51 protein-coding genes and 1 riboswitch are annotated in these 57,263 nt (G+C 62.2%); of the genes, 21 read left to right on the top strand and 30 right to left on the bottom strand.

What is annotated here, in order from left to right:
• Both A3AY_RS0114585 and A3AY_RS0114590 read left to right on the top strand, forming a co-directional pair.
• Positions 1 to 1,087, top strand: a 1,087-nt coding sequence (locus tag A3AY_RS0114585; protein ID WP_018326392.1) for an aminomethyl transferase family protein, incomplete at its 5' end; no start/stop codon positions are given.
• 246 nt (positions 1,088 to 1,333) lie between these two features.
• Entirely contained in the window at positions 1,334 to 2,566 is a 1,233-nt protein-coding gene (locus A3AY_RS0114590) for an aromatic ring-hydroxylating oxygenase subunit alpha (protein WP_018326393.1), read from the top strand.
• A 9-nt stretch (positions 2,567 to 2,575) separates the two neighbouring features.
• Here the strand turns inward: A3AY_RS0114590 and A3AY_RS0114595 are convergent, their stop codons facing one another.
• Complete coding sequence (locus tag A3AY_RS0114595; RefSeq protein ID WP_018326394.1) at positions 2,576 to 3,100, bottom strand: hypothetical protein; 525 nt, start codon at positions 3,098 to 3,100, stop codon at positions 2,576 to 2,578.
• A gap of 159 nt (positions 3,101 to 3,259) precedes the next feature.
• On the opposite strand from A3AY_RS0114595, the gene A3AY_RS0114600 reads away from it, so the two are divergent.
• Positions 3,260 to 3,760, top strand: coding sequence for a YciE/YciF ferroxidase family protein (locus tag A3AY_RS0114600; RefSeq protein ID WP_018326395.1), 501 nt, complete (start codon positions 3,260 to 3,262; stop codon positions 3,758 to 3,760).
• A 44-nt stretch (positions 3,761 to 3,804) separates the two neighbouring features.
• On the opposite strand, the gene A3AY_RS0114605 is transcribed toward A3AY_RS0114600, so the two are convergent.
• From A3AY_RS0114605 to A3AY_RS37885, 11 genes are all read right to left on the bottom strand, one after another.
• Entirely contained in the window at positions 3,805 to 4,905 is a 1,101-nt protein-coding gene (locus A3AY_RS0114605; RefSeq protein WP_420830238.1) for an ABC transporter substrate-binding protein, read from the bottom strand.
• A gap of 2 nt (positions 4,906 to 4,907) precedes the next feature.
• Positions 4,908 to 5,669, bottom strand: coding sequence for a siderophore-iron reductase FhuF (fhuF, locus tag A3AY_RS0114610; protein WP_018326397.1), 762 nt, complete (start codon positions 5,667 to 5,669; stop codon positions 4,908 to 4,910).
• 4 nt (positions 5,670 to 5,673) lie between these two features.
• Positions 5,674 to 7,860: a TonB-dependent siderophore receptor gene (locus A3AY_RS0114615; RefSeq protein WP_018326398.1), complete on the bottom strand. Its 2,187-nt coding sequence runs from the start codon at positions 7,858 to 7,860 to the stop codon at positions 5,674 to 5,676.
• Positions 7,861 to 8,094: 234 nt separating this feature from the next.
• Positions 8,095 to 9,522 carry a gamma-aminobutyraldehyde dehydrogenase gene (locus A3AY_RS0114620; RefSeq protein WP_018326399.1) on the bottom strand — a complete coding sequence of 476 codons (1,428 nt, stop codon included), beginning with the start codon at positions 9,520 to 9,522 and terminating at the stop codon, positions 8,095 to 8,097.
• Positions 9,523 to 9,594: 72 nt separating this feature from the next.
• Positions 9,595 to 10,410: an ABC transporter permease gene (locus A3AY_RS0114625; protein WP_018326400.1), complete on the bottom strand. Its 816-nt coding sequence runs from the start codon at positions 10,408 to 10,410 to the stop codon at positions 9,595 to 9,597.
• Positions 10,400 to 11,350, bottom strand: a complete 951-nt coding sequence (locus tag A3AY_RS0114630; protein WP_018326401.1) for an ABC transporter permease — start codon at positions 11,348 to 11,350, stop codon at positions 10,400 to 10,402. Before A3AY_RS0114630 ends, A3AY_RS0114625 begins: the two co-directional genes overlap by 11 nt.
• The gene (locus tag A3AY_RS0114635) at positions 11,347 to 12,345 is read right to left on the bottom strand and encodes an ABC transporter ATP-binding protein (protein WP_018326402.1); all 999 of its coding nucleotides are present in this window, start codon (positions 12,343 to 12,345) and stop codon (positions 11,347 to 11,349) included. Before A3AY_RS0114635 ends, A3AY_RS0114630 begins: the two co-directional genes overlap by 4 nt.
• A gap of 187 nt (positions 12,346 to 12,532) precedes the next feature.
• On the bottom strand, positions 12,533 to 13,693 hold the full coding sequence (locus A3AY_RS0114640; protein ID WP_018326403.1) for an ABC transporter substrate-binding protein: 1,161 nt from the start codon (positions 13,691 to 13,693) through the stop codon (positions 12,533 to 12,535).
• Between the two features lie 128 nt (positions 13,694 to 13,821).
• The gene (locus A3AY_RS0114645; protein ID WP_018326404.1) at positions 13,822 to 14,733 is read right to left on the bottom strand and encodes a LysR family transcriptional regulator; all 912 of its coding nucleotides are present in this window, start codon (positions 14,731 to 14,733) and stop codon (positions 13,822 to 13,824) included.
• A 65-nt stretch (positions 14,734 to 14,798) separates the two neighbouring features.
• Complete coding sequence (locus A3AY_RS0114650) at positions 14,799 to 15,104, bottom strand: type II toxin-antitoxin system RelE/ParE family toxin (protein WP_018326405.1); 306 nt, start codon at positions 15,102 to 15,104, stop codon at positions 14,799 to 14,801.
• Between the two features lie 3 nt (positions 15,105 to 15,107).
• Entirely contained in the window at positions 15,108 to 15,473 is a 366-nt protein-coding gene (locus A3AY_RS37885; protein WP_338053426.1) for a type II toxin-antitoxin system ParD family antitoxin, read from the bottom strand.
• A 16-nt stretch (positions 15,474 to 15,489) separates the two neighbouring features.
• On the opposite strand from A3AY_RS37885, the gene A3AY_RS0114660 reads away from it, so the two are divergent.
• On the top strand, positions 15,490 to 16,407 hold the full coding sequence (locus tag A3AY_RS0114660) for an alpha/beta hydrolase (protein WP_018326407.1): 918 nt from the start codon (positions 15,490 to 15,492) through the stop codon (positions 16,405 to 16,407).
• Here the strand turns inward: A3AY_RS0114660 and msrA are convergent, their stop codons facing one another.
• A complete protein-coding gene (gene msrA / locus A3AY_RS0114665; RefSeq protein ID WP_051108353.1) occupies positions 16,408 to 17,052 on the bottom strand; it encodes a peptide-methionine (S)-S-oxide reductase MsrA in 645 nt (214 codons plus the stop codon).
• A gap of 288 nt (positions 17,053 to 17,340) precedes the next feature.
• Between msrA and A3AY_RS0114670 the strand changes: the two genes are divergently transcribed.
• Positions 17,341 to 17,742, top strand: a complete 402-nt coding sequence (locus A3AY_RS0114670; protein ID WP_026203451.1) for an ACT domain-containing protein — start codon at positions 17,341 to 17,343, stop codon at positions 17,740 to 17,742.
• 4 nt (positions 17,743 to 17,746) lie between these two features.
• Here the strand turns inward: A3AY_RS0114670 and A3AY_RS0114675 are convergent, their stop codons facing one another.
• Positions 17,747 to 19,747: a CocE/NonD family hydrolase gene (locus tag A3AY_RS0114675; RefSeq protein ID WP_026203452.1), complete on the bottom strand. Its 2,001-nt coding sequence runs from the start codon at positions 19,745 to 19,747 to the stop codon at positions 17,747 to 17,749.
• A 57-nt stretch (positions 19,748 to 19,804) separates the two neighbouring features.
• Here A3AY_RS0114675 and A3AY_RS0114680 point away from each other — a divergent pair, with 57 nt between their 5' ends.
• Positions 19,805 to 20,143, top strand: coding sequence for a PAAR domain-containing protein (locus A3AY_RS0114680; RefSeq protein WP_083925980.1), 339 nt, complete (start codon positions 19,805 to 19,807; stop codon positions 20,141 to 20,143).
• Positions 20,144 to 20,193: 50 nt separating this feature from the next.
• Here the strand turns inward: A3AY_RS0114680 and A3AY_RS0114685 are convergent, their stop codons facing one another.
• From A3AY_RS0114685 to A3AY_RS0114700, 4 genes are all read right to left on the bottom strand, one after another.
• Positions 20,194 to 21,825: an ABC transporter ATP-binding protein gene (locus A3AY_RS0114685; RefSeq protein ID WP_018326412.1), complete on the bottom strand. Its 1,632-nt coding sequence runs from the start codon at positions 21,823 to 21,825 to the stop codon at positions 20,194 to 20,196.
• Positions 21,818 to 22,645 carry an ABC transporter permease gene (locus A3AY_RS0114690; RefSeq protein ID WP_018326413.1) on the bottom strand — a complete coding sequence of 276 codons (828 nt, stop codon included), beginning with the start codon at positions 22,643 to 22,645 and terminating at the stop codon, positions 21,818 to 21,820. The genes A3AY_RS0114685 and A3AY_RS0114690 overlap by 8 nt, the downstream gene beginning before the upstream one ends.
• Positions 22,642 to 23,655: an ABC transporter permease gene (locus A3AY_RS0114695; protein WP_420830241.1), complete on the bottom strand. Its 1,014-nt coding sequence runs from the start codon at positions 23,653 to 23,655 to the stop codon at positions 22,642 to 22,644. Before A3AY_RS0114695 ends, A3AY_RS0114690 begins: the two co-directional genes overlap by 4 nt.
• A 95-nt stretch (positions 23,656 to 23,750) precedes the next feature.
• A complete protein-coding gene (locus A3AY_RS0114700; RefSeq protein ID WP_018326415.1) occupies positions 23,751 to 25,340 on the bottom strand; it encodes an ABC transporter substrate-binding protein in 1,590 nt (529 codons plus the stop codon).
• Between the two features lie 20 nt (positions 25,341 to 25,360).
• On the opposite strand from A3AY_RS0114700, the gene A3AY_RS39185 reads away from it, so the two are divergent.
• The gene (locus A3AY_RS39185; RefSeq protein ID WP_154663295.1) at positions 25,361 to 25,579 is read left to right on the top strand and encodes a hypothetical protein; all 219 of its coding nucleotides are present in this window, start codon (positions 25,361 to 25,363) and stop codon (positions 25,577 to 25,579) included.
• Between the two features lie 70 nt (positions 25,580 to 25,649).
• Here A3AY_RS39185 and A3AY_RS0114705 read toward each other — a convergent pair whose 3' ends face one another.
• From A3AY_RS0114705 to bcoG, 5 genes are all read right to left on the bottom strand, one after another.
• Positions 25,650 to 26,432 (bottom strand): carnitinyl-CoA dehydratase, encoded by a 783-nt coding sequence (locus A3AY_RS0114705; protein WP_018326416.1) that lies wholly within the window; start codon positions 26,430 to 26,432, stop codon positions 25,650 to 25,652.
• A gap of 5 nt (positions 26,433 to 26,437) precedes the next feature.
• Positions 26,438 to 28,492 carry an acetate--CoA ligase family protein gene (locus A3AY_RS0114710; protein ID WP_018326417.1) on the bottom strand — a complete coding sequence of 685 codons (2,055 nt, stop codon included), beginning with the start codon at positions 28,490 to 28,492 and terminating at the stop codon, positions 26,438 to 26,440.
• 223 nt (positions 28,493 to 28,715) lie between these two features.
• Positions 28,716 to 29,876 (bottom strand): acyl-CoA dehydrogenase family protein, encoded by a 1,161-nt coding sequence (locus tag A3AY_RS0114715; RefSeq protein WP_018326418.1) that lies wholly within the window; start codon positions 29,874 to 29,876, stop codon positions 28,716 to 28,718.
• 178 nt (positions 29,877 to 30,054) lie between these two features.
• The gene (locus tag A3AY_RS0114720) at positions 30,055 to 31,545 is read right to left on the bottom strand and encodes a carnitine 3-dehydrogenase (RefSeq protein ID WP_018326419.1); all 1,491 of its coding nucleotides are present in this window, start codon (positions 31,543 to 31,545) and stop codon (positions 30,055 to 30,057) included.
• Positions 31,546 to 31,780: 235 nt separating this feature from the next.
• On the bottom strand, positions 31,781 to 32,683 hold the full coding sequence (bcoG, locus tag A3AY_RS0114725; RefSeq protein ID WP_026203453.1) for a 3-dehydrocarnitine:acetyl-CoA trimethylamine transferase BcoG: 903 nt from the start codon (positions 32,681 to 32,683) through the stop codon (positions 31,781 to 31,783).
• A 112-nt stretch (positions 32,684 to 32,795) separates the two neighbouring features.
• Between bcoG and A3AY_RS0114730 the strand changes: the two genes are divergently transcribed.
• Complete coding sequence (locus A3AY_RS0114730) at positions 32,796 to 33,767, top strand: GlxA family transcriptional regulator (RefSeq protein ID WP_018326421.1); 972 nt, start codon at positions 32,796 to 32,798, stop codon at positions 33,765 to 33,767.
• A 50-nt stretch (positions 33,768 to 33,817) separates the two neighbouring features.
• Here A3AY_RS0114730 and A3AY_RS0114735 read toward each other — a convergent pair whose 3' ends face one another.
• A complete protein-coding gene (locus A3AY_RS0114735) occupies positions 33,818 to 35,026 on the bottom strand; it encodes a LysR family transcriptional regulator (RefSeq protein WP_018326422.1) in 1,209 nt (402 codons plus the stop codon).
• A 138-nt stretch (positions 35,027 to 35,164) separates the two neighbouring features.
• Here A3AY_RS0114735 and A3AY_RS0114740 point away from each other — a divergent pair, with 138 nt between their 5' ends.
• The 7 genes from A3AY_RS0114740 (at position 35,165) to A3AY_RS0114770 (ending at position 43,465) form a co-directional block, all read left to right on the top strand.
• Complete coding sequence (locus A3AY_RS0114740) at positions 35,165 to 36,703, top strand: aromatic amino acid lyase (protein WP_018326423.1); 1,539 nt, start codon at positions 35,165 to 35,167, stop codon at positions 36,701 to 36,703.
• Between the two features lie 12 nt (positions 36,704 to 36,715).
• Entirely contained in the window at positions 36,716 to 38,095 is a 1,380-nt protein-coding gene (locus A3AY_RS0114745) for a dihydroorotase (RefSeq protein ID WP_018326424.1), read from the top strand.
• The gene (locus A3AY_RS0114750; RefSeq protein ID WP_018326425.1) at positions 38,095 to 39,363 is read left to right on the top strand and encodes a Zn-dependent hydrolase; all 1,269 of its coding nucleotides are present in this window, start codon (positions 38,095 to 38,097) and stop codon (positions 39,361 to 39,363) included. Before A3AY_RS0114745 ends, A3AY_RS0114750 begins: the two co-directional genes overlap by 1 nt.
• On the top strand, positions 39,363 to 40,460 hold the full coding sequence (locus tag A3AY_RS0114755) for a DUF917 domain-containing protein (RefSeq protein WP_018326426.1): 1,098 nt from the start codon (positions 39,363 to 39,365) through the stop codon (positions 40,458 to 40,460). Before A3AY_RS0114750 ends, A3AY_RS0114755 begins: the two co-directional genes overlap by 1 nt.
• Before the next feature lie 11 nt (positions 40,461 to 40,471).
• Positions 40,472 to 40,801: a TfoX/Sxy family protein gene (locus A3AY_RS0114760; protein WP_018326427.1), complete on the top strand. Its 330-nt coding sequence runs from the start codon at positions 40,472 to 40,474 to the stop codon at positions 40,799 to 40,801.
• A gap of 99 nt (positions 40,802 to 40,900) precedes the next feature.
• Entirely contained in the window at positions 40,901 to 42,562 is a 1,662-nt protein-coding gene (locus tag A3AY_RS0114765) for a urocanate hydratase (protein ID WP_026203454.1), read from the top strand.
• A gap of 96 nt (positions 42,563 to 42,658) precedes the next feature.
• Complete coding sequence (locus tag A3AY_RS0114770; RefSeq protein WP_018326429.1) at positions 42,659 to 43,465, top strand: class I SAM-dependent methyltransferase; 807 nt, start codon at positions 42,659 to 42,661, stop codon at positions 43,463 to 43,465.
• Positions 43,466 to 43,555: 90 nt separating this feature from the next.
• Here the strand turns inward: A3AY_RS0114770 and A3AY_RS0114775 are convergent, their stop codons facing one another.
• The 6 genes from A3AY_RS0114775 to A3AY_RS0114805 form a co-directional block, all read right to left on the bottom strand.
• Positions 43,556 to 44,029 (bottom strand): 6,7-dimethyl-8-ribityllumazine synthase, encoded by a 474-nt coding sequence (locus tag A3AY_RS0114775; RefSeq protein ID WP_018326430.1) that lies wholly within the window; start codon positions 44,027 to 44,029, stop codon positions 43,556 to 43,558.
• A gap of 94 nt (positions 44,030 to 44,123) precedes the next feature.
• A riboswitch (FMN riboswitch) is annotated at positions 44,124 to 44,274 on the bottom strand.
• A gap of 120 nt (positions 44,275 to 44,394) precedes the next feature.
• Positions 44,395 to 45,456, bottom strand: a complete 1,062-nt coding sequence (locus A3AY_RS0114785; protein WP_018326432.1) for an ABC transporter ATP-binding protein — start codon at positions 45,454 to 45,456, stop codon at positions 44,395 to 44,397.
• 14 nt (positions 45,457 to 45,470) lie between these two features.
• Positions 45,471 to 46,259 (bottom strand): ABC transporter permease, encoded by a 789-nt coding sequence (locus tag A3AY_RS0114790; RefSeq protein ID WP_018326433.1) that lies wholly within the window; start codon positions 46,257 to 46,259, stop codon positions 45,471 to 45,473.
• On the bottom strand, positions 46,256 to 47,128 hold the full coding sequence (locus tag A3AY_RS0114795) for an ABC transporter permease (protein ID WP_018326434.1): 873 nt from the start codon (positions 47,126 to 47,128) through the stop codon (positions 46,256 to 46,258). Before A3AY_RS0114795 ends, A3AY_RS0114790 begins: the two co-directional genes overlap by 4 nt.
• A gap of 72 nt (positions 47,129 to 47,200) precedes the next feature.
• Complete coding sequence (locus A3AY_RS0114800; protein ID WP_026203455.1) at positions 47,201 to 48,304, bottom strand: ABC transporter substrate-binding protein; 1,104 nt, start codon at positions 48,302 to 48,304, stop codon at positions 47,201 to 47,203.
• Positions 48,305 to 48,547: 243 nt separating this feature from the next.
• On the bottom strand, positions 48,548 to 49,426 hold the full coding sequence (locus A3AY_RS0114805) for a MurR/RpiR family transcriptional regulator (protein ID WP_040668786.1): 879 nt from the start codon (positions 49,424 to 49,426) through the stop codon (positions 48,548 to 48,550).
• Positions 49,427 to 49,634: 208 nt separating this feature from the next.
• Between A3AY_RS0114805 and A3AY_RS0114810 the strand changes: the two genes are divergently transcribed.
• The 6 genes from A3AY_RS0114810 to A3AY_RS35355 all read left to right on the top strand — a co-directional run bounded on the left by A3AY_RS0114810 (position 49,635) and on the right by A3AY_RS35355 (position 57,169).
• On the top strand, positions 49,635 to 50,402 hold the full coding sequence (locus tag A3AY_RS0114810; RefSeq protein ID WP_026203456.1) for an N-formylglutamate amidohydrolase: 768 nt from the start codon (positions 49,635 to 49,637) through the stop codon (positions 50,400 to 50,402).
• 112 nt (positions 50,403 to 50,514) lie between these two features.
• Positions 50,515 to 52,062: an amino acid permease gene (locus A3AY_RS0114815; protein WP_018326438.1), complete on the top strand. Its 1,548-nt coding sequence runs from the start codon at positions 50,515 to 50,517 to the stop codon at positions 52,060 to 52,062.
• Positions 52,063 to 52,164: 102 nt separating this feature from the next.
• Complete coding sequence (locus tag A3AY_RS0114820) at positions 52,165 to 53,535, top strand: glutamine synthetase family protein (RefSeq protein WP_026203457.1); 1,371 nt, start codon at positions 52,165 to 52,167, stop codon at positions 53,533 to 53,535.
• A gap of 91 nt (positions 53,536 to 53,626) precedes the next feature.
• Positions 53,627 to 55,006: an aldehyde dehydrogenase family protein gene (locus tag A3AY_RS0114825; protein WP_018326440.1), complete on the top strand. Its 1,380-nt coding sequence runs from the start codon at positions 53,627 to 53,629 to the stop codon at positions 55,004 to 55,006.
• A 3-nt stretch (positions 55,007 to 55,009) separates the two neighbouring features.
• Positions 55,010 to 56,155, top strand: a complete 1,146-nt coding sequence (locus A3AY_RS0114830; RefSeq protein ID WP_018326441.1) for an iron-containing alcohol dehydrogenase — start codon at positions 55,010 to 55,012, stop codon at positions 56,153 to 56,155.
• A 204-nt stretch (positions 56,156 to 56,359) separates the two neighbouring features.
• Positions 56,360 to 57,169, top strand: a complete 810-nt coding sequence (locus A3AY_RS35355; RefSeq protein ID WP_112864685.1) for a ParA family protein — start codon at positions 56,360 to 56,362, stop codon at positions 57,167 to 57,169.
• Positions 57,170 to 57,263: the final 94 nt, after the last annotated feature.

Consider the following 57,263-nt stretch of genomic DNA (forward strand, 5'->3'; position numbering starts at 1 on the left):
GCCGGGGCAGGAGCGGGAATACAAATACAGCTGGAAGCGACAGAACTGGTTCGAAAACCAGCGCGACGAACATCTGGCGGTTCGCACCGGCGTTGGACTGTTCGACATGACGTCCTTCGGCAAGATCCGCGTCGAGGGCCGTGATGCGCTTTCCTTCCTGCAGCGGCTCTGCGCCAATCAGATGGACGTCGCGGCAGGCCGCATCGTCTACACCCAGATGCTCAATGCGCGCGGCGGCATCGAGAGCGACCTGACGGGCACGCGTCTTTCCGAAACGGCGTTTCTGCTCGTCGTTCCCGGCGCGACGCTGCAACGTGATCTTGCCTGGTTGCGCAAGCATATCGCCGACGCGTTCGTGGTCGTCACAGACGTTAGCGCCTCGGAATCGGTGCTTTGCATCATGGGGCCAAAGGCACGCGAGCTGATGGGAAAAGTCAGCCCCAACGATTTCTCCAATGCCGCCCATCCCTTCGGCACCGCGCGGGAGATCGAAATCGGAATGGGCCTCGCTCGCGCCCACCGCGTCACCTATGTCGGCGAACTGGGCTGGGAGCTCTATGTCTCCACCGACCAGGCGGCGCATGTGTTCGAGGCGCTGGAGGCGGCGGGCAGGGACGTCGGGCTGAAACTCTGCGGTCTTCATACGCTGGACAGCTGCCGTATCGAAAAGGCCTTCCGCCATTTCGGCCATGACATCACCGATGAGGATCATGTTCTGGAAGCCGGGCTCGGTTTTGCCGTGCGGACGCAGAAAGGCGAATTCATCGGCCGCGACGCGGTGTTGAGGAAACAGGACAAGGGCCTGTCTCGCCGTCTTGTGCAGTTCCGGCTGACCGATCCGGATCCGCTTTTGTTCCACAACGAAGCGGTGGTGCGCGACGGCAAGATTGTCGGCACTGTGACCTCCGGCAATTACGGCCACCATCTCGGCGGCGCGATCGGGCTTGGCTACGTGCCGTGTATCGGCGAGAGCGAGGCGGAGGTGCTGGGTTCGGCCTACGAGATCGAGATTGCCGGAACGCGGGTAAGGGCGGAGGCGTCGCTTGCGCCAATGTATGATCCGAAGGCGGAGCGGGTGAGGGTATGATGCACGGCACGCCGGCTTTTCCCGGGGCTACCCCCCTCTGTCACTCCGTGACATCTCCCCCTCAAGGGGGGAGATTGGCCGCAACCGCTGCGGCTCACTCCGGCTTTCTTCGCTCTACACCGTTTCAGTTCATTTCTGCTGGACAGAGACTTATCCGCGTGCCCTCGATCTCCCCCCTTGAGGGGGAGATGTCACGCAGTGACAGAGGGGGGTGCGCCACGCGCTCTTCAGCCCGGAGACATTCCCATGCTCGCACCTGATACCAAGACAAAGGCACCGTTGCCGGACCGCATCGACCAGCTCGTGGCGGCGCACAAGCCGGGCCACGGTCTTGCCAGGCCGTTCTACATGGATCCGGACATCTACGAGCGGGATCTGGAGCGCGTGTTCCGCCGCCATTGGCATTGCGTCGCGCATGAGAGCGTTATCCCGAAACCCAATGATTTCGAAGTCTTTCGCATGGCCTCCGAGCAGGTGATCGTGACGCGCCATGCGGACGGGACCATCCACGCTCTGCTCAATGTCTGCCGCCACCGCGGGGCGGAAGTCTGCACCAGGGACAAGGGCAATGCCCGTGTCTTCGTCTGTCCCTACCATGCCTGGACCTATGGCAATGATGGGGCGCTCAAGGCGGCGCGGCTGATGCCGAAGGATTTCAAGCGGGAGGACCATGGGCTGAAGACGCTGCATGTTCGTGTGGTCGAGGGGCTGATCTTCATTTCCTTTGCCGAAAACCCGCTCGACTTCTCCGAGGTCGAGAACCTGCTGCACGCCACCTGCGGCCAATATGGCTGGGGGCAGGCCAAGGTGGCGCATCGGCAGAGCTATCCGGTCGATGCCAACTGGAAGCTGGCGGTTGAAAACTATGTCGAATGTTACCACTGCGGTCCGGCGCATCCGGAATATTCGCAGACCCATGCGCTCGAGCAGCCGCTGCACATGATCGAGGCGCTGAACGCCGCGATGGAAGAACGTACCTGCGCGCTCGGCATAGAGGTCGGTTCCGGCGATCACTGGCAGACCTCGGCGAACGGCAAGGAAACCATCCATGCGTTTCGCTATGCGCTTTATGACGGCGTCAAGACCGGCAGCCAGGACGGCTCGCCGCTTAGCACGCTGATGGGCCGTTTTACCGACTTCGACGGCGGCGTGACCTCCGTCCATCTCGGCGGCACGTCCTTCCTGGTCTGCTACCCCGATCACGGGATGATCTACCGATTCATTCCGAAGGGGCCGGAAACCTGCGAGATGGAGCTGATCTGGCTCGTCAACGGCGAGGCCGAGGAGGGCAGGGACTATGATCTCGCCAGGCTCACCTGGCTCTGGACGGTAACGACCGACGAGGACAAGGCGATCATCGAACACACGTCGCGCGGCGTCCGCTCGCACTATTTCGTGCCCGGCCCGATCGCGCCGATGGAGCAGAACGAGTTGCGCTATATCAACTGGTATCTGGATGAGATCAGCCGGGCGAGTTGACGCCCGGTTTCACGGGATGCGTCCACGCACCTCGGTGACCCGGTAGGACCATTTGGGCGCCGTCGGTTCAACGCCGTAGCGATTGGGGAACGTGAAGTAGGTTTCGAAGCTCTGGTTCTGGCCCGCGGGAATGCGCGCGAGAATGAGGGCGGTGTCCTCGCCGAGCGTCCTGCACTGGTTTTGCGGGCAATCCTCCAGCGTCACCGACAGCCTGAAATAGTCGAGATTGAAGCCGCTCTTGTTTGCCACCGTGCCGGTGGCACGATAGCTCGTGTCCGGGCGGTTGCGTGTGAACGCCAACCCGTCAACGGAGATGTCGTCCGGCGTCAGCGCCGGCCGGGTCTGCTGCGGGGTCTGATCGGTCTCCGCGTTGGGAGTATTGTTGCCTTCACTGATCCAGATGATGAAGGCGATGATCAGCCCGACTGCGACCATCAGGCTGAGTGCTGGTTCGGCAAAACGCTGGAAGCGCGACGAGCGCATGGCGAAATAGACGATCAAAAGGCCTGCAAGCGCAGGAAAAATCCAAATCATCAAAGTCCTCCCGCTCTTTATATAGGCGGGGCGTGGACGCGAGGGAAGCGGGGTGCGGGGCAGGGCTGCGATTGTCATGCAAAGTGGAACAAAGCGCGCGCTAACCCGTTTCCAGCAGGTCGCCCCCGACGTGTTTCAATCATCAAAAGGAGGAAACCAATGGCAGAAAGAGCCCTGGAAGACCTGTTCTACGGCCTGCTCAAGGATGTCTACTACGCCGAACGCAAGATTCTGAAGGCCCTGCCGAAAATGGCCAGGGGCGCCCAGAGCCCGAAGCTGAAGGCGGCATTCGAAAAGCATCGCGACGAAACCGAAGGTCAGCTGGAACGCCTGCAGCAGGTTTTCGAAATCCTCGGCAAGCGCGCCGTCGGCAAGACCTGCCCGGCGATCGACGGCCTGATAGAGGAAGGCGAGGAAATTCTCGATGAATTCAAGAATTCACCCGCTCTCGATGCTGGCCTTTTGGCTGCTGCGCAAGCCGTCGAGCACTATGAAATGGCCCGCTATGGCGCGCTGAAGACTTGGGCAATGATGCTCGGTCTCAACGATGCGGTCAAACTGCTCGACGAAACGCTGCAGCAGGAAGGCAAGACCGATCACGACCTGACGAAGCTCGCCGAAGCATCGGTCAATGCAACGGCTCTCAAGAAAGCCGCCTGACAGAACATCGTCAAAAATGGCCGGATTTACACCCGGCCATTTTTCTATTTCAGGCTGATCCAATAGGATCCGTTGAAGGGGACGGCGGCAAAGCGCTCGTTGATTTCCTTCAGGCTCTCGTCCGGATCGACATCGGCAAAGAGTTCCGGCCGCAGCCATCGGGCAAAGGCCTCGGCGGCGAGGATATTCAGCGGCACCGCATTGAAGAAGTTCCACAATCCATGCACGCGGCCTTTCTGGACGGCAGAAAGATTGGCGAGCACAGGACTTTCTACGGCCTCGCCAAGCGTCTTGCGGGCCTCCGCGGCGGTGACGCCGGGGCCCACGGAAAAGGCGCTGTAGGTGCCGCCCGGTGACGCCGTGGCGATATAGACTTGAGGGTCCGCGGCGATCAGGTATTCGCTGCTGACGATGCCGCCCTGGCGCGGCAGGTTGTCGGTGATATTGCGGCTGCCGGTGATGCCGATGAACTCGCCGAGGCCGCCCGTTCCGTAAGCATAGCAGCAGCGATCCGGATTGGGGAACGCATCCATCAAAACGGTCGGGCCTGGTTCGGGATGGGCTGCGACGCGATCGATGATGCGCTTCAGATGTTCCTCGTAAAAATCGGCGAAGGCGTTTGCCTGTTCCTCGCGTTCGAGTATCTTGCCGAGCAGGCGCATGTTGCCGGGCGTATTCTTCATCGGGTCGCTGTTGAAGTCGACGATGAAGACCGGAACGCCGGTCGTTTCCAGATAGTCGATCGCCCTTTTTCCAAGTTCGCTATCCGCCTGCCAGTTCGCCATGATGGCGAGGTCCGCCTTCAGCGACAGGATGGTCTCGAAGGACAGGCCGCCGGTGCTGTCGTCGATGATCGGTACATCGGCAAGTGCCGGAAACTTCGCCACGAAATCCTTGTAGATCTCAGGATTGTCGCCCTTCATGTCGCCGGACCAGCCGGCGAGCAGGCTGACCGGGTCCGGGTGGATCAGCGACAGCGCGACCAGGTTGAAGCCGCTGCCGAGCAGGATCGCCTTCGGCTTTGCCTTGATCGTCACCTGGCGGCCGAGGGCGTCGGTAAGCGTCAGCGGCCAGCGCTCCTGTGCCTTCGCTATGGAGGCGAAGGCGAGAAACAGGCCAAGGGTCAGGAGGAAAAGGCGCTTCACGATCATTGCTTTCTTTGAGCGGGCAGGGCGCAGAGTTCGCCGCAACCTGGAATGCCGGGCAGCAGATAGCGCAGGCAGCAGACCTTGCGGCGGCAGACGGTTTGCTCGCCTTCGATCTCATGGCGAAGGCAACCCAGGAAGGGATTGAGAGAACCGTCCGGCAGCCGCGGCTCCGTGAACAACGGTCGCGCGGCCCAGGGCTCGCCATCGGCCGGGCGCTCGCGCTCCGTCGCGTTGAAGGCGTAGTCGATATAGACGGCCGCATTGTTCCAGGCGAGTTTCGGCGCAATGCCGCCCTGTGCCTTCAACTGCGAAATGATTTCGGGAATATGCTGGCTGACCAGGGGAACCACGAAAGAGAGGAGGTCGCCGTTCCCGTCGCTCCAATCCCCTTCGCCGGCAAGCCCGAGTGCGCGCGGCAGCCCGTCTTCCGCAAGGGCAATCGTCATGTCGTGAACGGCGATCGGCAGGGCACAAAAGGCCCGACGTGCGACGATGTAGGGGATCGTCAGGATCGAGAAATAGTAGAGGGACCACATGGAGGCAACCGCGCGCCGATCCGTGCCGGCATGGGCGGCGGCATAGGTATCAAGGGCAGCGCAAAAGCCGCCGGAGCCGAAGAAGTCCGCCAGCGGGACGGCACCTTCGAGTTCGGCGGAGAGCATCATCTTCTCGCCGCACCAGGCATGCTCGCCGGCAAAGACCGCCTTCAGGCCGGGTGGCCCGAAAGCGGTCCTTGCATCAAGGTTCGCGGCGATGGCCAAGGTCTTACCAGCTGTATTTCAGCGAGCCGATGACGGCGCGGCCCTGTTCTCGGTAGCAGAAGCTTGCCGAGCACACCGCTTCGCGCCGGTCGAAGAGATTGGTGGCATTCACCTGCAGACGCAGGCCCTCATACTTCTTGTCCATTGCCGCGAAGTCATAGTGGGCGGCGGCATCGAACAGCACCCGCGACGAGTTGCGGGTCGTATTCTGGTCGTTGCCGTAGCTCGATCCGAGGAACCGTGCGCCGGCACCAAAACCGAGGCCTGCCGCCTGGCCATCTTCGGGAAGCGTATAGTCGGCCCATATGGACGCCATGTGACGGGGCACGGAGGAGACGTAGTTGCCGACCGTGTCGGCCGCGCCCTCGGTGATCTTGATGTCGGTGTAGGTATAGGACGCGACCAGCGACAGGCCGTTGTCGAGGCTGGTGTTGGCCTCGATCTCGAAGCCGCGAGAGCGCACCTTGCCGCGCTGCACCTGAACGTTCTCGGGACCGCTTCCCAGATCGATAACCTCGTAATAGAGACTGTTCTTCTGGTCGATGTTGAACAGCGCGGCGGTGATCATCGTATTGCTGTCCGGCAACAGATACTTGACGCCGATTTCCTCCTGCTCGCTCTTCGTCGGCTTGAAGGGGGAGCCGGTCTCCCGGTTGATACCGGCGTTCGGCGAAAAGGCGGTGGAGTAGCTGATATAGGGTGCGAGGCCGAAATCGGTTTCGTAGGTCAGGCCGATACGGCCGGAAAACGCCTTGTCCTTCTGGGACACCGAGTCGATCGCATCGGTGGTGAGATCCGTCGTGTCGGTATCGGTCGAGACCCAGTCATAGCGCGCGCCTGCCGTCAGGGTCCAGGCGTCGTAGCGGATCTGATCCTGCAGATAGGTGCCAAGCTGCCACTGGTCCTGAACGACACGGCTGGTGAAGTCGATTGGATCGGTCGGGCGGCCTTCGGTCGGATTATTGGTATCCAGCGGCGGTGTGAAACCGGTGCCGGAAAGCGAGCGGAAGCGCAGTTTGCTGTAGTCGATGCCCGCAAGCAGGGTATGGTCGAGCGCGCCGGTATCGAACCGGGCTTCCAGTTGATGGTCGACCACGAAGGCCGTCAGGCGCTCGTCGAACGTACCGGCGCTGCTGTCGAGCAGCGTCGGATCGACGGCGTTCGGCGCATAAGCGAAGGCCCAGTCAGCATCGGTATTCAGCGTGGAGACCCGCATGTTCTGGCGGAAGGTGAATGTCTCGTTCAGCCGGTGCTCGAATTCGTAGCCGATGCGGGCCTGCTTCTGTACGGAATCGTTGAAATCCGGGTTGCCGGCGAAGATGTCGGTTACTTCGCCGGTCAGAGGATCGTTGTAGTAGGCCGCCGTGCCGCCCGTCCTGGTGCGGGAGTATTCGCCGAGGATGGTCAGCTTGGTGTCTTCGTCCGGCTTCCAGGTGAAGGCGGGGGCGATATTGGCGCGGTCGTCCGGCACGCTCACCTGTTCGGTGTCGGCGTCCCGCAGCAGCCCGGTCATGCGGTAGTAGACCGGGTCGGTGTCGTTGACCGGGCCGGAGAAATCGAACTGTCCCTGATAGCGGTTGTCGGTGCCGTATTGCAGCTGCAATTCGTGCAGCGGCTCATCCGTCGGGCGCTTGGTGATCAGGTTGAAGAGGCCGCCGGCGCCAGATGCTCCATAGAGGGCAGACGAGGGACCACGCAGGATCGACACGCCTTCAAGGCCGTAAGGCTCCGTCTTGAACAGCGATGAACTGGCGCCGGGCTGGCGCAGGTTGTCGCGGAATACGCCGGTATAGGTGACGTCGAAGCCGCGCACCGTAAAGGAATCGAAGCGCGGATCGAACCCGTAGGCACCGACGCGCGACCCCGGCGTATAGGCGAGCGCATCGAGAAGGGTCTGCGGGTTGCGGTCCTTCAGTTGCTGTTCGGTCACGGACGAGATCGACTGCGGCGTCTGCAGGAAGGGCGTGTCGATCTTGGCGCCCGTCGCGCTGCTGGTGCCGACATAGCCATCGGCAGTGATGACGCCGCCGCTGCCGCCGGTAACGGTCAGGGTCTCCAGCACCGTTGCGCCTTCGCTCGTGATGGAATGCGCCGTATCCTGGGCAAAGGCCGTCAGCGACAAGGCGAGAAGCGAAGTGCCCGCAAGGGCGAAGCGGACGGTGGGCCGGGTGACGCAGCGAGGATCGGGCATGTCATGCACTTTCTGGACAGAGCAGTCATAAAGATGACTTCTTCTATCAAGATTCTTTTCGTCGAAAAGCGAAAATGCATGAGTAAAATACTCACGTTTACAGCGTGTGGGATTTGCGCAACATTCAGGAAACCTGCAGTGTATAACGCTTGTCAGCACACAACTTAAAAGACCGCGTCTTCGAAAGGCGCGGTCTTTGAAAGTGGTGTCGGCCGGCCAGGCGGCAGAGGCGTTTTATCCGTGATTGATCATCACGTGGCGGACGGCCGTATAATCCTCAAGCGCGTAGACCGACATGTCCTTGCCGTATCCAGACTGCTTGATGCCGCCATGCGGCATCTCGTTGGTCAGCATGAAGTGGGTGTTGATCCAGGTGCAGCCATATTGCAGGCGAGACGCCGCCTTCATCGCCTTGGTGATATCCTTGGTCCAGACCGAGGAGGCAAGGCCGTAGTCGCTGTCGTTCGCCCAGGCGACGGCCTGGTCGTTGTCGGTGAAGCGGGTGACGGAGACGACGGGGCCGAAGACTTCGCGCCGGACGATCTCGTCCTCCTGCGTTGCCCCTGCGACAACCGTCGGCTGGAAGAAGAAGCCGTCCTTGCTGCCGAGGTTTCCACCCGTGGTGATCTCGATGTGCTTCTGTTCGCTCGCGCGCTCGACGAAGCTTGCCACCCGATCGCGCTGACGCTTGGAAATCAACGGGCCGATTTCGTTTTCGGTGTCGTCGGCGAGATTGTATTTGATCGTTGAGACGGCCGACGTGAGATCAGCGACCAGTTTCTCGTAGATCCCGTCCTGGGCGTAGATGCGGCAGGCGGCGGTGCAGTCCTGGCCGGCATTGTAATAGCCGAAGGTGCGGATGCCGCTCACGACAGCTTCGAGGTCGGCGTCGTCGTAGACGATCACCGGGGCCTTGCCGCCGAGTTCGAGATGTGTGCGCTTGACCGTCTTGGCGGCGGCCTGCAATACCTTCTTGCCGGTGGCGATATCGCCGGTGATCGAGACCATGCCGATCTTCGGATGGTTGATCAGCGTGTTGCCCACCGTTTCGCCGCGGCCGAGGATGACGTTGACGACACCTTCCGGCAGAATGTCGGCAAGCACGCGGGCCATTTTCAGCGCCGTCAGCGGTGTCTGTTCCGACGGCTTGAAGACGACGGTGTTGCCGCCGGCAATCGCAGGCGCAAGCTTCCAGGCCATCATCATCAGCGGATAGTTCCACGGCGCGATCGATCCGACGATGCCGATCGGATCGCGGCGGATCATCGAGGTGAACCCCGGCAGATATTCGCCCGCAACAGGCGCGTGCATCGAACGCACAGCGCCTGCGAAGAACCGCCAGCAATCGATGATCGCCGGCAGCTCGTCATTGCGCACGGCGTTGATCGGCTTGCCGCAGTTCAGCGCCTCCAGCACCGCAAAAGCGTCGGCGTCCTTCTCGATGGCATCGGCGATCTTCAGCAGGTAGCCGGAGCGCTCGCCGGGTGTCGTCATTGACCACGTGGCAAAGGCCTTCTCCGCCGCATCGACGGCCCGCTCGATCTGCGATTGAGACGCCTCCGGCAGGTCTACGATTTTCGCACCGGTCCGCGGATTGAGGATCAGTTCCTCCGCTTCGGTTCCGGCCTCGAATGTCGATCCGATCAGCAATTGCGTGTCCATGTCCGTTCTCCCTTTTTCTGCGTCTGTTTTTTTCGGAAAACCGGTGTCCACTTTTCCGAAACAGACGTGTGATTATTTGCCGGCGCCGGCGATCTGGTCGCCGTCGCGCGTGAGATAGTAGGCCGCCAGGATCGGCAGGAATGTCACCAGCATCACCACCATGGCGACCACATTGGTGACCGGCCGCTGGCGCGGGCGAATCAGTTCCTCGAGCATCCAGATCGGCAGCGTCGACTGCTGGCCGCCGGTAAACGTGGTGACGATGACCTCGTCGAAGGACAGCGCGAAGGCGAGCATGCCGCCGGCCAGAAGGGCCGTGCCGATGTTGGGCAGGATGACATGGCGAAAGGTCTGGAAGCCGTCGGCACCGAGATCCATCGACGCTTCGATCAGCGAACCGGAGACGCGGCGGAAGCGGGCAACCGCGTTGTTGTAGACGACGACGATGCAGAAGGTCGCGTGGCCGAGCACGATGGTCCAGAAGGAAAAGGGGATATCGGCCATCGAGAAGGCCGAGCGCAGGGCAATGCCGGTGATGATGCCGGGAAGCGCGATTGGCAGGATGACGAGCAGCGAGATGGTTTCCCGACCGAAGAAGCGCGTCTGGCTGACGGCAGCGGCGCAGAGCGTGCCGAGCACCAGCGCGATGGCTGTGGCGATCGTCGCGACCTTGACCGACAAGGTGAGCGCTGCCCAGACGTCGGGCCGGTTCCAGGTGACCGCGAACCATTGCAGGGTCAGGCCCGGCGGCGGGAACTGGTAGCTCTTTTCCTCCGTCGTGAAGGCGTAGAGGAAGATCAGGAGGATCGGGATGTGCAGGAAAGCGAGGCCGCCGATGGCGGCGACTTTCAGCCCCAACGGCGCGGAGGTGGAGCGGTCAGAGCGCATCGAAGGCTCCCATGCGTTTGGCCATCCAGAGATAAAGGCCCATGATGATGATCGGCACGACGGTGAAGGCGGCGGCGAGCGGGATGTTGCCGGCCGTGCCCTGCTGCGCATAGACGGCCTGGCCGATGAACAGGCGCGAAGAGCCGACGATCTGCGGGATGATGTAGTCGCCAAGCGTCAGCGAGAAGGTGAAGATCGAGCCGGCGACGATGCCGGGCAGCGCCAGCGGAAAAAGCACATGCCGGAAAGTCTGCTGCGGCGTGCCGCCGAGATCGGAGGAGGCCTCGATCAGGTTGGCCGGTATACGCTCAAGCGCTGCCTGGATCGGCAGGATCATGAAGGGCATCCATACATAGACGAAGACCAGGAAGGTGCCGGTATAGCTGACCGAGAGCGAATTGCCGCCAATGACGGGCAGCGAAAGCCAGCCGTCGAGCAGCCAGAGCAGGTTGAGCTTGGTGAAGGCCCAGGTGAGAATGCCTTCCTTGGCGAGGATCAGCTTCCAGGCATAGATCTTGACGAGGTAGCTCGACCACAGCGGCAGCATGACGCCGAGATAGAAGACCGCCTTCCATTTTCCTCTGGCATAACGTGCAGCGTAATAGGCGATCGGGAAGGCGATCAGCGCCGAAAAGAGCGTGACAGTGGCGGCCATCAGGACCGTGCGGACGATGATGTCGAAATTGGCATCCGACAGCAGCTGCTTGTAGGTAGCAAGCGTGAACTCGTAATTGATCAGCCCGGAGAAATCGTCGATCGAGAAGAAGCTCTGCAAGAGAAGCGCAAACAGCGAGCCGAGATAGATGATGCCGAGCCAGAGGACGGGCGGGCCGAGCAGCACGGCGAGCAGCACCTGCGGGTGCTTCCAGAGGAAGTCCGAAATTCGTCCGGTGAGGCGCGGTCTGTTCGGCAGGATGGGTTGGGTGGCGGCGATAGTCATGCAACCTCCATCAGATGAAGGTCGTTGCGCGAAAAGGCGAGCTGCACCTCAGCGCCGATGTCGGGCAGGGGCATGGCGGCGGGGCTGGAAACGACGATCTTTTCTCCGTCGCAGTCGACGCTGACGCGATGAACCGCGCCGAGGAAGCTGCGGGCGGTGACAGTACCGGGCAGGGTGAGCTGCTCGGCCCAGGACGTGCCGATGGCAATCGCTTCCGGGCGCAGGCTTGCGGCTGCGGCGGGAACCCCGAGCCGGGCGCAGATGGCGCTGGACAGGATGTTGGACGAACCGACGAAATCGGCGACAAAGCGGGTCTGGGGCCGCTGGTAGATATCCTCCGGCGTGCCAAGCTGCTGGATTTTGCCGTCGTTGAACACGGCGATCCGGTCTGCCATCGACAAGGCCTCGCCTTGGTCGTGGGTGACAAAGACGAAGGTGATGCCGAGCGATTTCTGCAGGCTCTTCAGTTCCTCCTGCATCTGCTCGCGCAGCTTGAGGTCAAGCGCGCCGAGCGGCTCGTCGAGCAACAGCACCTTCGGCTTGTTGACGAGGGCGCGGGCGAGCGCGACGCGCTGGCGCTGGCCGCCGGACAGCTGGCCCGGCCGCCGCTGGCCGTAGCCCGGCAGCTTGACCATGGCAAGTGCGTCTTCCGCCGCCCTGTGCCTCTCTTGCCTGCCGATGCCCTTGACCATCAGGCCATAGGCGACGTTGTCGAGAATGGAGAGATGCGGAAAGAGCGCATAGTCCTGGAACACCGTGTTGACGCTGCGGCGATAGGGCGGAACGCCTTCAGCCGTTTCTCCGAAAATCTCGATATGGCCGCCGGTCGGCTGCTCGAAGCCGGCCATCAGCCTGAGGCAGGTGGTCTTGCCGGAACCCGACGGGCCGAGCATCGCGAAGAACTCGCCCGCCGCGATTTCAAGATCGACCGCATCGACCGCTTTGACAGTGCCGAAATGGCGGGAAACGTTTTCGAACAGGACGGCGGCGGTCATGGGGGACTCCGTGGGCATGCACCATCGTTCCCTTCGCGAGGAAGCGACGGAGGTTGTTATAATCTCCCCCCTTGTGGGGGAGATGTCCCGGAGGGACAGAGGGGGGCGAGGTTGGGGCTGGCACCCCCCTCTGTCAGCTTCGCTGACATCTCCCCCACAAGGGGGAGATCAGATCTGAGACCGCCGTTTACCGGCCGCCAATGACGCCGATATAGTCCGACACCCAGCGGTGATAGGGCACGCACTCGCCCTGGCTCGCGCATTTGGAAACGGGCGTCTTCCAGAACTTGATCTTCTCGAAGTCGTTGTAGCCGTTGGCCGCACAGCCTTCGTCGGTCAGCAGTTCATTGCCCTTGCAGGCGGCCGGGACCGAGGGAACGGTGCCGAACCAGGCCGAAACGTCGCCCTGCACCTTGGGTGACAGCGAGTGTTCCATCCACATATAGGCGCAGTTGGGGTGGGTGCTTTCGGCATGCAGCATGGTCGTGTCAGCCCAGCCGGTCGCACCCTCCTCCGGGAAGACCGAGGCGATCGGCAGTTTTTCTGCCTTCAGCAGGTTGACCTGGAACGGCCAGGAGCCGGAGGCGACGACGCCTTCGTTCTTGAAGTCGTCGATCTGGATCATCGCATCATGCCAGTAGCGGCCGGCCAGCGTGCGCTGGACACGCAGCACGTCGAGTGCGGCCTTGTACTGGTCTTCGTTGAGTTCGTAGGGGTCCTTGATGCCGAGTTCCTTCTTGTGGAACATCAGGTAGTTGGCGGCGTCCGCCACATGGATCGGACCGTCATAGGCCTGGATGCGGCCCTTGTTGGACTTGCCGTCCGGCAATGTCATCTCCTCGAACACGACGTTCCAGCTCTTCGGCGCCTGGCCCTTGAAAGCCTCGGTGTTGTACATCAACACGTTCGGCCCCCAGACATAGGGCGTGCCATAGTGGGTGCCGTTCACCGTATGCCAAGGGGCGTTCTGCAGGCGCTCGTCGATGGTCGACCAGCTCGGGATGAGGGCGGTGTTGATCGGCTGGACACGCTTGCCGGCAACCAGCCGCAGCGATGCATCGCCGGAGGCGGTGACGAGGTCGAAGCCGCCTTCGTTCATCAGCGCAACCATTTCATCAGAAGTGGCGGCCGTCTTGACGCTGACCTTGCAGCCGGTCTTCTCTTCGAAGCCCGTGACCCAGTCATAGGCCTTGTCGGTCTCGCCGCGCTCGATATAGCCGGCCCAGGCGACGATCGACAGTTCGCCTTCTCCCTTGCCCAATTCCTTCAGCGGCTCCTGCGCAAAGGCATGGGTGGCGAAGGCGAGCGAAAGGGTGAGCGCGGTGCAGGATTTTAGAATCTGCTTCATCTTCAATCTCCCGGTTTGGTCCGTGTTTTTCACGGTTCTGTTCCCAGAAGAAAGGTGCCTCTATTTTGCCGCTTTCGCAAATTCATTAATCAGAATGTTGCTATCTGTTTTTCCGATATCGATCAACTTTAACGGGACCTGCCGCTGCGCAGGGCCTCTGCAACCCCGATGAAGTCTTTTGCCGATTGCGGCAACCCGGATCCCTTGCGCCAGACCATGCCGACCTGAACCACGGGGAGAGCGCCGGAGACGTCGCGGCTTTCGATCCGGTCGCCTTCCAGCGACCAGGGCCGGTAGACGAGATCGGGCAGGAGCGCGATGCCGGCGCCGGTGGCGACCAGGCTGCGCACCGCCTCGACCGAGCGTGTACGGAAGGCGACATGCGGGCGAGCGCCGAGCGCGGTCAAAAGCTTGCCGGTATTCTCCTCGATTTCGTCGACCGTCAGCATGATCAGCGGCTCCTTGGCGATATCGGCAACGGAGATGATATCGGCGGAAACCAGCGGATGACCGAGCGGCAGCCAGAGACGGTAGGGGGACGTCTCGATGATTTCCGCCTGCAGCGCCATGCGGTCGCGCAGGTTGGAGATGACCATGACGGCGACATCGAGCTCGCCGCCGACCAGCAGATGTTCGAGATAGGAGCCATTGTCCTCGATGGCACTGACCTCAACTTCCGGGCAGGCGCGGCGATAGCGGGCAAGGAGATCGGAGAGAACGTAACCGGCAACGAGCGAGGTCACCCCGAGATTGAGCTTGCCGCCGGTGCGCTCAACCCGCTCCTGTGAAAACGAGCGCCGCGCATCCGACACACCGGCAAGGATCTTGGTCGCATGGCGCAGGAACTGGTGGCCGTTATGGGTGATGTGCAGCCCGCGCGGGTGGCGCTCGAACAGCTCGACGCCCAGGTCCGTCTCCAGTTCCTTGATGGCTTCGGTGATCGAGGATTGCGAGATCGACAGGTTCTGCGCCGCCCGGGTGATGGAGCCCTGTTCGGCGACGGCAACGAAATACTGGAGCTGACGGAGTGTGAAGGCCATGGCCTAGCTAACACGGGCAGAGGGGGGAGTGGCAAGGTGGATAGATCTTCGGAGTGACGTACGCCTCAGTTGTCGCCCCAATCCTCCGGGAAGTCGCGGCCTCCATAGAATATGCGCACGATGCGGACCGTATCGTTCTCGACAAGGAACGCGATCGACGCGCGACGTTCAAAGCCAGTGATGCGCAGGCCCGGATGAAGATCGTCGCGCTGCGTACCGCGAAGGGGAAAATCGGCAAGGGCCATGCATGCCTGTTCAATACGATCGATATAGACTTCCGCTCGTTGGACGCCGCTGTTTGTCGCGATGTAGTGATAGAGTGCGATAAGATCGTTTTCCGCCGCGGGACGAAAGACGACTTTATGCGTCACAGCTCACCTTCCAGCATGGCGAGAGCGAAGGCGCGCGAAAACGTCCGCCGCCGGAATATCGGGCCGAGGATCGTTTATCGCTTCACGAATTTTGGCGCGCATGATTTCGTCCAAAGCTGCCTCTTCGCGATCAAGGGCGCGCAAACCTGCGCGCACGACTTCGCTTGCTGATTCATACGCGCCTGACTGTAGCCGCGCATCCAGAGAGGCTTGCTGCTTGCCGAGAGTTACGGTGATGGGTTTGCTTGTTCGCATAGGGCTGAAATTAGCACGACAACATGACATTGTCATACTCGAATGTGTCGGAAGTTTCAGAATGTCGGATAGAGGACAGAACCTACTAGAATTCCGGTTATGATCAGTGGTCATTCAGGATTGGTCACTCATGTCAACAGATAGCCTTTTCCCCACGGAGCCGGGTATCCTCGCCTTCCACAAGCGCTGCGAAGAATTTTATCCGGCCGATGCCGTCGATGCGCCGATTGAGCAGCAGCGTAAGTGGTACGACGCGCTCTGCGCCGAGTTCGATGCGCCGTTGCCGGAGGGGCTCACGCGGCACGATGAAATGGTTGGCGACCGCATTCCGATACGCCGGTACCGGCCGGCGGACATCGCAACCCGAACGCGGGTCTTCTACATTCATGGCGGCGGCTTCGTTGTCGGATCGCTGGAAAGCCATGATGCCATCTGTGCGGAGATTGCGCATGCGGCGCGGGCTGAACTGGTGTCCATCGACTACCGGCTGGCGCCGGAGCATGTCTGGCCGGCCGCCTTCGACGATTGCTTCGAGGTGCTGACCTGGCTTCTCGCCGATGGCCGGCCGCTGGTCGTTGTGGGCGACAGCGCCGGCGGCAATCTGGCGGCGGGCATCGTGCTCAAGGCGAAGACGGAGGCAATCACGGCTATCGTCGGGCAGGTGCTGATCTATCCGGGGCTCGGTGGTGACCTGACGTCGGGCTCTTATGCGGAAATGGCCGAGGCGCCGGGCCTGTCGACGGCGGATGTCCTCTACTACCGTGAGGTGCTGAAGGCGCCGGCGGAGAACGCCTTTGCCCATCCGCTGAAGGCCGCCGACCTCTCCGGATTGCCGAGCGCCTACATTACTTCGGCGCATTTTGATCCCTTGCGCGACGACGCTGCAGTCTACGCTCAGCGCCTGATCGCCGCCGGCGTCAACGTCACCTATCGCGACGAGCCGCAGATGATCCATGCATGGCTGCGCGCCCGTCACATGAGCGAGGGTGCGCGGCAAGGCTTTCTGCATCTCTGTCGCGCTGTCAGTGTCCTTGCAGGAACGCTCTGATCACCCCTTGGCCTTGAGGACAAGAACCGGGTCGGCACTGAATTTCGCCGGGAACAGGGCCCTGAGGTTCTCGATCTTCGGCAAGTCGTTGTAGACGATGTAGGGGTAGGTCGGATTGAGCGTCAGGAAGTCCTGATGGTATTCCTCGGCCGGATAGAAGGCACTCATATCCGAGACCTTGGTGACGATCGGTTCGCCGAACACCCCCGCCTTGTCGAGCTGGGCGATATAGCTTTGCGCGATCTTCTTCTGCTCGCCATTGGTGGCAAAGATTTCCGAGCGATACTGCGTACCGTGGTCCGGGCCCTGATAGTTCAGCTGTGTCGGATTGTGTGCCACCGAGAAAAATATCTGCAGCAGCTGACCGTAGGTGACCTCTTTCGGATTGTAGGTGACCTCGACGGACTCTGCGTGACCCGTATTGCCGCTGCCGACTGTCTCATAGACGGCGGTCTCCTTCGCGCCGCCGGAATAGCCGGACACCGCATTCTTCACGCCCTTCACATGCTGGAAGACACCCTGCACGCCCCAGAAGCAGCCACCGGCGAAGACGGCCTTTTCGGTGGTAGCGCTCGTCGTTTCGTCGATGGCGGGAGGAGGAATGACGACGGCTTCTTCGGCGGCGTTGCTGAAAGTCGAGGACATGGCGAAGAGTGCCGCGGCGATTGCGGTTGCGCCAAGGCCGAGCACGAGGGAGCGCCCGGGCTTTCGAAAGCCGGTTTGTGTTTTGATGGACGGCATGGCATTCCTCCTGTTTCACCGCGGCCGCAATGTGGTTCACGGCCTCAATCCGGCGACATGAGCCATTGCTTCATGAGCCAACTCTGGCCTGATGCTCCTTCACGGGTCAAATCGCAAATGCGTGCGTAACGCCAAAGTGAGAAGCCGGCCGCAGCGCTACACGCTCGTGTGATGTCAGAGGAATGGATGGATATGACGGCTATCACCGATCTCGACGTGCTCTTGCGCGACATGCGCCCGGACTTGCGTCCCGCAGAATATGTCTATTGCACGGTGGCGCCTGAGGAAGCGGGGGACTGGCTTTCGTTGTCGCCTCTCGGTTTCTTCCGCGAGGATGAAGGGATAACGCTGATCCTCGAGCGCACGGTGGCCGACAGCGCCGGCCTGGCTTACGGGCCGGTGCTGCGCTGCATCACGCTGACGGTGCATTCGGCGCTCGAGGCGGTTGGCCTGACCGCGGCGGTCGCGGCGGCGCTGACGCGGCACGGCATCAGCGCCAACGTGGTTGCAGCCTATTACCACGACCACATTTTCGTGCCGGCCGCAGACGGGGAGCGGGCGCTCGCCGCCCTGGCCGAAGCAAGGCCCGTCTGACCGATTACATAAAGTCGCGGGGAAAACGCTTCTCGAAGATCTTTTGGAAGATCTGCGTTTCGCCTTCGAAAGCCGTCACCGAGGCGGATGTCAGCCATTCGGTCGCCGTGCAGCCGATCCGCGAGATCGAGATGGTCTTGACCGACCAGTTTTCGCGTTTTGCAATGCAGGTCCAGGTCGATACCCCGGCCATCGACAGAGGGTCGTCCGTGGCGATGGACCAGGTCTCGTCGCGAATGTCCTGCGTGGCGAAACCGGTACCCGGATGTTCGAACAGGCCGGTATCCTCGTAGATATGGTAGCGCGTCTCGCCGGTCGTCATGTCGCGCTCGACGCGGCGGCTGGTCTTGCCGGGCGCAAGCTCGATATATTTCGGCAGCGGATCGAGATTTGCCGGCTCCGGCATGGTGATGACCTGATGGTCACCCAGCTTTGGCAAGGCAAGCCCGAGCGAGGCGAGATCGAACGTCAGCCCCGGATCGGATGGGGCGGGCAGCACCATCGGCCAATAGGATGTCGAGAGCGACAGGCGGATGCGGTGGCCTTCGCCGAAGCGGTAACCGCAGGCGTCGAGTACCAGCCTGATCTGCGTCTTCTTACCTCTCTCCATCGGCTTCGGCTCGGCGTAACCGTCGCGGTGGGCAAGATTGAGGACGCCAAAGGTGACGCGGGTTGCCGTCCCGTCCGGATGGACATCGACAAGGCGGGCGATGAGGTTTGCCCAATCGCCGTCGCAAGCCAGTTCGACGGTCAGCACGGGCTGGCCGAGATAGTCGACCGCATGCGTCAGCGGCGCGGTCTCGAATGTGAGCGAGCCGGCATCGTCTATCCGCTGGTCGCCCGCCATTTCTGCGTCCGGCTTCAGCGTGAACCATTCGCCGGCGGCGATGCCGGTATCGAGCGGCGACCTCAGATAGGCGTTGTGGTCGTGGGCGCCAGCGATCGGCATGCCATCCTGCAGGCTGCCGAACTGATCGACGTAGAAGCACTGCATTTCCGGCGGCTGCCATGTTTCCTTGGCAATCCAGAAGCCTGGCTCTATATCGCGCCGCAGCGCGGGCTTCGGACCATCGAGAATGAAGGCCCGCATCTGCGGCAGGTTTTCGACGCCGGTATCCTCGTCGCGCAGCCAGCGGTTCCACCAGGCGATCGCTTCGCCATGAAAATCGGCGCGCGGCTTCGGCCAGGCAAAATGCGGATATTTGTGGACCCAGGGACCGATCAGCGCTTTCACGCGGTCGCCCATGCCTTCCGCTGCCTTCATCGGCGTATTGCGATAGCCGTCTGCCCAGCCCGCGATGACCATGGCCGGGACCGGGAAGCCGTCGAAATTCTCGCAGATCGAACCGTGTTTCCAGAAGTCGTCACGGCGCTGGTGTTCGAGCCATTCCTCCATGAAGAAGGGTTCGTTTTCCAGCCGTTCCAGCCACATCTCCTTCCACCTGTTGCCAACGAGCGCAGGATCGGGCGAGCGCGACTGGTAGGCGAGCATTGTCGCCGCCCAGGAGAGTTGCGCGGAGAGATGCGTGCCATTCTTGTAGTGGATGTCGTCGTTGTAACGGTCGACCGTCGAGGCGATCGAGATCACCGCTTTCAGTGCCGGCGGCTTGAGGGCGGCCACCTGCAGGCAGTTGAAGCCGCCCCAGGAGATGCCCATCATGCCGACTTTGCCGTTGGACCAGGGTTGGGCGGCGATCCAGGCGATCAGCTCGCAGCCGTCGGCGAGTTCACGCGGTGTGTATTCGCCGTCGATGACGCCATCGGATTCGCCGGAACCGCGGATATCGACGCGGACGCCGGCGATTCCCGCAGCAGCAAATACCGGGTAGGTGGATTCATCGCGCGGGCTGGTGCCGTCACGCTTGCGATAGGGCAGGTACTCGAAGACCGCCGGAACCGGATTGCTGTCGGCTCCCTCCGGCATCCAGATGCGCGCGGCCATCCGCGTGCCGTCCTTCAGCATGATCCATTGGTTCTCGATGACGGTGAAATTGCCTGTGGTCATATGCATATCTTTTCTTCATGCTGGTGAGGGTCATGTCACCAGCGTCGCGGAAGGACGATGATGTTAGGAAGAAATGTTGTCGCTAGCGTTTTGATCCTGGCGCTGGCGGGGCCAGTTGCCGCCGATCAGGTCGTGCTCCTGCCATCCTGCGCGCTTTCCGGCGCGACCAGCGTCACCATAGGCGGACAGCCGGCGCTCAGGATGTCCGACGTCGTGAATTGCCCGCCCGAACTTTACGAAATCGTGCCGAGCATCTCCATCGAAGGACAGCCGGTCGTGCATTTCCGCTCCGGTGCAGGCGCCAAGGGCGATTGTGCCGCGAAAGGCGATCCAACCGTCGCGCTGGAGGGCGAGGCCGCGCAACGGCTCGGGGATGTGACCTGCACGGGCAAATGAGTTCGCAGCCCGAGCCAGTCGGCTTCGGGCTGCATGTGTGTCGCCAAGGTTCAATTTCCAGCGCTCTCCATCCTGCGTGTCGTCAACACCTTCTCCAGCCATCCGAGTTCCATCTCCGGCACGGATTTAAGGAGAAGATCGGTGTAGTCGTCGAAGGGCGGTGACAGGACCTTGGATTTCGGCCCGAACCGAACGAGCTTGCCCCGATGCATGACGGCGACGCTGTCGGCGATGGCTCGCACGATGGCGATGTCGTGGGTAATAAAGACATAGGAAACAGCGGTTTCCTCCTGAAGTTTCATAAGCAGATTCAGGATGCCCTCGGCCACCAGCGGATCGAGCGCTGAGGTCGGCTCATCGCAGAGGATGAGTTCCGGCTTTGCCGCCAGCGCCCGGGCGATCGCGACTCGCTGCTTCTGGCCACCGGACAGTTCAGCCGGGTAGCGGTCGAGGAACCGGTCGCCCATCTCGATCTGGTCGAGCAGTTGCCTGACCCGCTCCGTCTTCTTGGCGCCGTGCAGGCCATAGTAGAAGGAGATCGGCCGGCCGATGATGTCGCGCACCGTCTGGCGCGGGTTCATCGCCGTATCGGCCATCTGGTAGATCATCTGCACGCGGCGAAGTTCGTCCTTGGTGCGCCCGCTCAGCGCCCTTGGAAGCTCCTTGCCGTCGAAGGTGATCTTGCCTTCCTGGGGCGGTAGAAGACCGGTGATGACGCGAGCCAGTGTAGACTTGCCGGAGCCGCTTTCGCCGACGATCGCCAGCGTCTGGCCCTTGGGCAGATGCATGGAAACGTCATGCAGCACCTTGAAGCCGTTGGCATAGCCGGCACTGACATGCTCGATATTGAGCAACGTGTTGCTCTGGTCGCGGGCTTCCTCGCGCTTGGTCTGGCGGACGCTGACCAGGGCGCGCGTATAGTCCTGGTTCGGGGCTTCGATGATTTGCTTGGTCGTGCCGTATTCGACGGTCTTGCCGTGGCGCAGCACCATGATGTCGTCGGAGATCTGGGCGACGACGGCGAGATCGTGGGTGATGTAGAGGGCGGCCGTATGCGTTTCCTCGATCGCATGCTTGATTGCCGCCAGGACGTCGATCTGCGTGGTGACGTCGAGCGCCGTCGTCGGTTCGTCGAAGACGATCAGCTCCGGGTTGGGGCAGAGGGCCATGGCGGTCATGGCGCGCTGCAACTGGCCGCCGGAGACCTGATGCGGATAGCGGTCGCCGAAGGTCTCGGGGTTCGGAAGGCCGAGCACCTTGAAGAGATAGAGCGCGCGCTTTTCCGCCTCGGGGCGGCTCATGATCTTGTGGCGCAGAGCGGCCTCGATCACCTGATCGCCGAGCTTGTGGGCCGGGTTGAAGGCGGCGGCTGCCGACTGCGCGACATAGCAGACCTTGCAGCCGCGGATGGTTCGAACGCCGTCGCGGCCGAGCGTCAGGATATCCTTGCCGTTGAGCAGCACCTGACCGCCGGTGATGGCTGCGCCGCCGCGGCCATAGGCGAGCGCCGAAAGCCCGATGGTCGATTTACCGGCGCCGCTTTCTCCGATCAGGCCCAGCACCTTGCCCTTCTGGACATCGAAGGAGACGTTTTCGACCAGCGTTACCGTTTTCGGAGGCTCACCCGGCGGATAGCTGGTGGCCTCGATTTTCAGGTTCTTGACGGAAAGCAGATCAGGCATCGCCGCGCCCTCCCTTGAGGCTCGAGGTTCGCTTCATCAGCCAGTCGACGACGAGGTTGACGCAGATGGCAAGGCCGGCAATCGCGCCGCCGGGCACGAGTGCTGCCGAGATGCCGAAGATGATGCCGTCCTTGTTGTCCTTGACCATGCCGCCCCAGTCGGCGGCCGGCGGCTGGATGCCGAGGCCGAGGAAGGAGAGGGTGGACAGGAACAGGATCGAGAAGGCGAAGCGCAGGCCGAATTCCGCCAGAAGCGGCGACAGGGTGTTAGGCAGGATTTCCCGGAAGATGATCCAGCTCGTGCCTTCGCCGCGCAGCCGCGCCGCTTCGACGAATTCCATCACCGCGACATCGAGCGCCACGGCGCGACCGATGCGGAAGACACGGGTACTGTCGAGCACCGCCATGACGAGGATCAGGATCCAGAGCTGTTGCGGCAGGACGGCAAGCACGACAAGCGCAAAGATCAGCGTCGGGATCGCCATCATCAGATCGTTGAAACGCGAGAACAGCTGGTCGACGAAGCCGCCGGTGACGGCCGCCGTAAACGACAGCAGCATGCCCAGCGAGAACGAAATGACCGTTGCTGCCAGAGCGACAAAGATCGTCGTGCGGGCGCCGAAGATCAGGCGGGAAAGCAGGTCGCGGCCTAGGTTGTCGGTACCCAGCAGGAAGTCGCCGCCCATCGGCAGCCAGATATCGCCGACCACGTCACGTTCGCCGTAGGGTGCAATCCAGGGGGCGAAGAGGGCGCAGAACAGAGCCAGCGTGATGCCGGCGATGCCGACCCATGCACTGAATGGAATGGAGCTCAATCTCATCGTGGGTGCCTCAATCTCGGATTGGCGAGGATGGCGAGAATATCCGCCGCCATGTTGAGGAAAATGTAGAAGGCGGCGAAGATCAGGCCACAGGCCTGCACCACCGGCATGTCGCGCACCGTGACGGCATCGACCATGTACTGGCCCATGCCCGGATAGACGAACACGACTTCCACCACCACGACGCCGACGACGAGATAGGCGAGGTTGAGCGCGATGACGTTGATCACCGGCGCAACGGCATTGGGAGCTGCGTGCTTCGCGATGATGCGAAAGGCGCTGAGCCCCTTCAGCTCCGCGGTCTCGACATAGGCCGATGACATGACGTTGAGGATCGCAGCCCGCGTCATGCGCATCATATGGGCAAGGACTACGAGCACGAGGGTCGCGACCGGCAGCGCGATGGCCGAAAGCCGCTCGCCAAACCCCATGCTGTCATAGACTGTGGCCGGGAAGGTCGCGACGCCGAGCTGAACCGCGAAGAACAGGATCAGCAGGTAACCGACAAAGAACTCAGGCAGCGAGATCGCCGCCAGCGAGATGACGTTGATGATCTTGTCGGGCAGCCGGTTTCGATATTGAACGGCAAGCATGCCGAGCGCGACGGCAAGGGGCACGGAGATCAGCGCGGCAAAAAACGCGAGGAACAGCGAGTTTCCAAGCCGCTTGCCGATCTGTTCGCTGACGGAGTTCTTGCTCGCCCAGGAGGTGCCGAAATCACCCTTGACGGCGCCGCCGAGCCAGTTGAGGTAGCGTTCGGTAAGCGGCTTGTCGAGGCCGAGATCCTTGCGGATGTTTTCAACCGCCTGCGGGGTCGCCGACTGGCCGAGATAGGTGGTGGCGAAGTCGCCGGGCAGCGCTTCCACGCCGCCGAAGATCATCAGCGACACGGCAAAGAGTAGACCAACGCTCAAACCCAGGCGCTGGATGATGAGGGCCGCCAGCGGGCGGCGCAGGGTAAAACGGCGCCAGAACGTCCCGGTCACGACACCCGTCGTGGGTGTGACCATCGCTCCGGAGGCGGGTGCGGGCTGCGAGGGACTGTCGCCCCCCGCACCCATGCCCGTCGTCAGCGCCGGACCCGTGAGTGGTCCGCCGCCCGTCATCAGGCGTCGAGCCAGACGCGGGTTGCGACGTAGCCGTTCGACATGTCGTTGCCGATGTCGTGGACATAGCCCTTCACCTGCTTGGTCGAGGCGTTCACGAAATCGTTGAACATCGGCAGGATCAGGCCGCCTTCATCGCGAACCATCATTGCCATGGTGCGGTACATTTCCTTGCGCTTGGCCTCGTCCAGTTCCGAGCGGGCTTCGAGCAGGATCTTGTCGAAATCCGGACGCAGGAACTTGGTGTCGTTCCAGTCGGCGGTCGACAGATAGGCCGTCGAATACATCTGGTCCTGGGTCGGGCGACCGCCCCAGTAGGAGGTCGAGAAGGGTTGCACGTTCCAGACGTTCGACCAGTAGCCGTCGCCGGGCTCGCGTTTCACTTCGATCTCGATGCCCGCCTTCTTGGCGCTTTCCTGGTACAGCACGGCCGCATCGACGGCGCCCGGGAAGGCGACGTCCGACGTGCGCAGCAGAACCGGGCCGCTATGGCCGGATTTCTTGTAGTGGAAGGCCGCCTTGTCCGGATCGTAGGCGCGTTGCTCGATCCCTTCAGGGAAGAGCGCATAGGTCGAGTTGATCGGGAAGTCGTTGCCGACCTTGCCGTAGCCGCCGAGGATGGTCTGGACCATGTTTTCACGGTCCATCGCGTATTTCAACGCCATGCGCAGGTCGTTGTTGTCGAATGGCGCTGTGTTGCAATGCATGATGAAGACGTAGTGGCCGCGGCCGGCGGTCGAGAGAATCTCGACGGACGGCGCACGCTTCAGCAGCGCAACGGTCTTCGGATCGACGCGGTTGATATAGTGAACCTGGCCGGAGGAAAGGGCGGCGATGCGGGCCGTGGCATCGTTCATGTTGATGATCTCAATGCTGTCGACATAGCCGCGGTTCGGGTTCCAGTCGTTCGGGTTCTTTTCGAAGGTCGAACGAACGCCAGCCTCGAAGCTGGTCAGCTTGTAGGGGCCGGTGCCGATCGCCGCGTTCGGATTGTCGTAGCCGCCGCCCGGCTGGATGATCAGGTGATAGTCGGACAGAAGCAGCGGCAGGTCGGCATTGCCTTCCGTCAGCGTCAGGACGAGATCGCCGCCCTTGTTCTCGATCGTCTTGATCGACTTCATCACGCCGAGGGCGCCCGATTCCGACTTCTCGTCGGTATGGCGCTGCAGGGTCTTCACGACGTCTTCGATCGTCAGCTCCTTGCCGTCGTGGAACTGCACGCCCTTGCGGATCTTGAAGGTCCAGACGGCTGCATCCGGTGAAGGCTCCCAGGATTCGGCAAGAGCCGGAACGGCAGCACCTGTCAGCGGATCGGATTCGACCAAGAGGTCGCCCCAGTTACGGCCGACGCAGAAGAGCACCTGGGAGAGGGCCTTGGCCGGATCGAGTGCGTCCGTGGCCGAGCCGCCTTCGAGACCGAGCTTCAGATGTCCGCCGCGCTTCGGTTCCTGCGCGGCCGCACTTGCGGCAAACAATGTGCTGGCGCTCGACAGGGCGATGCCGGCGGCCATTGCCCGGCCCATGAATTCACGCCGGTTCATCTTGCCGATCTTGACCTGATTGGCGAGGTAGTTCTTGTATTCGCTCATTCCCCTGTTCCCTTTGTTTGATGGCTTTTGCCGTTCTGATTATTGTTCGATCACTGGTTGATCAGGTTGCTGCTAGAATGCCTGCCGAAAGACAGGGAGGCCAGTCATTTTTGCGGCTTTGTCTGCCGCTCGGTACCTTTCCTGAAGTGGGCGTTCCGCTGCCGGAAGACCCTGTTGAAATTGATGCTATCGTCCAAATGACGACCTGTATTGATACAAAAAATCTGCAGTTTTCATAAGTATGCCTTATGGCACGCCGCGGTAAGGCAGTAGTGTTGCGCCCAGACGGTCGCGTGGAATTCGTGACGGCTATTTCCCCTTCCAGACCGGATCGCGTTTCTCCGAAAATGCCCGCGCGCCTTCCAGTTGGTCCTCGCTCGAGTAGAGAATGTCGACCGTCTTGAACTGGCGTTTGGTGATCTTGTTCATCGTCGTCTGGAAATCCTCGCCTTCGGCGGCGCGGACCACTTCCTTTATCGCGGCGTAGACCAGCGGCGGGCCGCTTTCGAGCAGGCGGGCGAGTTCCCAGGCTCGGTCCATCAGCATGCCGGCGGGCAGGATTTCGTTGACGAAGCCCCAGCGATGCGCCTCGTTGGCATCGAGCCAGCGGCCAGTCAAAAGCATGTCCATGGCGATGTGATAGGGGATGCGCTTCGGCAGCTTGATCGAGGCGGCATCGGCCACCGTGCCGGAGCGGATTTCCGGAAGCGCGAAGGTCGCGTGGTCGGCGGCGAGGATGAGATCGGTGGAAAGCGCGATCTCCAGGCCGCCGCCGCAGCAGATGCCGTTGATTGCGGCGATGATCGGCTTGTTGAGATCGCGCAGTTCCTGCATGCCGCCGAAGCCGCCGACGCCGTAGTCGCCATCGACCGCGTCGCCCGCGGCAGCGGCCTTCAGGTCCCACCCCGGACAGAAGAATTTCTCTCCCTCACCGGTGATGATCGCCACACGCAATTTTGGGTCGTCGCGAAAATCGTGAAAAATTTCGCCCATGATCCGGCTGGTCACCAGATCGATGGCATTGGCCTTCGGCCGATCGATGGTGACTTCGAGAATGCCGCCTTCGCGGCGGGTTCTGATTGGTCCGGTCATAGGCGTCATTTCCTTCGACGGATCAGGGCGTCGGCGGCAACGGTTCCAGACCCCTGCGGCAGCACCATGATAGGATTGATATCCAGTTCTTCGAGCTTGGAAGCGTTTGCTGCGACATAGGATGCCACGGCAGCGACAGCCGCCATCAGCGCCTCGATGTCGCCTTTCGGGCTGCCGCGATAGCCGTCGAGCAACTTTCTGATTTTCAGGCCGCAAATTGCTTCGCCGATCGCCTCCGGCGTGGTCGGCAGGGTCAAAATCGCGGAATCCTCCAGCAGTTCCACGAGGATTCCACCCGCTCCGACGGTGAGCACAAGGCCCGCGACGGGATCGCGCAGCGCGCCGACGATGATTTCCGCGACGGGCCTTGCGATCATTTTTTCGACGAGGTAGCCGGTGGCGACGTTCTTCATGGCGTCTGCCGCGTCGAGCACGGATTGACGATCGCTCAGATTGAGCTTGACCGCCCCTGCTTCCGTCTTGTGGGCAACACCAAGGCCCTTGAGCACGACGGGAAAGCCCAGCGCTTCCGCCGCATCGGCCGCCTCGGCCGCGGTGTTCGCAACCCTGCCGATCGGCACGGCGAGGCCGAACTTCGCCAGTTCGGCCTTGGCTTCACTCTCGCTGAGTGTGACGATTTCGCCTGGCAGTGGTTTCGCAGGCAGAAGCGGCATCGGCGCCGGCCTTGCCCAGGCTGCGCCGATGCCTGCGGAAATCTCGGCCGCGGCCAGCGCTTCATCGATGCCGCAGAACGCGACGACGCCGGCTGCCATCAGCGATAGCGCCGTTTCCTCCGGCATGTTTTCGCCGAGGCTGGCGACGATGCCGGCCACGGCGCCGGTTGCCCGGGCAGAGGCGACGACGGCTTCGCAGGTGGTGTTCCAATCTGCCGCGTCGCAGCGGTCTTGACGGGGAAAGTCGAGAACGACGAGATTGAGGGCATAGTCGCCCTTCATCATCGCGGTAAAGGCGGTCGTCTGCTTCTCCCGGTTGCCCCAGACGAAGGTGTGGTAGTCGAGCGGGTTGGCGATCGTGACCATGTCGCCGAGGCTTTCGCGCAGCGGCTGGCGCTGTTCCTCCTTCAGGGCGCGAAACACCGTCTTACGCCTGACGCCGGCATCGGCCATCAACGATGCCTCGCCGCCCGAACAGCTCATCGATGAAATGTCGAGGTTTTTCAGTGGCGGGTGAAGGTGCAGCAGCTTCAGGGTTTCCAGCAATTCCGGCAAAGTATCGACGCGGCCGATGCCGAGGCGCTTGAGCAACGCGCCGGAAACGGCATCGTTGCCGGCAAGCGAGGCCGTGTGCGAGACGGTCGCAAGCTGCGCCTGTTCCGATTTGCCGACCTTGAGCGTGACGACCGGCTTCTTCAGTTCCCGCGCCCGCGCGGCCAGCCGCTGCAGCGCCTCGATGCTGTCGAAGCCCTCGATGTGCAGGCCAACGGCGGTGACGCGCGGGTCTTCAAGGGCGGCGATAGCGAGTTCGGAAAGGCCGGTCTGCGCCTGGTTTCCGGCCGTCATGATATAGGCAAGCGGCAGGCCGCGCATCTGCATGGAGATGTTGCAGGCGATATTCGAGGACTGGGTCAAGACGGCGACGCCCCGGTCGACGCGCTGCATGCCATGCTGGTCGGGCCAGAGCAGGGCGCCGTCGAGTGCATTGATGAAACCGTAGCAGTTCGGCCCGACGATGGGCATATCGCCAGCGGCTGCGACCAGCGCGTCCTGCAGGTCGTTGCCATCGGCAAGTTCGCTGACGGCCTCGCGAAATCCGGACGCATAGCAGATCGCGCCGCCGGCGCCCTTGGCGGAAAGATCGCGGACGATGTCGATCGTGAGCTGGCGGTTGACGCCGACGAAGCAGGCATCCGGCGCGGATGGAAGGTCTGCCACGGAGCGGTAGCACCGGCGGCCGAAGATTTCGTCCTCCCGGGGGTGGACCGGCCAGATCTCGCCCTTGAACCCCATCTTGTCGCATTGCTCGATCACCCGGCGCGCCTCCTTGCCGCCGAAGACGGCGATGGATCCGGGCCTGATCAGTCGGGTGAGTGAACGCGTCATTCGGTGGCACCTTCGTTTGACGCGAATACCCCGCCCCAACCCCTCCCCACAAGGGGGAGGGGCTTAACCTGCGGCAACGGCATTGCGCCAATCACCCGCCGAACGAAGGAGGGAACTCCTGCACATGGCAATCGGGAAGGTCGCACAAGGGCGCGGCGAATTAAGTCCCTCCCCCTTGTGGGGAGGGGTTGGGGAGGGGTGTCTTGCCAAGTCAAAAACATAATCACGCTCCCAGCGGCCGGAGCAGGTCGCGGCTGATGATGTGCCGCTGGATTTCCGACGTGCCGTCCCAGATGCGCTCGACACGGGCGTCGCGCCAGAAGCGGGCAAGCGGGAGGTCGTCCATAAGCCCCATGCCGCCATAGATCTGGATCGCCTCATCGGTGACGCGGGCGAGCATTTCCGTCGCAAAGACTTTCGCCGAGGCGATCTCGCGGTTCGATGGCAGGCCCTGGTCGAGACGCCAGGCGGCCGACAGCGTCAGCAGATCGGCAGCATCGATGTCGGTGATCATGTCGGCGAGCTTGAACGAAACGCCCTGGTTGGCACCGATCGGCTTGCCGAACTGCTTGCGCTCGGCCGCGTAGGACAGCGCATAGTCGAAAGCGCGGCGGGCACGGCCGACGGAGGTCGCAGCGACCGTAAGGCGCGTCGCATAGAGCCAGTCATTGGCGATGTCGAAGCCCTTGTGGACTTCTCCGAGGATCTGAGAGGAGGGCAGGCGGCAATCGTCGAAGGTCAGGATGCAGTTTTTGTAGCCACGATGTGACACGGAGTTGTAGCCGTCGCGAATCTCGAAGCCCGGCGTGTCGCGATCGACGAGGAAGCAGGTGATCTTCTTCTTCGGCCCGCGCGGCGTGTCTTCTTCGCCCGTGGCGATGAAGACGATGACGAAATCGGCGATGTCGGCATGGCTGATGAAGTGCTTGGTGCCGCTGACGATCCAGTCGTCGCCGTCCTGGCGGGCAAAACATTTCATGCCGCGGACGTCGGAGCCGGCATCCGGTTCGGTCATGGCGAGCGCATCGAATTTTTCGCCGGTGACGGCGGGGATCAGATATCTCTGACGTTGCTCCGCGTTGCAGGCCATCAGGATTCCGGAGGGGCGGCCGAAGAAGACGGTCAGCGCCATCGAGCCGCGGCCGAGTTCGCGCTCGACCAGCGTGAACGTCTGGTGATCGAGACCGGCGCCGCCGACCTCCTCGGGCATGTTGCAGGCGAAGAAACCGAGCGCCTTGCACTTGGCCGCGATCTCCCGACCGAGTTCGCGCGGCACGAAACCAGTGCGCTCCACCTCGTTCTCGTGCGGATAGATTTCGGTTTCGACGAAGCCGCGAACGGTGTCGACGATCATCTGCTGTTCTTCGGTCAATGCGAAATCCATGGTTCGTTCCCTCGTATTCTTGTTTTGGGCCTGGCCTCTCCTCGAACCTTGCCCTCACCCTAACCCTCTCCCCCTAAACGGGGAGAGGGGACGACGGAGGCTGCCGCTTGTTCCTTCTCCCCGTTTACGGGGAGAAGGTGCCCGACAGGGCGGATGAGGGGCAACGCGTCCGTCTAAATTATCGCTTCTGCCCCACACTCCGCCCGACACCCTCGGGCCTGGCTAGCCCGGCATGCGCCTCAGCAATCGCCTCGACCTTGGCAATCACCTCCGGCAGTGCCGGAACAGCCTTGCTGGCCTTCGAATCCACATGCAGCAGCATCTGCTCGGCCGTTGCGACAGGCTCGCTGGATGCCGCGTTGTAGATGGTCGAGAAGATGTGCAGGCGCTTTTCGTCGTGCGACAGGATCTGGCAGGTCGAGTACAGTGCGTCGCCGAGCCGGGCTTCGCCGAGATTGCGGATATGCGTTTCGACAGTGTAGTAGCTGTGGCCATTTTTGACATAGTCGAGATCGACACCGATCAGGCGCAGCAGGCCGTCGGATGTGTCCCCGAAGACCTGCAGATAGCGGTGTTCGGTCATGTGGCCGTTATAGTCGACCCAGGCGGCATTGACCTTGGTGTCGAGGATGCGGATGGGTTCGGCTTGACCCAGATCGGTCTGCGGCCTTTCTGCGTTGGCCCAAAGGCGCTGTTCGAATTCCGCGAGCAGCTTGCCGGCACCCCAGCCCTTGCCGCCGTCGCCGCTCTTCAGCGCATGCATGATGCCGACGAGATTTTCGTCGCGGATGCGTTCCAGTTCGCGGATCGAGCGTCCGCCCGCCTGCGCATCCGACTGGGCGCCGATCTTCTCGACCAGGGCGTCGTCAAGATCGACGACATCGGTGAATTTCGTCCATGGCCATTTCAGGCAGGGGCCGAACTGGGCCAGGAAGTGGCGCATGCCGGCTTCGCCGCCGGCGATGCGGTAGGTCTCGAAGAGGCCCATCTGGGCCCAGCGCATGCCGAAGGAATAGCGCATGACGTTGTCGAGCGTTTCGGTATCGCAGATATCGTCCTGGATCAGCCACAGGGCTTCGCGCCACAGCGCTTCCAGCAGGCGGTCGCCGACGAAGGCCTCGATCTCCTTGGCGATGACGACGCCCTTCATGCCGATCTGTTCGACGGCGACGCCGGCGCGGGCGATCGTTTCCTTCGAGGTCTGCTTGCCGCCGACGAGTTCGACCAGCGGCAAGAGGTAGACCGGGTTATAGGGATGCGCGACGAACATGCGCTCAGGGTGTTTCATTTCGGCTTGCAGGTCGGACGGCATCAGGCCGGAGGTGGAGGAGCCGATCAGCGCATCGGGGGAGGCGGCCGCGTCGATCTCTGTGAGAACGCCGCGCTTCAGCGCAAGCCGTTCCGGGACGCTTTCCTGAATCCATTCAGCGTTTTGCACGGCCTCTTCGATGCTGTTGCAGAAGGTGAGCGTGCCTTTCTTCGGCAGCGGCGCCATGGTCAGCATGGCATAGGCCTTTTCGGCATTGGCCATGACTTCGCCGATGATGCGCTTTGCCTCCGGATGCGGATCGAACATGTTGACGTCGACGCCGGCCAGGATGAAGCGCGCCGCCCAGGCCCCGCCGATAACGCCGCCGCCGATACAGGCCGCCTTGGTGATTTTGGTCATGAGTTCTGCGTTCCCTCGTAAATTCTGCATTCGCGGCTTTCCCCTCATCCGGCCCTGCGGGCCACCTTCTCCCCGCTGGGGAGAAGAGGGAGGTTGCCGATCCCTCTGCCTTCAAATCGTACCGCTTGCGCGGTGCGAGCTTTTTGCGAAGCGGTTGCTCCAGCCACCCTCTTCTCCCCAGCGGGGAGAAGGTGCCCGTAGGGCGGATGAGGGGGGCTTCGCGTCCAACTCGAAATCAACGCTTCGTCAGCTTCAGCTTTTCACGCACTTCCGCGGGGCCGATCACCCGGGCGCCCATGCCTTCGATGACGCTCACGGCCTTTTCGACGAGCTGGCCATTGGTGGCGAGCTGACCCTTGCCGACATAGAGATTGTCCTCGAGGCCGACGCGGACATTGCCGCCGGCAAGCACCGCTGCCGCCGGATAGGCAAGCGCGTTGCGGCCGATCGAGAAGGCGGAGAAGGTCCAGTTGTCCGGCACGTTGTTGACCATCGCCATGAAGGTGTTGAGGTCGTCTGGCGCGCCCCACGGGATGCCCATGCAGAGCTGGATGAGCACCGGATCCTCGATCAGGCCTTCCTCGACGAGCTGCTTGGCAAACCAGAGATGGCCGGTATCGAAGGCTTCGATTTCCGGACGCACGCCCAGCGCCGTCATCTGGCGGGCCATTTCGCGCAGCATCGACGGCGTGTTGGTCATGACGTAATCGCCGAGCGAGAAGTTCATGGTGCCGCAATCGAGCGTGCAGATTTCCGGCCGGCATTCGGCGACGTGGGCGACACGCTCGGTGGCGCCGGCCATGTCGGTGCCCTGCGGATTGAGCGGCAGCGGGCTTTCGACATTGCCGAAAATGAGATCGCCGCCCATGCCGGCGGTAAGGTTCAGCACCACGTCGACATCGGCGGAGCGGATACGGTCGGTCACCTCCTTGTAGAGGTCGAGGCGACGGGCGGCGGCACCCGTTTCAGGATCGCGGACATGGCAATGGGCAACGGCGGCACCAGCCTTCGCGGCTTCGATGGCGGCATCGGCAATCTGCTTCGGCGTGATCGGCACATGCGATGATTTGGAAACGGTGTCGCCGGAGCCGGTCACGGCACAGGTGATGAAAACGTCGCGGTTCATGCTTAGCGGCATAAAAAGCCTCCCCTTGTTCTTGTCGTGCATTACGAGGCAAGAACGAGTGCGCTGCTTTCCCTTTTCGGGTGTGTAGTATACATTTCCAGAACCAAAAGCCGGAGATGGACGAATGCTTGCTCCGAGGAACGAAACTCAGCATATCGACCTGCTCGTGTTGCCGGAGACCAATCTGATCCTCGTCGCATCGGTGATCGAACCCTTGCGCGCCGCAAACCGCATTGCCGGAAAGGCGCTCTACGACTGGGAGATCTTCAGTCCGGACGGCAACGCGATCGAGACCAAGAGCGGCATCCCGATCCCGGTGGCCGGTCCCTTTCGGCCGCAGAAGGAAACCGCACCACTTTTCGTCCTGTCGAGCTACAACTGGCAGGCCTATACGACGTCGCATCTGCGCATGCAGCTTTCCCAGACGGCACGCTATCGCGAAGTGATGGCCGGCATCGAGTCAGGCTCGTGGATGTTGGCCGAAACCAGCCTGCTCGACAATTATTCGGCCACGACCCACTGGGAGGATTTCGAGGATTTCACTGCCGCCTATCCGCAGATCACGATGGTGCACGAGCGCTTCGTCATCGACGGCAAACGCATCACCACCGGCGGCTCGCTGCCCACGCTCGACCTGATGCTGGAACTGATCCGTCGCCAGCACAGCTACTCGCTGGCACTGGAGGTGTCGCGGCTGTTCATCTACGAGCAGGAGCGCACGCGCGGCGACCTCCTGCAGGTGCCGGCGATCGGCAATATGCGGATTCTCGACGCACGCGTCGGCGCGGCCGTGAAGCTGATGGAGGAGACGGTGGATGCGCCGATGACGCTTACCCGTCTCGCCAGGAGGGTCGGCGTCAGCGCCCGTCATCTGCAGGACCTGTTCCAGGAAACGATGGGCGTCGCGCCGCATGCGCACTACCTGGCGCTGAGGCTGAACGCGGCGCGGCGCAAGGTTATCGAGACGCGTGCCGATTTCGCCGATATCGCCGCGGCCACGGGCTTCAATTCATCCTCGGCCTTTTCCCGCAGCTACCGCGCCCACTATCGCGAAAGTCCGAGCGAAACGCGCAGACGCCTGAAGCTCAAGAAGTGATTCAATCCCTTCATGCGCTGATTCAGGTGGCGATCGATTTTGGAGTCGATTCAAGGGATTGCAGCGTGGTTCGGAGATTCCGATTCAATCGCGGTCGCCAGCATCATCGCCAGCATCGCTTCTCCAGCCTGCCGCGACAGCGCGTTCTTCTGCCAGACGAGGCAAAGGTTCTGCATAAAACCGGCCCCCAGCCGGCGCATGGCAGGGCCGTTTCGCACGCGCGCGGTGGAGCTTTCCGGGAGCACCGAGAGATACCCGTGGTTCATCACCAGGTTGAGGATGACGGGGATGGAGTCGACCTCGGTTATCGCCAGCCGACTGCGTTCGTGTTCGCCGAGCGTCTCGCCGATGAATTGTTCGGCCTGCTGACGCAGCCCGCTTTTCCGGCTGGGAACGGCGATCGGATTGGACTGTAGCAGTGCATGCAGATCCGCGCCGTGCCGGTCGAAGAGAGAAGCGTGTCCCGTCAGGGCGAGCGGCGCGCGCGAGATCAGCCTGCCTTCGAACTCCGCAGGGAAGGTTTCGAGATCAAGCAGCACGACGTCGAACCGGCGGCTCTTCAAGCCGGCGATCAACTCGTCGGCGGTGGTGCTGGAAATGAACAGCGGCTCACGGGGATGGGTGCGGCGCCATTCCGCGGTCAGCACTGCCAGCATGCGGGCGATCTCGCTCTCCGGCCCAAGCGGCATGACCGAGCCGAGACGCCATGTCGCGGCCGTCCGGCGGAAGCGATCGCCGGATGCACGCGAAAGTCGCTGCCAGATATCGAGCAGGCTTTCGGCGATTGGCATCGCGGCCAGACCCTCTTCCGTACAGGCGATACCCGACGGGGAACGAATGAGCAGATCATAACCGAGGTCTCGTTCAAGATCGGCCATCTGCCGGGTCAATTGCGGCTGGCCGGTGCCCGCTATCTTGGCGGCGCCGCGTATGCTGCCGCTGCGTGCGACGGTAACGAAACGCTCGAGCGCGGTCAGGCTGATCGATGGGACCGTGTTCAAGGGGCCGGTTGCCGCCGGCGAAAGCAGCAACTGGATCGCCCGGTTTGCGGCGGCAAGGTCCTGCATCCGGCTTTGCGCCTCCAGCGTCGGCACCAGGATGCCTCCCTCGCGCCTGACGAGCGGTACGGCGATTGCGGCTTCGAAACGCTTCAACGCGGCGCTGACGCTTGAGGCCGGTCGGTTACCGGCCTTCGCCGCGCGGCGAATTCCTTTTTCCTCGAGGATCGCATGAACGAGGGACAGCGTGGCGATATCCATGGCCGGTGTGTCTCAGTTGAAGAATACGCGGGATGAAAGTGGATGTTCGGTTCTTCCTATCTCATGTTCGGTTTTTGGGATATATCGCATTCGAGGTGATTGGGCATAGCATGTGCGGCATCAAACGTGAGTCAAAGCATGCACGCATCGGTGAGAACCATCGTCCTGACTGGCAATCCGCTCGACTTCGCCGCACTGGAGAAGATCGGGTCGGGGCTCTATGTGCCGATGGTGGCCGAGCAGTCTTTCGCGCGGGTGGAAGCGGCGCATGCGGTGATTGCCGATCGTCTCGCCATGGGCTTGCCGGTCTATGGCGCAAACACCGGCGTCGGCTCGATGAAGGACCGTTTGTGGACCGTCGATGACCTCGTCGAATTCAACGCCGCGCTCGTCAAGGCCCACCATTTCGGCACCGGCGAACTGTTTTCTGCGGCCATCGTCCGCAAGGCCATCGCCATCCGCATCAATACGGCACTTGGTGGCCATACCGGCTGTAGCGTCGAGCTCGTCAAGGCGTTCCTTGACCTTTTGGAGCGGGGCGTCGTCCCGGCCGTCCATCGGCATGGTTCGATCGGTTGCGCAGATATCGGCCTGATGGGGCAGGTGGCTTCCGTTTTGACCGGCACCGGCGAGGCATTTTTCCGTGGTGAGTTGCTCCCCGCTGCAGAAGCGCTCAGCCGCGCCGGGCTCGAGCCGTTCGTCATGCAGCCACGTGATGCGCTGGCTTCGCTGAGTGTCAACGCGACGGCTTTTGCAGCGGCGGCCGACGTCTTGCGCGAGGCGGCCTCCGCCGTCCGGGTTGCGATGGCGACCGGCTTGATGTCGTCCCTGTCATTGGGGGCTTCCGCCGATCCGTGGCGGGTTGCCGCGACGCTCTCGACGCGCGGCGAAGCCCTGGTCGGCTCCTGGCTCTACGGCCAATCGAATGTCGTGGACTGGCCATTGCCGACGGCGATTCACGACCCCTTGAGCCTGCGCATGACGGCGCAGGTGTTCGGGGCGGTTGTCGATACACTGCTCGTCGCGGCCGAGCGGCTGGTCGATGCAACCTATTTGTCCGACGACAATCCGGTGGTGCTTGGTGGCCAGGTGCATGCGTCGGGTGCCTCGCTGCCGCTGACGACCACGCTTTATATCGAGACGGCGCAGATCGCCTTTTCCCATGTAGCGCGCAACATGCTGAACCGTTGCATCCTGCTCTCGAACGGCGTGCGGCGAAACCTGCCGATCAATCTGGTCGCCCCGGGCGAGGTGGCGAGCGGTCTCGGTCCGCTGATGAAACTGGTCGTCGAGCTCTATATGCGCGTCCAGTCGATGGCCGTGCCGCTGTCGGCACAGTCGATCGTCGTTGCCGGTGGTCTCGAAGAGGAAGCGACCTTCCTGCCGCTGATCGTCGAGCGCATGGAGACGCAAGTGCGCGATCTGCGCCAGATGGCGGCGATCGAGGCACTGCTGTCGGCACAGGCGATCGATCTGCTCGGTGACAAGCCGCAAGGCGTGACGCAGGTCGCCTATGATCGCGTTCGTGCGCTGAGCGCGATCTACCTGAAGGATCGACCCCTCTCGAAGGAGATCGAGGCCCTGCACCGTGAGTTCGCGTCAGAGGGCTTGCTGCATACCCTTGTCGAAATGGCGCCGATGCCGGAGTTCGATGATTTCTTCGCGCTCGGCAAATGAAAGGGAATTGAGATGTCAGATTTCGACCTCGTTCTCAAAGGCACGGTGGTTCTTGCCGACCGCGTCGTCGACGGCGGTCATGTGGCGGTGCGTGACGGCAAGATCGCCTTTGTCGGGCAAGGCGCGATGCCTGCCGCGCGCGAACGCCATGATCTCGGGCCGGCACTTATCCTGCCCGGCGCAATCGATGCGCAGGTGCATTCTCTGAGCCAGAGGGATCAGGAGGATTTCATCTGGTCGACACGTTCTGCCGCAGCCGGTGGCGTCACGACGATCGTCGACATGCCCTATGACGAGGGCAATCTCGTCTGCTCGGCGGAGGCCGTGAAGCGCAAGATCGACCATGCCGGTGCGCAGGCGCGCGTCGATTTCGCGCTCTACGGCACGATCGATCCGGAGGAGGGCCCGGCGAGAATTGGCGAAATGGTCGAGGCCGGGGTCGCCGCCTTCAAGTTCTCGACTTTCGGCACGGATCCGAAGCGGTTTCCGCGTATCCCCGCGGGGCTGCTGGAAGATTGCTTTCGCGCCATCGCGCCGACCGGGCTCACGGCAGGCGTCCATAACGAGGATGACGAAGCGGTGCGGGCGGCGATCGACAAGGTCAAGGCAGCCGGGATTACCGACTACCGGGCGCATGGCCTGTCGCGACCGCCGCTGACCGAACTGCTCGCCACCAACCAGATCTATGAGACGGGGGCGGCGACCGGCTGCCCGGCACATGTGGTGCATTGTTCGGTCGGCCGCGGCTACGAGATCGCCGCCGCCTACCGGGCGCAAGGATACCGCGCGACGATCGAGTGCTGCATTCACTATCTCGTCCTCGACGAGGAGAACGACGTAAAACGGCTTGGCGGCAAGGCGAAGATCAATCCGCCGATCCGGCCGCGCGCCGAGGTGGAAAAGCTTTGGCGGCATGTGGCCGATGGCACGGTGACGCTGGTTTCCACCGATCACGTCAGCTGGTCGGAAAACCGCAAGACCAATCCGGATATGCTGGCCAATGCCTCCGGCGTGCCGGGGCTGGAAGTGATGATCCCGCTGTTCGTCAAGGGCGCGCTGGAGCGTGGCATTCCGCTGACCCGTGCAGCGGAATTGATGGCGCGCAATCCCGCCCGGCATTTCCGGCTCGATCATTGCAAGGGAGCCCTTCAGGTCGGCAAGGATGCAGATATCACCGTGCTGACGCAGGAACCCTACACCTACGACGCGGCGGCAAGCGGCAACAACGTCGTCGGCTGGTCGCCCTACAACGGCATTCGGCTCCCTTGGCGCGTGGCTGCCACCTACGATCGCGGCACGCTTGTCTTCGATGGGACGTCCGTACTCGCCGCACCCGGCTCCGGTACGTTCGTCCGGCCGCTGCGGAGCCTGCCGCTGCGCGAGGCCGTGTGATGGGCGTCATCGAAACCAATCTGCCGGTCGATGCCCGCCGCATCGCCGACATAATCAAGGGGCTGGCGCGGATCACCGAACCGGACCGACCCTATACGCGGCGCGCCTTCACTCCGCTCTTTCTGGAGGGGCGCGCCTTTCTGGAGCAGCGCTTCAAAGCCGCTGGCCTCGAAACAAGGATCGACGCGTCCGGCAATCTCATTGGCCGGCGCAAGGGGCGCAAGTCGGGCCTCGGCACGATCATGCTCGGCTCGCATTCCGACACGGTGCCGGAGGGTGGCCGGTTCGATGGTATCGCCGGCGTGGCAGCAGCGCTTGAAGTCGCGCAAGCGCTGAGCGATGCCGGCATCCGGCTCGACCACGATCTTGAGGTCGTCGATTTCCTGGCCGAAGAAGTCTCGGTGTTCGGTGTTTCCTGCATCGGCAGCCGCGGCATGGCGGGGCTGATCCCCGACGGATGGCTGAGCCGCGCTCACGGCGAATTGACGCTGCGCCAGGGCATGATCGATGCCGGCGGTGACCCGTCTCGGTTGGCCCAGCAGAAACGATCGGACATCAAGGCATTTCTGGAGCTGCATATCGAGCAGGGGCCGGTGCTCGAAGCCGAACGCTGCGACGTGGGGATCGTCACAGCCATCGCCGGCATTACCCGGGTCGAAATCCTGTTCGAGGGCCAGGCAGATCATGCCGGCACCACGCCGATGGGGCGCAGGCGTGACGCGCTGACGGCTGCTGCCAGGATGGTCGGCGAGGTCGCACGCCTCGGGACGGAATTTTCCAAGGGCGAGGGGCATTTCACCGCGACGGTCGGCGAATTTTCGATCGAGCCGAACGCGGCAAATGTCGTGCCGTCCCGAGCCCGGCTGCTGATCGACGCGCGGGCGGAACTGCGGCCCGACATGGAGCGCTTCATTGCCGAGATCGACCAGCTTGCCGTCGATATCCAGCGCGATACCGGCGTATCGATCGCCTCACCGAAGCTGATCTCCGACAATTTCCCGACGCCCGCCGACCCGCTGGTGCTGCGCAATCTGGAAGCGGCCTGCGACCGTGTCGGCGCAAAACACCGGCGCATGGCCTCCGGCGCCGGTCACGACACGGCCTGGATGGCGCGGATTTCGAAGGCGGCGATGATCTTCATCGCCTGCCGCGAGGGCCGATCGCACACGCCGGACGAATGGGCCGATAAGGACGACATCACGCTGGGTGCGGCGGTGCTGTTCGAGGCGGTGAGGAAACTTGACTCGGATTTACAGGGAGCGCGCTGATGGGCCGGATACTCATCGAGAAAGACGTCGAGGCGGCGGTCAAGGGCGGCTCGGTCTATGCGGCCGGCGGCGGCGGATGGGCGGATCACGGCCGCATGCTCGGCTATGCGGCGGTGTCGATCGGCAAGCCGGAGCTGGTCTCGATCGATGAACTCGACGCGAACGACTGGGTGGCGACGGCCGCCGCGATCGGTGCGCCGGCCTCGACCACGCCCTGGGAAATGCGCGGCGTCGACTACGTCAAGGCGGTGCAACTGCTGCAGGAGGCGCTCGGCGAAAAGATCGCCGGTCTGATCGTCGGCCAGAACGGCAAGTCGTCGACGCTGAACGGCTGGCTGCCCTCGGCGATCCTCGGCACCAAGGTCGTCGATGCCGTCGGCGATATCCGCGCGCATCCGACCGGCGACATGGGATCGATCGGTCTTGCCGGCTCGCCCGAGCCGATGATCCAGACGGCCGTCGGCGGCAATCGCGAGGAAAACCGCTATATCGAACTCGTCGTACGCGGCGCGACAGCCAAGGTTTCGCCGATCCTGCGCACGGCCTCAGACATGTCCGGCGGCTTCATCGCGTCGGCCCGAAATCCTGTGCGCGCCACCTACGTCAAGGCTAATGCAGCGCTCGGCGGCATCTCGCTCGCCTTGACTCTGGGTGAGGCGATCATCGCTGCGGAAGCCAAGGGCGGCGGCGCCATCATCGACGCGATCGTCAAGACGACGAACGGCGCAATCCTCGCGGAAGGAACGATCACCGACAAGTCGGTCGCCTACACCAGGGAAGCCTTCGATATCGGCACGGTGACGCTCGGGAAGGGCGATGACTCTACGGTACTCCACATCATGAACGAATACATGGCGGTGGAGAATGCCGGCGGCAAGCGGCTGGCGACCTTCCCGGACGTGATCACGACGTTGGCGCCGGACGGCGAACCCTTAAGCGTCGGACAGTTGCAGGTCGGCATGAAGATCTTCGTGCTGCATGTGCCGAAGACGGTCATCCCGCTCGCCTCCAGCGTGCTTGATCCATCCGTCTATCCGCCGGTGGAGAAGGCGATGGGGATCGACATCGCGCGCTACGCCTTGTCCGGCCGGATATAGGAGATTGTGCCATGGCGCGCGACGCGGGTCTCGAGGAACTGATCAGGCAGGAGCTTGGCGAACGGCCGGGACTTTCCGAGAAGCCGATGTTCGGTGGTCTTGCCTTTCTCCTCGACGGCAATCTTCTTTGCGGGGCCCGCAACGACGGCATGTTGGCGCGGCTCGGCAAGGGCAATGACGGCTGGGCACTGGCACATCCCGGCATCGAACTCATGGTGATGGGGGATCGTCCGATGAATGGCTGGGTGCGCGCGGGTGCGCAGGCGTATGGCGACGATGCCTTGCGCCAGCGCCTGCTCGATGCAGCGCTCGCCTATGTTGTCTCGCTGCCGCCGAAGTGAACGGCAAGCGATCCATACTTTCTGCCTTCGCTCGTTCTTCCGCGGAAGCGGTGCGAGGAGACAGGGATACGATCGCAGATAGGAAGAAGGAAGACCGTCATGCCCAAACCAAACCCTCGCCACCCGAACTTTCCTATCCCCGGTGGTCCCGAACTGCGTGCCAAGGGGTGGCGGCAGGAGGCTTTGCTGCGGCTTCTGGAAAACGTGCTGTCGGTCGGCGAGGATCCGGACAATCTGATCGTCTATGCCGCGCTCGGCAAGGCCGCGCGCAACTGGGCCGCCCACAAGGCGATCGTCAAGGCGCTGATCGAAATGGACGAGGACCAGACGCTGGTGATCCAGTCCGGCAAGCCGGTTGGGCTCTTGAAGACCCATGCGAAGGCGCCGCTGGTCATCATGGCCAATTGCAACATCGTCGGCCAGTGGGCGAAGGCCGAGGTGTTTTATGAACTGGAGCGGCAGGGACTGATCTGCTGGGGCGGGCTGACGGCCGGCGCCTGGCAATATATCGGCAGCCAGGGCGTCATCCAGGGTACCTATGAAATCTTCATGCGCATCGCCGAAAACCGGTTCGGCGGCGATCTTGCCGGCCGTTTCATCCTGACGGCCGGGCTGGGCGGCATGGGCGGCGCGCAGCCGCTGGCCGGCCGCATGGCTGGGGCTGCGATCCTCTGCATCGACATCGACCCCGTGCGGGCCGAAAAGCGCAAGGCGATCGGCTATCTCGAACATGTCGCGCCGGATCTTGATACGGCGCTCGCGATGATCAGTGAGGCGGTCAAGAAGAAGCGCGCCACCTCGATCGGCCTGGTCGGCAACGCAGCGGCCCTCTATCCGGAAATCGCCAGGCGCGGCGTCGTCCCCGATATCGTCACCGACCAGACATCCGCCCACGACCTCGTCTACGGCTACGTGCCGAAGGGCATGAGCCTCGACGAGGTGAAGCGCCTGCGGGTCGAGGGGCAGGGGCAACTGATGGCCGCCAGCCGCGCCTCGATCGTCGATCACGTCAAGGCCATGCTGGAATTTCAGGCGCGGGGCTCGGAAGTCTTCGACAACGGCAACCTGATCCGGACGCAGGCGCGCGAGGGCGGTGTTGCGAACGCTTTCGACATCCGCATCTTCACCGAAGCCTACCTGCGCCCGCTGTTTGCCCGCGCCATCGGCCCCTTTCGCTGGATGGCGCTGTCGGGCGAGGAGAGCGACATTGCCCGCATCGACGACCTGCTCCTCACGATGTTCCCGGACAACAAAATCGTTACCAACTGGATCTGGCTGGCACGGGCAAACGTGCCCTTCGAAGGCCTGCCCGCCCGCATCGCCTGGCTCGGTCATGGTGAACGCACCGAACTGGCGCTTGCCGTCAACGCGCTGGTCGCATCCGGCGAGCTCAAGGGCCCGATCGCCTTTTCCCGCGATCACCTCGACGCCGGCGCGATGGCGCATCCCAACATCATGACGGAGCGGATGAAGGACGGATCGGATGCCATCGCCGACTGGCCGCTGCTCGACGCGATGCTGCTCTGCTCCTCCATGGCCGACCTCGTCGTCGTCCATTCGGGCGGCGGTGGTTACGCTGGCTATATGACCAGCTGCGGCGTGACGGTCGTGGCTGATGGCACGGAGAGCGGAGCGGAACGGCTGAGCCACGCGCTGACCAATGACACGTCGCTCGGTGTCATCCGCTATGCGGATGCGGGCTATGAAGAGTCGCTGGACGAGATCGGCAAGAAGGGCATCGGGTATATCGGTTTGGCGTAGTGCGGGTGCTGGTCGGCCGGGTCTTCGGCAAGCGGATTGCCGACGCTTGGCAATGCTTATGGTACGCGTTAGCATATCCGTCTGGAGGAAGCGGCCATGACGTCAAGCTTCAATGTCCACAGTGCGGCGGGCTATGAGCAGCTCATGGGGCGCTGGAGCCAGCAACTCGCGCCTCTACTGATCGACTTTGCAGGCCTGGCAGATGGCGAACGCGTCCTCGACGTCGGGTGCGGCACCGGCAGCCTGACATTTGCGCTGCCGAAAGCCGCCAATGTCAGCGAAATTGCCGCGATCGACTATTCGCCTGTCTTTGTCGCCGAAGCGACTCGACGCAACGCCGATCCGCGGATCACTATCCAGCAAGCCGATGCGTGCGCGCTTCCGTTTCCGGACGGCTACTTCGATCGGGCGCTTTCGCTTCTGGTTCTGCACTTCGTGCCCGAGGCGGGAAAGGCGGTCTGCGAAATGCGGCGCGTCGTACGGCCGGGCGGCGTGGTCGCAGCAGCGGTCTGGGACCATCTTGGCGGTATGCCGGGCATGCGGATGATGGTCGACACCGTGGCCATGCTGGACGAAAACGCGCGCCAACTGCGGAGCTGGTATTGTTTCCAGCCGATGATGCGGCCGGGCGAAATGAAGCAGAGCTTCATCGAAAATGGGCTGCTGGAGGTGGAGCAGGCATCGCTGGTGATCCGCATGGATTACCAATCATTTGACGATTATTGGGAGCCCATCGCCGCCGGCGAGGGGCCTTTGGGCAAGTATGTGGCTGCCCTCGCCCCCGCGCAGCGCACAGAAATTGATGCCGCTGTGCGGGACGCCTATGAGGCGGGCCAGCCCGATGGACCAAGGTCGTTTGCAGCCGTGGCCTGGGCCTGTCGGGGTGTCGTCCCCTCCGCCTGAAGGGCCGTCTTTCGAGACGACCACGGGCGCTACGGATCATCGCGATGGGTCGCGGCGCGGTATCCGTCGTGGACGCCGCGCCGCCCTCCATCAGGCGTTTACGAGCGCCAGCTGGGCGCGAGCCTGCAGGATCTGCGAGCAGGCGTTGGCGGCTTCCACACCCTTGACGACGAAGTGATCGCGGAAAAAGCGGATATGGGCTTCCGATTCCTGGAAATTGTGCGGCGTGAGGACGGTGGACAGGACGGGCACGCCGGTGTCGAGCTGTACCCGCATCATGCCGTCAAGAACGGTGCCGGCGACGAAATCGTGGCGGTAGATGCCGCCGTCGACGACGAATGCCGAGCCGATGATCGCCGAGAAGCGGCCGGTTTTGGCGAGCGTCTGCGCATGCAGCGGAATTTCGAGCGCGCCGGGCACGTCGAAGATTTCGATGTCCGATGGCTTGCCGCCAAGCTTTTCCCAATGGGCGACGAAGGAATTGACGCATTGATCGACGATGTCGGCGTGCCAGCGCGCGCGGATGATAGCGATCTTCTGGGTGGGGTGGGAAGCGATTGTCATGTCAGTCTGGCCTTTCAAGGGTTGAGCCATTTTTCAATGATCCCCTTGGGCGAACACGCAGACACGGTGACCCCTTGGAAGGACACCCCGATCTGCTTGCTCTCTTTCATCCGGACTTTAACCGTCGGCTCCGGAATTCAACCGGATCTGCTGACCTTCATACAGACGTATGAAGCGCTCGCGGGCTCCGGGAATTTCGTCCCGTTACCGCCGGTGGGGAGTTTCACCCCGCCCTGAGAACGTGCGAGACCGACTATAAAGACTGGCAGGCGGGCGTCAAACGCAGTGTGCGACGCGCGCGACGAAAAAGGCGACAGATTTTCCAATCAAACTGTCGCCCGAAACATATTTTTGCGGATCAGGTGCTACTCGCGGATGATCAGCAGATCGCTTGCCGTGAATCGCAGGGTGACGACGTCGCCGACGGCGGGCGGGCTGAGGCCCGGTGCGTTGAACATGTCGAAGGAGATCACCGGGTCACCGACCTTCATGCGCGTGCGGATAACTGAGCCGAGGAAGTTGCTGGAAACGACCTGGCCGGTCAGCGCCGTATCGCCCTTGGCGCTTTCCGCGATCGAGCCCGCTTCGGGCCGCAGCGCCAGCGAGACCGTGTCGCCGGCCTTGACCGGGCCGAGAGGCTCACGCAGCGTGATGGCCTGGTCGCCGATGGAGATGCGGTTGGAGGCAGGGTCGACGACCGTCGCTTCGATCAGGTTCAGCGTACCGACGAAAGAGGCGACGAAGCGGGTGGCCGGCTTGTTGTAGATGTCGAACGGTGTGCCGATCTGGTCAGCACGGCCGCTGTTCATGACGACGATGCGGTCGGAGATCGACAGCGCCTCTTCCTGGTCGTGAGTGACGAAGACCGTGGTGATGCCGAGCTGTTGCTGGATCATCCGGATTTCTTCGCGCAGGGAGACGCGGATCTTGGCGTCAAGGGCCGACAGAGGCTCGTCGAGCAAAAGCACCTGCGGCTTCGGTGCCAGCGCCCGGGCAAGGGCCACGCGCTGCTGCTGGCCGCCGGACATCTGATAGGGGAAGCGATCGGCGAGGTGGCCGAGATGGATGAGCCCCAGCATTTCCTTGACGCGCGCGTCGACGGCCGCCTTGTTCATGCCGGCGATCTTCAGGCCGAACGCGACGTTGTCGTGCACTGTCATGTTGGGGAAGAGCGCATAAGCCTGGAAGACCATGCCGATATTGCGCTGGTTGGGCTTGAGGCTTTCCTGGTTCTTGCCGTTGATCTTGATCGTCCCGCCGCTTGGCGTTTCGAAACCTGCGATCATCCGAAGAACCGTCGTTTTGCCGCAGCCGGAAGGGCCGAGAAAGGAGACGAACTCGCCTTTCTCGATCGTCATGTCGAAATCATGGACGACCTGTACAGGACCAAAGCTCTTCTGAATGCCGGCGAGTTCAAGAAAGGACATGGACGATCAATACCTCAGGGCTTGGAAGGAGCCGATTTGCTGAAACGGGAGACAAGCTGCAAAAGCGCCATCGAAGCCCAGGTGATGGCAAAGGCGATGATGGCAAGCGCCGGCGGTTCATAGGCGCGGTTGGCGCCGATCAGCTGCAGATAGGGGCCGAAAGCCGGGCGGTTGAGCAGCGACGGCATGGTGAATTCGCCGATGACGATGGCGAAGGTGATGAATGCGCCGGACAGGACGCCGCTCATCACGTTCGGAAAAATGCATTTGAACATGATGGTCGGCCAGGATGCTCCAAGGCTCTGGGCCGCTTCCGTCAGCGTGGCGACGTCGATGGTGCGCATGGCTGTGTCGACCGAGCGGTACATATAGGGCAGCGACAGCGTCATGAACGAGAACATCAGGAGCAGGTCGGTGCCGCGCGCGGAGCCGGTGAAAGGAATGAACGACGACGAATTGTAGAGCCGGAGATAACCGAAGACGATGACGATGGCCGGGATGACCAGCGGCATCAGCGTGATGAACTCGACGAAGGGCCGCATCTGCGGCAGGCGCAGGCGAACCCAATAGGCCGTCGGCACGACGAGCAGGATGCCGAAGACGATGGTCAGGATGGCCATCACGATCGAATAGCTGAAGGATTCGCGGAACTGGACGTCCGAGAACACCGAGCGGTAGGCATCGAAGGAATATTCGCCGCGGCGCATCCGCAGCGAAAATTCGAACGTCGCGATCAAGGGGATGATGAAATAGGAGGCGCCGAAAAGGACAGCGATCCAGGCGCCGATCTTTTGTGTCTTCATTTCTGCCACCGTTCGGCGCGCATGCGGAGCCAGATATAGATGAGGTTGGAAATGCCGGTGATGACGATCATCCCGAGCGCCAGCGCATAGCCGAGGTTAGGATTGTGCAGGACGTCGCCACGGATCTGGGCGTAAAGCTGGATCGGCACGATGTTGAAGGTTGAACCGGTCAGCGAGTAGGCCGTGGCGATGGCGCCGAAGGAATTGGCGAACAGCAGCAGCGTCGTGCCGAGAATGCTCGGGAACAGGATCGGCAGCGCCACCTTCAGCCAGTATTGCGTGTTGGTCGCGCCGAGGATTTCGGCCGCTTCCCGCCATTCCTTCTTCAAGCCGTCAAGTGCCGGCGTGATGATCAGCACCATCAACGGGATCTGGAAGTACATATAGGTGATGGTCAGGCCGATGAAGCTCAACAGGTTGAAGCCGGTGGCATAGAGATTGATGCCGAACCAGTCGCGCAGGAGCAACGTCACCAGGCCCGTGCGGCCGAGCGTGGCAAGGAAGGCGAAGGCGAGCGGCACGCCGGCGAAATTGGAGGCGACGCCCGAAAAGGTCAGAAGCGAGGAGCGGATCCAGGAGGGCAGGCCGCCGAGCACCACGGCCCACGCGAGAAAGAAGCCGATGAACGCGCCGCCCAGCGACGACGCCAGGCTGACCCTTATCGAAATCCAGTAGGAGGCCAGGATCTTGTCGGTGAAGAGCCCGGAAATGTTGTCGAAGGTGAACTCGCCGGCCGGATTGAGAAACGCGCCGGTGACCAGGTAGAGCGTCGGGGCGATCAGGAACATCACTGCAAAAAGCAGGAAAGGCAATATACCGAGCCAGTCGATGGCCGTCTTCTTCAAATCAATGGCCTGTTTGGCGCTCATCCGGAAACCGTTTGGTGAAAATTGAAAAACAGCCTTCCCGCGCGGTCGCGGGAAGGCCTTGATGCGGCAGTCTTACTGGACGTTGGCGCCGACGACGGTGTCCCAGCCCTTGGTGATGACTTCCTTGTAGGCTTCCTGTTCTTCCAGCGTCGGGAACACGGCCTTTTCATAGGAAGCGGCCGGCGGCAGCTTGTCGAGCAGGTCCTGCGGGATCTTGCCGTTCTTGGCGAGATCGTTGAAGCGGATCGGGTGGCAATAGCCCTTCAGCCAGCCGAGCTGACCTTCGTCGGAATAGAGGTATTCCATCCAGAGCTTGGCAGCGTTCGGGTGCGGCGCATAGGCGGAGATCGCCTGGACGTAAACGCCGGCGACAACGCCGGAAGCCGGGACGACGACGTCGACCGGCGGGTTGCCGGCAAGCGTGTCACGGTCGGCAAGCGCGTTGTAGTCCCAGCGCAGGATGATCGGCGTCGTGCCCTGGGCGAGCGGAGCGGACTTGCCGATGACCGGGACGAAGTTGCCCTTCGCGTTCAGTTCCTTGAAGAAGGTAAGGCCCGCTTCGCCGGCCTTGGCTACGTCGCCGCCGGCAGCGGAAAGACCGGCCGCGAAAACGCCGGAGATGGCCTGGTTTGCGGTGCGCGGGTCACCGGCAAGAGCGACCATGTTGGCATATTCCGGCTTCAACAGGTCGGCCCAGTCCTTCGGGCTTTCCTTGACGATGTCCTTGTTCACTTCGAAGGACATGACGCCGTAATAGTCGCCGTACCAGTAGCCTTCAGCATCCTTTGCAGTGTCCGGGATCGTGTCCCAGGTTTCGACCTTGTAGGGCTGGATCAGCTTTTCAGCCTTTGCCGAGGGGCCGAAGGAAAGGCCGACGTCGATCACGTCAGGGGCCTGGTCGCCCTTGTTGTCCTTGTTGGCCTTGATGGCTTCGATTTCATCGCCCGAACCGGCGTCCGGGTTGAGTTCGTTGACGGTCAGGCCGTACTTGGCCTTGAAGCCCTCGATGACGCCGCCGTAGCCGCACCAGTCGTGGGGCAGGGCGATCGTGGTGAGCGTGCCTTCTGCCTTGGCAGCGGCAATCAGTTCGGCGCTCGGCTCGGCAGCCGCGATGGCGGTCGATGCCACGACCATGGCGGTCGAAAGCGAAAGCAGGCGGCGCATATGTGAAATCACTGGTCTTCTCCTCTTGTGGTTATATCAGGCAGCTTCGATGGAAGCTGATACTGGGGTCCGATGAAGCTTATGTGACAGGCACCGTTCCCTTTGCGACAGGACATTCGCAGCCGGAACACCTTCATTTTATTTTCAAAATTTGAACCCGCCCGGATACAGGCGGTAATTATACCACTTATCGAATTGCGGTTCGCGACATCCTTCGTCAGGGTTCGGCGCTGCGTTCTATCTCTCTTGCTCCTCCTAAAGCGGCCTGCGAAAAAGCCGTGTTGAATCGAACAGGTTCTCGAGCGTTTTCATGCGGTCGCGCGTCTCGTCCCAGATGGAACTCTGCACGGCCTCGATCAGCGCCTCGACGGCAAACAGGATGATGACCGAACTGTCCCAGGCGGACGGCGCCTCGATCTGGATGCGGAAAACACGCCGTGCCGACTTGGCGACGGGAGAGCCCCACTGGTCGGTGAACAGAATGATTTCGACGCCGCGGTCGCGGGCAATGCGCGCGAGCGTTTCCATTTCCTGCTCGTAGCGGCGGATATCGAACAGGATCAGGACGTCGCCCTTCCTCATGTCGAGCACGTAGTGCGGCCAGGAACTGGAGTTGGCGGCGATCCGGGTCACGCCGGAGCGGATGACCTGAAGATGTGTAAAGAAATAATCGGCCAGCGCGCCGGTGATGCGGCCGCCGACCAGATAGATATTGCGCTTGCGGTCGGCAATCATCGCGGCCGCACCGTCGAACTCTGCCGTCTCGAGCTGGGCGAGGCTGGCGCGCAGGTTGTTTATCGTTGTGTCGGCGAAGCGGTTGAGGATGTGCGCGCCCGGCGCGTTGGCGGCCCAGCGGTCGTGCTTGCTGATCGGGTTGGAGATCGTCGCTTCGAGTTCCTGGTGGAGTCGCTGCTGGAAATCGGGAAATCCGCGGAAGCCGAGCTTCTGCACCATGCGCGCGACGGTCGGCGTCGACACGCCTGCATTCTCGGCAACAGTCGTGATGCTGCCGAGCCCGGAGACCGGGTAATTGTCGAGAAGCGTCGCCGCCAACTGCTTTTCCGCGCGCGTCAGCACGGAGAAATGGGCGTTGATCACATCTGACACCGTCACAGTGCCTTCAGAGCTTGTCAATATCGATCCCCTGAGCCGGTCTTTGCCGGCTTTGTGACAGAGTAAACATCGCTGTCACAATTGGAGTCAATGGGTTTTTTGAAGAGATCGTTTCAGTTTTCGGTTGACACGGGTGAAGTCGTGAAGAATTCTTTTCATTAACGAATGCTGCGGCCCTTTTCACCGGGCCTGCTTTCAGGCCTGAAGGCAACTGAAAAGGAAATCGCATTTGACGAAGCTTTTGACAGAGGCGGAGGGATCGCCTGTCGCGGTGGAAAATTCGCAGGCGTCGAGCCCGTTTCTGCTGGTGTGCGAGCACGCGTCCCCCCGACTTCCGGAGAAAATGGGCACGCTTGGTCTGTCGCCCGCGGCCCTGTCCAGCCATATCGCCTGGGATCCTGGCGCGCTGGCCGTGTCCGAGCTTCTGGTGAAAAGCCTTGATGCGACGCTGATCTATCAGCGGTTTTCACGTCTGGTCTATGATTGCAATCGCCCGCCGGAAGCGCAAGCTGCCATGCCGCCCGTCAGCGAGGTCTTCGAGATACCCGGAAATGCCGCGATTTCCGCAGCCGAGCGCCGGGCGCGGACGGAGGCGCTCTATCTGCCGTTCCGGGACGAGCTGGCCGATTTCATTGCTGCGCGCAAGGTGAGCGGCAGACCACCCGTGCTGGTGACCATGCACACTTTCACGCCGGTCTATCACGGCAGGCAGCGCGAGGTCGAAGTCGGTATCCTGCACGACACGGACAAACGGCTGGCCGACTGTATGCTGGCGGCCGCCGGAAAAACGAAACGCTACGATACCCGCCGCAACGAGCCTTATGGGCCGGCCGACGGCGTTACGCATACACTCATCGAGCATGGCTTGAAGAACGGCCTGCTCAACGTAATGATCGAGATCCGCAACGATCTCGTTTCGGATGAAATCGGTCAAAAGGTCATGGCCGATTATCTGACGGGCCTGCTGGGTGAAAGCCTGGCGTCACTGTCGCAATAAAAAGACCTGGGGAGCGGCATGTCCGCGGAGACTGGTCCATGGGCTTCCATGGACACTGGCACTTCAGCCGGCCGGCAATACCGCCGGAGGCTGGTCGATACAGGGGAAAAAAATGTCAGACTATACAGACGTAGACAAGCATGAGGACATGAAAGTCCTCCATTCCATGGGCTATGCGCAGGAACTTGAGCGGCGCATGAGTTCATTTTCCAACTTTGCCGTATCCTTCTCGATCATCTGCATTCTTTCGGGCGGTATCAACTCGCTCGCGCAGGCCACGTCGGGAGCGGGTGGTGCCGCGATCGGCATCGGCTGGCCGCTGGGCTGCTTCATATCGCTCGTCTTCGCGGTTGCCATGGCACAGATCAGCTCGGCCTATCCGACAGCAGGCGGCCTGTATCACTGGGGCTCGATCCTCGGCAACCGCTTCACCGGCTGGCTGACCGCATGGTTCAATCTCCTGGGTCTTGTCACCGTGCTCGGCGCAATTAACGTCGGCACCTATTATTTCTTCATGGGGTCCTTCGGTACGCCGTATCTCGGTCTTGAAGATTCCATGACCGTTCGTCTCGTCTTCCTGGTGATCGTCACCGGCCTTCAGGCGATCGTGAACCACATGGGCATCGGCCTCACCGCCAAGCTCACGGACTTCTCCGGTTACCTGATCTTCGCCACGGCGATCCTTCTTGCCCTTACATGCCTGGTCGCCGCCGACAGCTACGAGGTAGGCCGCCTTTTTACGTTCTCCAACTATTCCGGTGAAACCGGCGGTAATGTATGGCCGGCAACCTCGGGCACCTGGGTTTTCCTGCTTGGCCTGCTTTTGCCGATCTACACGATCACCGGGTATGATGCTTCGGCGCATACGTCGGAAGAGACGGTCAAGGCAGCGGTTTCCGTTCCCAAGGGGATGGTGTCCTCCGTTTTGTGGTCGGCCCTGTTCGGCTACATCATGCTGTGCAGCTTCGTGCTGATGATCCCGAACATGGACGAAGCCGCCAAGCAGGGCTGGAACGTGTTCTTCTGGGCGATGGACACTCAGGTCCACCCGCTTATCAAGGACGTCCTCTATCTTGCGATCTTCGTCAGTCAATGGCTGTGCGGTCTGGCGACGGTAACGTCGGTCTCACGCATGATCTTCGCCTTTTCGCGTGACGGCGGATTGCCGGCATCGAAGGCCCTCGCAAAGGTCAGCCCGACCTATCGCACGCCGGTTGCGGCGATCTGGACCGGCTCGATCCTCTCCGTGCTTTTCGTTTGGGGCTCGTCGCTCGTTTCGATTGGCGAAACGCCGGTCTATACGATCGTCGTTTCCTGCACCGTCATCTTCCTGTTCTTCTCCTTTGCAATCCCGATCACACTTGGCCTGCTCGCCTGGGGGACGTCAAAGTGGGACAAGATGGGGCCGTGGAACCTCGGTGAGGGCATGTTCAAGCTCTTTGCCGTCTTGTCGATCATCGCGATGGTTCTGATCTTCGTGCTCGGTATCCAACCGCCGAACGATTGGGCGCTCTACATCACCGTCGGGTTCCTGATCGTCACCGCCATTGTCTGGTTCGGCTTCGAAACGCGCCGCTTCAAGGGCCCGCCGATTGGCGAAGAGGTTGCGCGCCGCGCCGCCGTGATCGCCGCCGCCGAAAAGGCGGTTGGGGAAAAGTGAACCGGTGAGATAGTGCGGGGGCCGCCTTTGCGCGGCTTCCGCCAGACATCCAGCAATGGAGCGCCTGACGGCTCCGTTACGATCAAGCACGGGATTTTTGCAATGAGCGCGAGTTATTCGTTTGAGGAATTGAAGAAAGATGTCGCCGAAGGCCGCATCGATACGGTTCTGGCGTGCCAGGTGGACATGCAGGGACGCCTGATGGGCAAGCGTTTTCACGCGCAGTTCTTCGTCGACAGCGCCTGGGAAGAGACCCATAGCTGCAACTACCTGCTGGCGACGGACATGGAGATGGACACGGTGTCCGGCTACAAATCCACCAGTTGGGAAGCAGGCTACGGCGACTATACGATGAAGCCTGATCTTTCGACGCTTCGCCGCATTCCCTGGCTCGAAGGCACGGCGCTGGTTCTCTGCGACATGCTCGATCACCACACCCACAAGGAAGTGCCGCATTCGCCGCGCGCCATCCTCAAGCGGCAGATCGCCCGGCTCGAAGCGATGGGCCTCAAGGCCTACATGGCGACCGAGCTCGAATTCTTCCTGTTCGACCAGAGCTATGACGACGCGCGCGAAAGCGGTTACCGCGACCTGAAGCTGGTCAGCGGTTACAACGAGGACTACCACATCTTCCAGACGACCAAGGAAGAGGATGTGATGCGGGCGATCCGCAACGGCCTGCAGGGCGCCGGCATTCCGGTGGAAAACTCCAAGGGCGAGGCGTCCGCCGGCCAGGAAGAAATCAACGTCCGCTATGCCGACGCGCTGACCATGGCCGACCGGCACGTCATCATCAAGAACGGCTGCAAGGAAATCGCCTGGTCGCGCGGCAAGGCGATCACCTTCCTCGCCAAATGGAACTATCATGCCGCCGGCTCGTCGTCGCATATCCATCAGTCGCTCTGGAGCCTTGACGGAAAGACGTCGCAATTCTTCGACAAGGAAGCCAAATACGGCATGTCGGACACGATGCGCCACTACGTTGCCGGCCTGCTGACGCATGCGAGCGAAATCACCTATTTTCTCGCGCCCTACATCAACTCCTACAAGCGTTTCATGGCCGGCACCTTCGCGCCGACCAAGGCCGTCTGGAGCAAGGACAACCGCACCGCCGGATACCGGCTCTGCGGTGAGGGTACCAAGGCGATCCGCATCGAGTGCCGCGTCGGCGGCTCCGACCTCAATCCCTATCTCGCCATGGCAGCGCTGATCGCCGCCGGCATTGCCGGCATCGAGGGCAAGCTGGAACTGGAGCCGCCGTTCGTCGGCGATGCCTACGGCGGCAAGAACATCCGCGAAATCCCCGGCACGCTGCGCGATGCAACGAGGGCGATGAACTCTTCGAAGATGCTGCTCGACGCTTTCGGCGAGGAGGTGATCGAGCACTACACCCGCGCTGCCGAATGGGAGCAGGAGGAATATGATCGCCGCGTGACCGATTGGGAAGTTGCGCGTGGGTTCGAGCGGGCGTAACGCCATCATTCAACAACGGACTTCGATCCGGCATCTGTCCGAACGACCGGTGCCGGATCGCACTTTTTGACGACAGAACAGGAAAACGATCATGACCATGATCCAATGCATTTCCCCGGTGAACGGGGAGGTTTACGCGGAGCGCCCCGCGGTCGATGCGGCCACCGCTTCGGCTGCGGTAGCCCGCGCGCGCGCCGCTCAGAGGGCCTGGGCGAAACGGCCGATCGAAGATCGGGTCAAGCTCGTGCTTGCCGGTGTCGCACGGCTCAACGAGATGGTTGACGAGGTCGTGCCCGAACTCGCCTGGCAGATGGGGCGGCCGGTGCGCTACGGCGGCGAGTTCCGCGGCTTCAATGAGCGGTCGAACTATGTCGCGTCCATCGCTGCCGATGCGCTGGCGCCGATCATCGTCGAGGACAGTGCCAGCTTCGAGCGCCGCATCGAACGCGTCGCGCATGGTGTCGTCTTCGTCATCGCGCCTTGGAACTATCCGTATATGACGGCGATCAACACGGTCGCGCCCGCGCTGATGGCGGGCAATGCCGTCATCCTCAAGCATGCCAGCCAAACGATCCTCGTCGGCGAGCGCATGGTGCGCGCCTTTGTCGAGGCCGGCGTTCCCGAAGATGTCTTCCAGAACATTTTCCTCGACCATTCCACGACCTCGTCGCTGATCGCGGCCAAGAGCTTCGATTTCGTCAATTTCACCGGCTCCGTCGAAGGTGGCCGGTCGATCGAGCGGGCTGCTGCCGGTACGTTCACGGGCCTTGGCCTCGAACTCGGCGGCAAGGATCCGGGCTATGTCATGGAAGACGCAGATCTCGACGCTGCCGTCGATACGCTGATGGATGGCGCAATGTTCAATTCCGGGCAGTGCTGCTGCGGCATCGAGCGCATTTACGTGAACGAGAACCTCTACGACGATTTCGTCGAAAAGGCCGTCGCCTTCGCCTCTTCCTACAAGCTTGGCAATCCGCTCGAGCAGGAGACGTCGCTCGGACCGATGGCGCATAAGCGCTTTGCCGCAGAGGTCCGCGCCCAGACGGCCGAGGCCGTTGCCAAGGGTGCCAGGGCGCTGGTCGATCCGAAGCTGTTTCCGCAGGATGACGGCGGTGCCTATCTTGCGCCGCAGGTGCTTGTCGATGTCGATCACTCCATGAAGGTGATGACGGAAGAAAGCTTCGGCCCGGTCGTCGGCATCATGAAGGTGAAGAACGACGAAGAAGCGCTGGCTTTGATGAATGACTGCAAGTACGGGCTTACGGTGTCGCTATGGACGAAGGACCCCGAACGCGCCGCCCGGATCGGCAATGAACTTGAAACCGGCACCGTCTTCATGAACCGCGCCGATTATCTCGATCCGGCGCTCTGCTGGACCGGCGTCAAAGAAACGGGCCGTGGCGGCTCGCTGTCGGTCATCGGTTTCCAGAACCTGACCCGTCCGAAATCCTACCATCTGAAGAAAGCCTAAGCGATGACCATCACAGCCAACTGGAGCTATCCGACCACCATCAAGTTCGGGGCGGGGCGGATCAAGGAACTTGCCGATCATTGCACGGCGCTTGGTATCAAGAAACCGCTGCTGATCACCGACCGGGGCCTTGCACCGATGCCGATCACCCAGAACGCGCTCGACATCCTTGATGCGGCCGGGCTCGGCCGGGCGCTGTTCAGCGAGGTCGATTCCAACCCGACCGACGTCAACCTCGCCGCCGGCGTCAAGGCCTTCAAGGACGGCGGTCATGACGGCGTCATCGCCTTCGGTGGCGGCTCAGGGCTTGATCTCGGCAAGTGCGTCGCCTTCATGGCGGGGCAGACCCGGCCCGTCTGGGACTTCGAGGATATCGGCGACTGGTGGATGCGCGCCAGCGTCGAGGGCATTGCGCCGATCATCGCCGTGCCGACAACGGCAGGCACCGGCTCCGAGGTCGGCCGCGCCTCGGTCATCACCAATTCGCAGACGCATACGAAGAAGGTGATCTTTCATCCGAAGTTCCTGCCCGCCGTGACGATCTGCGATCCTGAGCTGACCGTGGGCATGCCGAAGGTGATCACCGCCGGTACCGGCATGGATGCCTTCGCCCATTGCCTGGAAGCCTATTCCTCGCCGTTCTATCATCCGATGTCGGCCGGTATTGCGCTTGAGGGCCTGCGGCTAGTCAAGGAGTACCTGCCGCGCGCCTACAAGGACGGAACGGATATCGAGGCCCGCGCCCATATGATGAGTGCGGCCGCCATGGGCGCCGTTGCCTTCCAGAAGGGGCTCGGCGCCATCCACTCGCTGTCGCATCCGGTCGGCGCGATCTACAACACCCATCACGGCACGACCAATGCCGTCGTCATGCCACCGGTGCTGCGTTTCAACCGCCCGGCCATCGAGGACAAGATCGGCATGGCCGCCGCTTATCTCGGCATTTCCGGCGGCTTCGACGGCTTCTACAACTACGTCCTGAAGCTGCGCGAAGAGCTGGGCGTGCCGGACAAGCTGTCTGCGCTCGGCGTCGGCACGGATCGCATCGACGAGATGGCTGCAATGGCCATCGTCGATCCGACGGCGGGCGGCAATCCGGTCGAACTGACGCTCGATGCCGCAAAGCAGCTCTTCAAGGAGTGCATCTGACCGCAGTGGATCGCCTTTTTCAAAAAAGGCCACCCGCTCCGTCGTCACATTTAAACGGAGCGATCCCGGCGGTCGCTCCGTTTTTTGTTTCCCGGCTAATGATTTGTTTGCCGTTCGTTAACCCTGATTTGCAAGGCTGAAGGCACTGAGCGCCCTTGCATGTAGGGCATGGTGATGGCAGCGAAGCGTGCCGGCGGAAGTGAGATGGCTGTAATTTCAATCGCGAATGCCAAGGGGGGAGCCGGCAAGACGACGGCGGCATTGCTTCTGGCCATGGAGTTTGCGCAAGCGGGCGGAAAGGTCGTCATCTTCGATTGCGATCCTCTGGCGTTCGCAGCCAAGTGGCACGGGTTGCCCGGCGCGGTCGACGGCATAACTGTCGTGACCGGTGTGACATTCGCCAATCTGGGTGCCAACCTGCGGGCTCAAAGCGGCCAGGCAGACCATGTCATCATCGATCTTTCCGGGGCGCGCGACGCGCTGATCGCCTTGGCCGCCGGTCTTTCCGACCTTATGCTTATCCCTGTGCAGGGCTGCACCATGGATGCGCAGGGCGCTGTGCATGTGCTCGAGATCATCGGCCAGGTAGCAAACAATGCGCACAGCCACATCGATCATGCCGTAGTCCTGACGCGGGTCAGTTCTCTCGTGACCACGCGCGCCATCCGGAGCGTCAAGGCGCGGCTTGCCGAGCGCAATGTGCTATTGCTCGACACGCCCATTATCGAGCGCAGTGTTTATCGCGACATGTTCGAACATGGCGGCTCGCTCTATACGATCGACGAAACCAAGGTCAGCAATCTCGCCAAGGCACAGCGAAACATGCAAGGACTGGCGTTGGAAGTCCTGCGCCTGGTGAATGGGCAGCCGCATCTGCAATCGAGCGGTTCGCTTGCACGTATCTGCTACAAGGCGCCGGACCGCATCCAGCAACCAGAAGGCGTTGCCGGACCTTTGCCAGCCGCGCGGGCCTCCCGGTCCTTCCACGCCGGTGCGATACACGCCGATCCCTGATCGCTCAAAATCGCGACGATTTTTTCATGAGGTGAGCGCCCAGCGGCGCGGCTCCGCCACCGCTTTGGGCTGCCACGTTATTCTAATGAGGCGC

This window comes from Rhizobium giardinii bv. giardinii H152 (genome assembly GCF_000379605.1).
Taxonomy (GTDB): Bacteria; Pseudomonadota; Alphaproteobacteria; order Rhizobiales; family Rhizobiaceae; genus Pararhizobium; species Pararhizobium giardinii.

Coding starts and splice junctions, on each gene's coding strand:
- A3AY_RS0114590 (WP_018326393.1), top strand. CDS start 1,334: ATGCTCGCACCTGATACCAAGACAAAGGCACCGTTGCCGGACCGCATC.
- A3AY_RS0114595 (WP_018326394.1), bottom strand. CDS start 3,100: ATGATTTGGATTTTTCCTGCGCTTGCAGGCCTTTTGATCGTCTATTTC.
- A3AY_RS0114600 (WP_018326395.1), top strand. CDS start 3,260: ATGGCAGAAAGAGCCCTGGAAGACCTGTTCTACGGCCTGCTCAAGGAT.
- A3AY_RS0114615 (WP_018326398.1), bottom strand. CDS start 7,860: ATGCCCGATCCTCGCTGCGTCACCCGGCCCACCGTCCGCTTCGCCCTT.
- A3AY_RS0114620 (WP_018326399.1), bottom strand. CDS start 9,522: ATGGACACGCAATTGCTGATCGGATCGACATTCGAGGCCGGAACCGAA.
- A3AY_RS0114625 (WP_018326400.1), bottom strand. CDS start 10,410: ATGCGCTCTGACCGCTCCACCTCCGCGCCGTTGGGGCTGAAAGTCGCC.
- A3AY_RS0114630 (WP_018326401.1), bottom strand. CDS start 11,350: ATGACTATCGCCGCCACCCAACCCATCCTGCCGAACAGACCGCGCCTC.
- A3AY_RS0114635 (WP_018326402.1), bottom strand. CDS start 12,345: ATGACCGCCGCCGTCCTGTTCGAAAACGTTTCCCGCCATTTCGGCACT.
- A3AY_RS0114640 (WP_018326403.1), bottom strand. CDS start 13,693: ATGAAGCAGATTCTAAAATCCTGCACCGCGCTCACCCTTTCGCTCGCC.
- A3AY_RS0114645 (WP_018326404.1), bottom strand. CDS start 14,733: ATGGCCTTCACACTCCGTCAGCTCCAGTATTTCGTTGCCGTCGCCGAA.
- A3AY_RS37885 (WP_338053426.1), bottom strand. CDS start 15,473: ATGACCACTGATCATAACCGGAATTCTAGTAGGTTCTGTCCTCTATCC.
- A3AY_RS0114660 (WP_018326407.1), top strand. CDS start 15,490: ATGTCAACAGATAGCCTTTTCCCCACGGAGCCGGGTATCCTCGCCTTC.
- msrA (WP_051108353.1), bottom strand. CDS start 17,052: ATGTCCTCGACTTTCAGCAACGCCGCCGAAGAAGCCGTCGTCATTCCT.
- A3AY_RS0114670 (WP_026203451.1), top strand. CDS start 17,341: ATGACGGCTATCACCGATCTCGACGTGCTCTTGCGCGACATGCGCCCG.
- A3AY_RS0114675 (WP_026203452.1), bottom strand. CDS start 19,747: ATGACCACAGGCAATTTCACCGTCATCGAGAACCAATGGATCATGCTG.
- A3AY_RS0114680 (WP_083925980.1), top strand. CDS start 19,805: ATGATGTTAGGAAGAAATGTTGTCGCTAGCGTTTTGATCCTGGCGCTG.
- A3AY_RS0114685 (WP_018326412.1), bottom strand. CDS start 21,825: ATGCCTGATCTGCTTTCCGTCAAGAACCTGAAAATCGAGGCCACCAGC.
- A3AY_RS0114690 (WP_018326413.1), bottom strand. CDS start 22,645: ATGAGATTGAGCTCCATTCCATTCAGTGCATGGGTCGGCATCGCCGGC.
- A3AY_RS0114695 (WP_420830241.1), bottom strand. CDS start 23,655: ATGGTCACACCCACGACGGGTGTCGTGACCGGGACGTTCTGGCGCCGT.
- A3AY_RS0114700 (WP_018326415.1), bottom strand. CDS start 25,340: ATGAGCGAATACAAGAACTACCTCGCCAATCAGGTCAAGATCGGCAAG.
- A3AY_RS39185 (WP_154663295.1), top strand. CDS start 25,361: ATGGCTTTTGCCGTTCTGATTATTGTTCGATCACTGGTTGATCAGGTT.
- A3AY_RS0114705 (WP_018326416.1), bottom strand. CDS start 26,432: ATGACCGGACCAATCAGAACCCGCCGCGAAGGCGGCATTCTCGAAGTC.
- A3AY_RS0114710 (WP_018326417.1), bottom strand. CDS start 28,492: ATGACGCGTTCACTCACCCGACTGATCAGGCCCGGATCCATCGCCGTC.
- A3AY_RS0114715 (WP_018326418.1), bottom strand. CDS start 29,876: ATGGATTTCGCATTGACCGAAGAACAGCAGATGATCGTCGACACCGTT.
- A3AY_RS0114720 (WP_018326419.1), bottom strand. CDS start 31,545: ATGACCAAAATCACCAAGGCGGCCTGTATCGGCGGCGGCGTTATCGGC.
- bcoG (WP_026203453.1), bottom strand. CDS start 32,683: ATGCCGCTAAGCATGAACCGCGACGTTTTCATCACCTGTGCCGTGACC.
- A3AY_RS0114730 (WP_018326421.1), top strand. CDS start 32,796: ATGCTTGCTCCGAGGAACGAAACTCAGCATATCGACCTGCTCGTGTTG.
- A3AY_RS0114735 (WP_018326422.1), bottom strand. CDS start 35,026: ATGGATATCGCCACGCTGTCCCTCGTTCATGCGATCCTCGAGGAAAAA.
- A3AY_RS0114740 (WP_018326423.1), top strand. CDS start 35,165: ATGCACGCATCGGTGAGAACCATCGTCCTGACTGGCAATCCGCTCGAC.
- A3AY_RS0114745 (WP_018326424.1), top strand. CDS start 36,716: ATGTCAGATTTCGACCTCGTTCTCAAAGGCACGGTGGTTCTTGCCGAC.
- A3AY_RS0114750 (WP_018326425.1), top strand. CDS start 38,095: ATGGGCGTCATCGAAACCAATCTGCCGGTCGATGCCCGCCGCATCGCC.
- A3AY_RS0114755 (WP_018326426.1), top strand. CDS start 39,363: ATGGGCCGGATACTCATCGAGAAAGACGTCGAGGCGGCGGTCAAGGGC.
- A3AY_RS0114760 (WP_018326427.1), top strand. CDS start 40,472: ATGGCGCGCGACGCGGGTCTCGAGGAACTGATCAGGCAGGAGCTTGGC.
- A3AY_RS0114765 (WP_026203454.1), top strand. CDS start 40,901: ATGCCCAAACCAAACCCTCGCCACCCGAACTTTCCTATCCCCGGTGGT.
- A3AY_RS0114770 (WP_018326429.1), top strand. CDS start 42,659: ATGACGTCAAGCTTCAATGTCCACAGTGCGGCGGGCTATGAGCAGCTC.
- A3AY_RS0114775 (WP_018326430.1), bottom strand. CDS start 44,029: ATGACAATCGCTTCCCACCCCACCCAGAAGATCGCTATCATCCGCGCG.
- A3AY_RS0114785 (WP_018326432.1), bottom strand. CDS start 45,456: ATGTCCTTTCTTGAACTCGCCGGCATTCAGAAGAGCTTTGGTCCTGTA.
- A3AY_RS0114790 (WP_018326433.1), bottom strand. CDS start 46,259: ATGAAGACACAAAAGATCGGCGCCTGGATCGCTGTCCTTTTCGGCGCC.
- A3AY_RS0114795 (WP_018326434.1), bottom strand. CDS start 47,128: ATGAGCGCCAAACAGGCCATTGATTTGAAGAAGACGGCCATCGACTGG.
- A3AY_RS0114815 (WP_018326438.1), top strand. CDS start 50,515: ATGTCAGACTATACAGACGTAGACAAGCATGAGGACATGAAAGTCCTC.
- A3AY_RS0114820 (WP_026203457.1), top strand. CDS start 52,165: ATGAGCGCGAGTTATTCGTTTGAGGAATTGAAGAAAGATGTCGCCGAA.
- A3AY_RS0114825 (WP_018326440.1), top strand. CDS start 53,627: ATGACCATGATCCAATGCATTTCCCCGGTGAACGGGGAGGTTTACGCG.
- A3AY_RS0114830 (WP_018326441.1), top strand. CDS start 55,010: ATGACCATCACAGCCAACTGGAGCTATCCGACCACCATCAAGTTCGGG.
- A3AY_RS35355 (WP_112864685.1), top strand. CDS start 56,360: ATGGCTGTAATTTCAATCGCGAATGCCAAGGGGGGAGCCGGCAAGACG.